This window comes from Arthrobacter sp. P1_B9, from assembly GCF_056406495.1.
In genome coordinates this window covers 113630-170421 of record NZ_JBFUAA010000010.1, presented here as the reverse complement: position 1 = coordinate 170421, position 56792 = coordinate 113630, and the positions used below count along the sequence as shown (strand labels likewise).

51 protein-coding genes and 1 tRNA gene (2 of these 52 running past the window's edge) are annotated in these 56792 nt (G+C 67.8%); 24 read left to right on the top strand and 28 right to left on the bottom strand.

Translation table 11 applies throughout. The features are described from left to right. The 4 genes from arc to AC1D1A_RS15055 form a co-directional block, all read right to left on the bottom strand. Positions 1-1270, bottom strand: partial view of a proteasome ATPase gene (gene arc, locus AC1D1A_RS15070; RefSeq protein ID WP_476948058.1) — the 5' portion only. The gene continues 476 nt to the left of window position 1, outside the view; 1270 of the gene's 1746 nt are visible here — the first part of the coding sequence; its start codon is at positions 1268-1270; its stop codon lies off the left edge, out of view. A 150-nt stretch (positions 1271-1420) separates the two neighbouring features. Next, positions 1421-2518: a tRNA (adenine-N1)-methyltransferase gene (locus AC1D1A_RS15065; RefSeq protein WP_476886552.1), complete on the bottom strand. Its 1098-nt coding sequence runs from the start codon at positions 2516-2518 to the stop codon at positions 1421-1423. A 101-nt stretch (positions 2519-2619) separates the two neighbouring features. Then, entirely contained in the window at positions 2620-3807 is a 1188-nt protein-coding gene (locus AC1D1A_RS15060; RefSeq protein WP_223916369.1) for a site-2 protease family protein, read from the bottom strand. Then, positions 3800-4597, bottom strand: coding sequence for an HAD family hydrolase (locus AC1D1A_RS15055; protein WP_476948052.1), 798 nt, complete (start codon positions 4595-4597; stop codon positions 3800-3802). Before AC1D1A_RS15055 ends, AC1D1A_RS15060 begins: the two co-directional genes overlap by 8 nt. A 153-nt stretch (positions 4598-4750) precedes the next feature. Here AC1D1A_RS15055 and AC1D1A_RS15050 point away from each other — a divergent pair, with 153 nt between their 5' ends. Together AC1D1A_RS15050 and AC1D1A_RS15045 are read left to right on the top strand one after the other, a co-directional pair. Further along, positions 4751-5656, top strand: coding sequence for a PAC2 family protein (locus AC1D1A_RS15050; RefSeq protein WP_476850918.1), 906 nt, complete (start codon positions 4751-4753; stop codon positions 5654-5656). 168 nt (positions 5657-5824) lie between these two features. After that, the gene (locus AC1D1A_RS15045) at positions 5825-6343 is read left to right on the top strand and encodes a DUF1269 domain-containing protein (RefSeq protein ID WP_476931012.1); all 519 of its coding nucleotides are present in this window, start codon (positions 5825-5827) and stop codon (positions 6341-6343) included. A 71-nt stretch (positions 6344-6414) separates the two neighbouring features. On the opposite strand, the gene mshC is transcribed toward AC1D1A_RS15045, so the two are convergent. Together mshC and AC1D1A_RS15035 are read right to left on the bottom strand one after the other, a co-directional pair. Further along, the gene (mshC, locus tag AC1D1A_RS15040) at positions 6415-7695 is read right to left on the bottom strand and encodes a cysteine--1-D-myo-inosityl 2-amino-2-deoxy-alpha-D-glucopyranoside ligase (protein WP_476858563.1); all 1281 of its coding nucleotides are present in this window, start codon (positions 7693-7695) and stop codon (positions 6415-6417) included. 15 nt (positions 7696-7710) lie between these two features. Continuing rightward, positions 7711-8544, bottom strand: a complete 834-nt coding sequence (locus AC1D1A_RS15035) for an undecaprenyl-diphosphate phosphatase (RefSeq protein ID WP_476948051.1) — start codon at positions 8542-8544, stop codon at positions 7711-7713. Positions 8545-8594: 50 nt separating this feature from the next. Between AC1D1A_RS15035 and AC1D1A_RS15030 the strand changes: the two genes are divergently transcribed. Next, complete coding sequence (locus tag AC1D1A_RS15030; protein WP_223916377.1) at positions 8595-9530, top strand: aldo/keto reductase; 936 nt, start codon at positions 8595-8597, stop codon at positions 9528-9530. 24 nt (positions 9531-9554) lie between these two features. On the opposite strand, the gene AC1D1A_RS15025 is transcribed toward AC1D1A_RS15030, so the two are convergent. Then, complete coding sequence (locus AC1D1A_RS15025) at positions 9555-9827, bottom strand: hypothetical protein (RefSeq protein ID WP_223916379.1); 273 nt, start codon at positions 9825-9827, stop codon at positions 9555-9557. 39 nt (positions 9828-9866) lie between these two features. Between AC1D1A_RS15025 and AC1D1A_RS15020 the strand changes: the two genes are divergently transcribed. After that, positions 9867-10100 carry a DUF5703 family protein gene (locus AC1D1A_RS15020; protein ID WP_018772920.1) on the top strand — a complete coding sequence of 78 codons (234 nt, stop codon included), beginning with the start codon at positions 9867-9869 and terminating at the stop codon, positions 10098-10100. A 72-nt stretch (positions 10101-10172) separates the two neighbouring features. Here the strand turns inward: AC1D1A_RS15020 and AC1D1A_RS15015 are convergent, their stop codons facing one another. Together AC1D1A_RS15015 and AC1D1A_RS15010 are read right to left on the bottom strand one after the other, a co-directional pair. Next, the gene (locus AC1D1A_RS15015; protein WP_476948050.1) at positions 10173-11336 is read right to left on the bottom strand and encodes an acyl-CoA dehydrogenase family protein; all 1164 of its coding nucleotides are present in this window, start codon (positions 11334-11336) and stop codon (positions 10173-10175) included. A gap of 16 nt (positions 11337-11352) precedes the next feature. After that, positions 11353-12669: a M20/M25/M40 family metallo-hydrolase gene (locus AC1D1A_RS15010; RefSeq protein WP_028275570.1), complete on the bottom strand. Its 1317-nt coding sequence runs from the start codon at positions 12667-12669 to the stop codon at positions 11353-11355. 164 nt (positions 12670-12833) lie between these two features. On the opposite strand from AC1D1A_RS15010, the gene AC1D1A_RS15005 reads away from it, so the two are divergent. The 5 genes from AC1D1A_RS15005 (at position 12834) to AC1D1A_RS14985 (ending at position 16452) form a co-directional block, all read left to right on the top strand. Continuing rightward, a tRNA-Leu gene (locus AC1D1A_RS15005) sits at positions 12834-12916 on the top strand. A 667-nt stretch (positions 12917-13583) separates the two neighbouring features. Continuing rightward, positions 13584-14057 (top strand): hypothetical protein, encoded by a 474-nt coding sequence (locus AC1D1A_RS15000; protein WP_476948049.1) that lies wholly within the window; start codon positions 13584-13586, stop codon positions 14055-14057. A 64-nt stretch (positions 14058-14121) separates the two neighbouring features. Beyond that, positions 14122-14607, top strand: coding sequence for a hypothetical protein (locus tag AC1D1A_RS14995; RefSeq protein WP_476858566.1), 486 nt, complete (start codon positions 14122-14124; stop codon positions 14605-14607). After that, positions 14604-15569 (top strand): hypothetical protein, encoded by a 966-nt coding sequence (locus AC1D1A_RS14990; protein WP_476948048.1) that lies wholly within the window; start codon positions 14604-14606, stop codon positions 15567-15569. Before AC1D1A_RS14995 ends, AC1D1A_RS14990 begins: the two co-directional genes overlap by 4 nt. Positions 15570-15594: 25 nt before the next feature. Continuing rightward, positions 15595-16452: an oxygenase MpaB family protein gene (locus AC1D1A_RS14985; protein WP_476858568.1), complete on the top strand. Its 858-nt coding sequence runs from the start codon at positions 15595-15597 to the stop codon at positions 16450-16452. 183 nt (positions 16453-16635) lie between these two features. On the opposite strand, the gene AC1D1A_RS14980 is transcribed toward AC1D1A_RS14985, so the two are convergent. The 3 genes from AC1D1A_RS14980 to AC1D1A_RS14970 form a co-directional block, all read right to left on the bottom strand. Beyond that, positions 16636-18615, bottom strand: coding sequence for an APC family permease (locus tag AC1D1A_RS14980; RefSeq protein WP_476858569.1), 1980 nt, complete (start codon positions 18613-18615; stop codon positions 16636-16638). Positions 18616-18736: 121 nt separating this feature from the next. Further along, positions 18737-19891, bottom strand: a complete 1155-nt coding sequence (locus tag AC1D1A_RS14975; protein WP_476858570.1) for an AI-2E family transporter — start codon at positions 19889-19891, stop codon at positions 18737-18739. A gap of 30 nt (positions 19892-19921) precedes the next feature. After that, the gene (locus AC1D1A_RS14970) at positions 19922-21439 is read right to left on the bottom strand and encodes a CYTH and CHAD domain-containing protein (protein ID WP_476948047.1); all 1518 of its coding nucleotides are present in this window, start codon (positions 21437-21439) and stop codon (positions 19922-19924) included. Between the two features lie 240 nt (positions 21440-21679). Here AC1D1A_RS14970 and AC1D1A_RS14965 point away from each other — a divergent pair, with 240 nt between their 5' ends. Next, positions 21680-21949 carry a hypothetical protein gene (locus AC1D1A_RS14965; RefSeq protein ID WP_476850931.1) on the top strand — a complete coding sequence of 90 codons (270 nt, stop codon included), beginning with the start codon at positions 21680-21682 and terminating at the stop codon, positions 21947-21949. Between the two features lie 130 nt (positions 21950-22079). Here AC1D1A_RS14965 and AC1D1A_RS14960 read toward each other — a convergent pair whose 3' ends face one another. Then, positions 22080-23138 (bottom strand): alkaline phosphatase family protein, encoded by a 1059-nt coding sequence (locus AC1D1A_RS14960; RefSeq protein WP_476855889.1) that lies wholly within the window; start codon positions 23136-23138, stop codon positions 22080-22082. A 120-nt stretch (positions 23139-23258) separates the two neighbouring features. Then, positions 23259-25502 (bottom strand): 4-alpha-glucanotransferase, encoded by a 2244-nt coding sequence (gene malQ / locus AC1D1A_RS14955; RefSeq protein ID WP_476948046.1) that lies wholly within the window; start codon positions 25500-25502, stop codon positions 23259-23261. A 155-nt stretch (positions 25503-25657) separates the two neighbouring features. Here malQ and AC1D1A_RS14950 point away from each other — a divergent pair, with 155 nt between their 5' ends. From AC1D1A_RS14950 to AC1D1A_RS14930, 5 genes are all read left to right on the top strand, one after another. Then, positions 25658-26011: a TraR/DksA family transcriptional regulator gene (locus tag AC1D1A_RS14950; protein WP_476850934.1), complete on the top strand. Its 354-nt coding sequence runs from the start codon at positions 25658-25660 to the stop codon at positions 26009-26011. Beyond that, positions 26008-26796 (top strand): M50 family metallopeptidase, encoded by a 789-nt coding sequence (locus tag AC1D1A_RS14945; protein ID WP_476948045.1) that lies wholly within the window; start codon positions 26008-26010, stop codon positions 26794-26796. Before AC1D1A_RS14950 ends, AC1D1A_RS14945 begins: the two co-directional genes overlap by 4 nt. A 9-nt stretch (positions 26797-26805) precedes the next feature. Next, positions 26806-27873 (top strand): glutathione S-transferase family protein, encoded by a 1068-nt coding sequence (locus AC1D1A_RS14940; RefSeq protein WP_476850936.1) that lies wholly within the window; start codon positions 26806-26808, stop codon positions 27871-27873. A 44-nt stretch (positions 27874-27917) separates the two neighbouring features. After that, entirely contained in the window at positions 27918-29051 is a 1134-nt protein-coding gene (locus AC1D1A_RS14935) for a serine hydrolase domain-containing protein (RefSeq protein ID WP_476948057.1), read from the top strand. An 82-nt stretch (positions 29052-29133) separates the two neighbouring features. After that, the gene (locus tag AC1D1A_RS14930) at positions 29134-30297 is read left to right on the top strand and encodes an FUSC family protein (RefSeq protein ID WP_476850938.1); all 1164 of its coding nucleotides are present in this window, start codon (positions 29134-29136) and stop codon (positions 30295-30297) included. A gap of 98 nt (positions 30298-30395) precedes the next feature. Here the strand turns inward: AC1D1A_RS14930 and AC1D1A_RS14925 are convergent, their stop codons facing one another. Genes AC1D1A_RS14925 through AC1D1A_RS14915 form a run of 3 tightly spaced genes read right to left on the bottom strand, consistent with a single transcriptional unit; the run spans position 30396 to position 34043 of the window. Further along, positions 30396-31310 carry a MaoC family dehydratase gene (locus AC1D1A_RS14925; RefSeq protein WP_476948044.1) on the bottom strand — a complete coding sequence of 305 codons (915 nt, stop codon included), beginning with the start codon at positions 31308-31310 and terminating at the stop codon, positions 30396-30398. Further along, on the bottom strand, positions 31307-32647 hold the full coding sequence (locus AC1D1A_RS14920) for a 3-oxoacyl-ACP reductase (protein WP_476948043.1): 1341 nt from the start codon (positions 32645-32647) through the stop codon (positions 31307-31309). Before AC1D1A_RS14920 ends, AC1D1A_RS14925 begins: the two co-directional genes overlap by 4 nt. Before the next feature lie 10 nt (positions 32648-32657). Further along, a complete protein-coding gene (locus tag AC1D1A_RS14915) occupies positions 32658-34043 on the bottom strand; it encodes an acetyl-CoA C-acetyltransferase (RefSeq protein WP_476858579.1) in 1386 nt (461 codons plus the stop codon). Between the two features lie 61 nt (positions 34044-34104). Between AC1D1A_RS14915 and AC1D1A_RS14910 the strand changes: the two genes are divergently transcribed. Beyond that, on the top strand, positions 34105-34845 hold the full coding sequence (locus tag AC1D1A_RS14910) for a TetR family transcriptional regulator (RefSeq protein WP_476948042.1): 741 nt from the start codon (positions 34105-34107) through the stop codon (positions 34843-34845). 75 nt (positions 34846-34920) lie between these two features. Continuing rightward, on the top strand, positions 34921-37101 hold the full coding sequence (locus AC1D1A_RS14905; RefSeq protein ID WP_476948041.1) for an acyl-CoA dehydrogenase family protein: 2181 nt from the start codon (positions 34921-34923) through the stop codon (positions 37099-37101). A 141-nt stretch (positions 37102-37242) separates the two neighbouring features. On the opposite strand, the gene glgA is transcribed toward AC1D1A_RS14905, so the two are convergent. Beyond that, a complete protein-coding gene (glgA, locus tag AC1D1A_RS14900; protein ID WP_476850944.1) occupies positions 37243-38448 on the bottom strand; it encodes a glycogen synthase in 1206 nt (401 codons plus the stop codon). Positions 38449-38550: 102 nt separating this feature from the next. Between glgA and glgC the strand changes: the two genes are divergently transcribed. From glgC to AC1D1A_RS14885, 3 genes are all read left to right on the top strand, one after another. Further along, positions 38551-39966 carry a glucose-1-phosphate adenylyltransferase gene (glgC, locus tag AC1D1A_RS14895; RefSeq protein WP_476850945.1) on the top strand — a complete coding sequence of 472 codons (1416 nt, stop codon included), beginning with the start codon at positions 38551-38553 and terminating at the stop codon, positions 39964-39966. A gap of 61 nt (positions 39967-40027) precedes the next feature. Next, positions 40028-41536 (top strand): SDR family NAD(P)-dependent oxidoreductase, encoded by a 1509-nt coding sequence (locus AC1D1A_RS14890; protein WP_476948040.1) that lies wholly within the window; start codon positions 40028-40030, stop codon positions 41534-41536. A gap of 96 nt (positions 41537-41632) precedes the next feature. Then, positions 41633-42100, top strand: a complete 468-nt coding sequence (locus AC1D1A_RS14885) for a pyridoxamine 5'-phosphate oxidase family protein (RefSeq protein WP_079549614.1) — start codon at positions 41633-41635, stop codon at positions 42098-42100. A gap of 34 nt (positions 42101-42134) precedes the next feature. On the opposite strand, the gene AC1D1A_RS14880 is transcribed toward AC1D1A_RS14885, so the two are convergent. Further along, positions 42135-42578 (bottom strand): universal stress protein, encoded by a 444-nt coding sequence (locus tag AC1D1A_RS14880; protein ID WP_476948039.1) that lies wholly within the window; start codon positions 42576-42578, stop codon positions 42135-42137. A 309-nt stretch (positions 42579-42887) separates the two neighbouring features. On the opposite strand from AC1D1A_RS14880, the gene AC1D1A_RS14875 reads away from it, so the two are divergent. Further along, positions 42888-43619: a response regulator gene (locus AC1D1A_RS14875; RefSeq protein ID WP_026538734.1), complete on the top strand. Its 732-nt coding sequence runs from the start codon at positions 42888-42890 to the stop codon at positions 43617-43619. 33 nt (positions 43620-43652) lie between these two features. On the opposite strand, the gene AC1D1A_RS14870 is transcribed toward AC1D1A_RS14875, so the two are convergent. After that, positions 43653-45353: a GAF domain-containing sensor histidine kinase gene (locus AC1D1A_RS14870; RefSeq protein ID WP_476858584.1), complete on the bottom strand. Its 1701-nt coding sequence runs from the start codon at positions 45351-45353 to the stop codon at positions 43653-43655. Between the two features lie 157 nt (positions 45354-45510). Here AC1D1A_RS14870 and AC1D1A_RS14865 point away from each other — a divergent pair, with 157 nt between their 5' ends. Continuing rightward, a complete protein-coding gene (locus AC1D1A_RS14865) occupies positions 45511-46008 on the top strand; it encodes a pyridoxamine 5'-phosphate oxidase family protein (protein WP_476850950.1) in 498 nt (165 codons plus the stop codon). Positions 46009-46108: 100 nt separating this feature from the next. On the opposite strand, the gene AC1D1A_RS14860 is transcribed toward AC1D1A_RS14865, so the two are convergent. The 3 genes from AC1D1A_RS14860 to AC1D1A_RS14850 are packed head-to-tail and all read right to left on the bottom strand — an operon-like array spanning position 46109 to position 49477. After that, positions 46109-46960 carry a transglutaminase family protein gene (locus tag AC1D1A_RS14860; protein WP_476849649.1) on the bottom strand — a complete coding sequence of 284 codons (852 nt, stop codon included), beginning with the start codon at positions 46958-46960 and terminating at the stop codon, positions 46109-46111. Continuing rightward, the gene (locus tag AC1D1A_RS14855; RefSeq protein ID WP_026266338.1) at positions 46957-47883 is read right to left on the bottom strand and encodes an alpha-E domain-containing protein; all 927 of its coding nucleotides are present in this window, start codon (positions 47881-47883) and stop codon (positions 46957-46959) included. The genes AC1D1A_RS14860 and AC1D1A_RS14855 overlap by 4 nt, the downstream gene beginning before the upstream one ends. Continuing rightward, a complete protein-coding gene (locus AC1D1A_RS14850; RefSeq protein WP_476849648.1) occupies positions 47876-49477 on the bottom strand; it encodes a circularly permuted type 2 ATP-grasp protein in 1602 nt (533 codons plus the stop codon). Before AC1D1A_RS14850 ends, AC1D1A_RS14855 begins: the two co-directional genes overlap by 8 nt. 142 nt (positions 49478-49619) lie before the next feature. Here AC1D1A_RS14850 and AC1D1A_RS14845 point away from each other — a divergent pair, with 142 nt between their 5' ends. Both AC1D1A_RS14845 and pepN read left to right on the top strand, forming a co-directional pair. After that, positions 49620-50645, top strand: a complete 1026-nt coding sequence (locus AC1D1A_RS14845) for a YeiH family protein (RefSeq protein ID WP_476948038.1) — start codon at positions 49620-49622, stop codon at positions 50643-50645. 34 nt (positions 50646-50679) lie between these two features. After that, positions 50680-53331, top strand: a complete 2652-nt coding sequence (gene pepN / locus AC1D1A_RS14840) for an aminopeptidase N (RefSeq protein ID WP_476858588.1) — start codon at positions 50680-50682, stop codon at positions 53329-53331. 142 nt (positions 53332-53473) lie between these two features. On the opposite strand, the gene AC1D1A_RS14835 is transcribed toward pepN, so the two are convergent. The 5 genes from AC1D1A_RS14835 to AC1D1A_RS14815 all read right to left on the bottom strand — a co-directional run. Then, positions 53474-54580, bottom strand: coding sequence for a lipoate--protein ligase family protein (locus AC1D1A_RS14835; RefSeq protein WP_476858589.1), 1107 nt, complete (start codon positions 54578-54580; stop codon positions 53474-53476). Positions 54581-54712: 132 nt separating this feature from the next. Beyond that, complete coding sequence (locus tag AC1D1A_RS14830) at positions 54713-54970, bottom strand: type B 50S ribosomal protein L31 (protein ID WP_018772953.1); 258 nt, start codon at positions 54968-54970, stop codon at positions 54713-54715. A gap of 169 nt (positions 54971-55139) precedes the next feature. After that, positions 55140-55949 (bottom strand): TrmH family RNA methyltransferase, encoded by an 810-nt coding sequence (locus tag AC1D1A_RS14825; RefSeq protein ID WP_476948037.1) that lies wholly within the window; start codon positions 55947-55949, stop codon positions 55140-55142. Between the two features lie 33 nt (positions 55950-55982). Next, the gene (locus AC1D1A_RS14820; RefSeq protein ID WP_476849642.1) at positions 55983-56768 is read right to left on the bottom strand and encodes a sulfite exporter TauE/SafE family protein; all 786 of its coding nucleotides are present in this window, start codon (positions 56766-56768) and stop codon (positions 55983-55985) included. Between the two features lie 18 nt (positions 56769-56786). Further along, on the bottom strand, positions 56787-56792 hold the end of the coding sequence (locus tag AC1D1A_RS14815; protein ID WP_476849641.1) for an ABC transporter ATP-binding protein. 780 nt of this gene lie beyond the right edge of the window; only the last 6 of its 786 coding nucleotides appear in the window; the start codon falls outside the window, past its right edge; its stop codon occupies positions 56787-56789.

The following is a 56792-nucleotide window of genomic DNA, read 5'->3' as shown; positions in this document are numbered from 1 at the left end:
TGTACTTGTTGAAGATGTCGGCCGCGGCCTCGGCGTCGGGGCGCTGGATCTTCACCTTCACGTCCAGGCGGCCCGGGCGCAGGATCGCCGGATCGATCATGTCTTCCCGGTTCGAGGCGCCGATCACGATCACGTTGTCCAGCCGTTCGACGCCGTCGATCTCGCTGAGGAGCTGCGGGACGATGGTGGTTTCGACGTCGGAGGAAATGCCGGTGCCACGGGTGCGGAACAGCGAGTCCATTTCGTCGAAGAACACCACCACCGGGCTGCCCTCGGACGCCTTTTCCCGGGCGCGCGCGAAGATCAGGCGGATGTGGCGTTCGGTCTCGCCGACGTACTTATCGAGCAGCTCGGGTCCCTTGATGTTCAGGAAGTAGCTCTTCATGTCCGTCTTGCCGGCGCGCTCGGCGGCCCGGGCGGCCAGCGAGTTGGCCACGGCCTTGGCGATCAGGGTCTTGCCGCAGCCGGGCGGGCCGTACAGCAGGATGCCCTTGGGCGCCTTCAGCCCGTGCTCCCGGTACAGGTCCGGGTGCAGGAAGGGCAGTTCGACGGCGTCGCGGATCTGTTCGATCTGCGGCCCCAGTCCGCCGATGTCCTGGTAGGTGATGTCCGGGACTTCCTCGAGCACGAGGTTCTCCACTTCCGAGCGCGGGATCTTTTCCAGCGCGTACCCGGTCCGGGAATCAATCGAGAGCGCGTCGCCGACCCGGAGCCGCTGGGCGAGCAGGGCACCGGAGAGCCGGATGACCCGCTCCTCGTCGGCGCGGCCCACCACCAGCGCACGGTCAGGCCCCAGCATTTCCTTGAGCGTGACGAGGTCCCCGGCCCGCTCGTAGCCGAGTCCGGCGACCACCATCAGGGCCTCGTTGAGCAGGACTTCCTGCCCGACGGCGAGCTGGCTGATGTTGACCAGCGGGCTGATCCCAACCCGCATCTTGCGGCCGGCGTTGAAGATATCCACGGATTCCTCCGTGGCCGCCTGGCCGCTGTTCCCGGCCGTCGGCTGCCGTTTGGGGTTGAGCTGGAGGATGGTGCCGAAGCTGTACGGCGGCTGTCCCTCCTGGTCGAGGGCGTTTTTCAGCCGAAGGATCTCGGCCTTGGCCGTTTCCAGCATGCTGACCAGTTTGGAGTTGTTCTGCGTCGCGGCGGCGAGCTGGCGGTCAATGTGGCGGAGCTTGTCCCGGAGGATGTTGACCTGCCGCTCGGCGACGGACAGTTCATTGGCGGCATACCGGTCACCCTCGCCGGCTGCGGCGCGGGCCGCATCCATGCGGGCGGCAGCATCCGCTGCGTCCCCGGCCGGTGTGCGGCCCGGGTCAGTATTCGGAGTCTCCATCGTGCATCAGCCCCTTCCTGCTCTTCTGTTAAGACCATAGCCCTAAGAAGGCGGGTGCCGCTGGAGACATCCGAAATATGCTGCCTAGTTCGTTATCTCCGGGGCGTCGACGACGTTCGTTCCGGCGATTGCGTCGCGGGCGGCGCGGCGCAGCTTTTTGTCCGAGACCGCACGCTCGCCCACAGCGCCCGGGGTCCAGGCGTTGACGTCTTCTTCGTTAAAGTCGGTCTTGGAGGGGCGGCGCTTTACCGAAATGCCCGTGACGCCGTCGGCGAGGCGGCGGGTTACCAGCAGGAAACCCGTGTGGGCGACCATGCGGTGGTCCGGGCGGACGGCCAGGCCTTCGAGATGCCAGCCGCGGACCATGGATTCCCACGCGTCGGGTTCGGTGAAGCGTCCGTCCGCGCGGATGGCTTCGGCTGTCCGCGAAAGCTGCGTCACAGTCGCGACATAATTGATCCACACGCCGCCGGGGGCCAGGACGGTGGCGACGGCGTCGAGGCATTCCCACGGCGCGAGCATGTCCAGGACCACGCGGTCCACGGAGCCGGGTTCCTCGGTGCGCACCACTTCCTCCTGGAAGTCGCCAAGGGAGATCTTCCAGGCCGGGTGCGGTCCGCCGAAGATGGTCTCGACGTTGCCGCGGGCGATGTCCGCGAACTCCTGGCGGCGTTCGAAGGAATGCAGGTAGCCGTTGTCCCCCACCGCGCGCAGCAGGGAGATGGACAGGGCGCCCGAGCCGACACCGGCTTCGACGACGCGTGCGCCCGGGAAGATGTCCGCCATGGTCACGATCTGGCCGGCGTCCTTGGGGTAGACGACGGCCGCGCCGCGGGGCATCGAGAGCACGAAGTCCGAGAGCAGCGGACGCAGCGTCTGGTACTGCTGTCCGACGTTGTTGACCACCACTGAGCCGTCGGGCTTGCCGATGATCTCGTCATGGTTCAGGAAGCCCCGGTGGGTGTGGAAGGCCCCGCCGACTTCGAGGGTGATCGTGTTCATGCGGCCGCGCTCGTCCGTGAGCTGGACGCGTTCGCCTTCGCGGAAGGGTCCGCGGCGGCGCGCGGCGCCGGTGGCACCATTAGCGCTGGCGGCAGTGCTGCCCCCGGCGGCGGGAGTGTCGGTGCCTGCGGCGGCGGTGGTGTTGGCAGTGTTAGTGCCTGCGGCGGTGTCGCTGCTCATGAAGATGTTCCTCGCTCCTGTAAAGCTGTGTGGCCGCGGACATGCCGGCGGGCACCGGTCTTTGCGCGTGGGGGCCGGAAATTCACGACCGCCCAGTAACTCTACCGGTTCTGCCCCTGGTTCTGGCGTTCGTTCCGGTACTTGCCCGTTATGGCCCGGACGACGGCGGACTGGCGCAGCAGCCCGGTGACGGCGCCCTCGCGGTTCACCACCGCGTACTCCTGGCCTTCGAGCTGGGCCAGGTACTGGACGAGCTCCTGGCCCTTGGACCATTCCGGGACATAGGCGCCCGCGCCAAGGGGGTAGGAGACCGCGGTCAGGGCGGTCGCTGCGGCCAGTCCGGCAGGCACACTGGCTGCGGCGCCGGCGTCGACGATGGCCACGGGACGGCCGTCCCGGTCGCACAGCACCACGGCGGGCTTTCCTGCCGGCGCCCGGTCCAGGAGGTCCGCGACCGTCGCGGTTTCCGGAAGGCCGAGGGCGGGTTCGGCGAGGGCCGCGGCGTCGACGAGGTGCAGCCGGCCCCGCAGGCGGGCCTGCTGGATCGCGGCCGACGCCCCCATCCACAGGAAGCTGCCCACCAGGGCGGTGATGAGGGTGAAGGAAATATCCGGACGTGCGCCGCTGACCAGCGGCAGGACTATGAACCACAGGGCGAGGGCGATCACGATGATCCGGCCCGCCCAGCCTGCCGCAATTGTGCCCTTCTCCTGGCTGCCGGTGGCTTTCCACACGGCGGATTCGACCAGCCGGCCGCCGTCCAGAGGAAGGCCGGGAAGGACGTTGAAGATGCCGATCAGCAGGTTGGCCCAGACGAAGATGTTGGCCAGGATGTCGGCCACGCCGTTCAGGTTGCCGTAGGCAAGCGGGAGCCAGCCTGCGCCGGCAAGGACGAAGTTCGCGGCCGGGCCGGCCATCGCCACCAGGACGGAGCGGCCGGGTGAGGCCGTGAAGCTCTGGAACTGGGTGTGGCCGCCCCAGAGGTTGAGGACAATTTTCTCCGTGGGCCAGTGGAACAGCTTCGCGGTCAGCGCGTGCGCGAGTTCATGGGCCAGCACGGAAATCAGGAGCAGCAGCGCGTAGGCGAAGGCGACGAAGAAAGCGGTGACGCCGAGGCGCGGATTGTTGCTCTGCAGGACCGGCCCGTAGGCGATCACCGTGAAGGCCGCGATGATGAACCAGGAATACGCCAGAAATACCGGAATGCCGGCGATCCGGCCCAGCGGGATCCCTTCCCGGCGGTTAGCGGGAGTCTTGCCGGGTTGCCCCTGGCTGCCGGTGTCAGCCACGGGCGTGGCCCGCGGTCGAGAGTGTGGTCGAGACCGTAGTCGAGACCGTGCTTAAGTGGCCGGTTGGGTCCGCGGCGGCGCCGAAGGTAGCGTCCGGGAAGGCGTGCCGCAGGGCCACGAGCTCCTCCAGGTCAGTGACTGTCCTGCCCTCCAGGGTGTTCCAGGTGGCGCGGCGGGGATCGTGCGGGAGGGGCAGGATGTGCGGGATGGCGACCGTGACGACGCCGGAGGCCACGGCGGCGGCGACACCCGGCACGGAATCTTCCAGGGCCACGCAGTGGTGCAGGCCGAGCTCGGGATCCTGCTGCTGCAGTAGCTCAACGGCCGTGAGGTAAGCCTCCGGGTGCGGCTTGCCCTGGGTCACAGTGTCTCCCGTGACGAGGAACTCGAAGTAGGGCGCGGGCAGGCTCGCAACGATCTCCCGGGCCAGCGGGGCCTCGGACATGGTGACCAGGGCGCAACGGACGCCGGCGTTGTAGAGTTCGTCGAGCAGTTCGCGGGCCCCGGGCCGCCAGGGAATGGAGCTCCGGACCTGGCTGATCACGTGGCCCGTGAGGGTGTCGATGATCTCGCGCCGTTCCAGGGCCACGCCGGCTTCCTGCAGGATTCCCGCGGAAAACATCAGGGACTGTCCCACGAGCTGCATGGCCTGTTCGTGGGACCATTGTCCGCCGTGGGCTTCGACGAGTGCGTGTTCGGCTGCGATCCAGTAGGGCTCGGTGTCGACAATGGTGCCATCCATGTCCCAGAGCGCTGCTTTAAGGAGGGGCCGGGAAGCTGAGGATCGCATGCCTTCCAGTCTACGGGGAAGCCCGCGGCCGGGCGCCCGCGCTACGCCTACGGCGAATTCCGCGCGCCTGACCCTGGGATTTCGGGCGGAAATTGCGGTTCCTTGGCGCGCGATTGCCTGCGCGCGGCGGGTTCTTGGACGTAGGGTGATGGCATGAACAGCTTCGAGGCAGACCCCACCGAACCAGGCGCCGTCTCCGAGCCGGAGCGGCTGCTGCAGCCAGTCCCCGAGGGCCGGCGYATCACCGTCATGCTCGCGGCCTTCGAAGGCTGGAACGACGCCGGAGAGGCCGCCAGCGATGCCCTGCGCTACCTGAACAAGCTCTGGGGCGGCAAGAAGGTCGGGGCGATCGACGCCGACGAGTACTACGACTTCCAGTTCACCCGGCCCACGATCCGGCGGACAGCGGCCGGTGAGCGGAAGATCAAGTGGCCGTCCACGCGGATCTTCAAGGCCAGCGTCCCCGACTCGAATGTGGACGCCATCTTCGTCCAGGGCACCGAGCCGTCCTACAAGTGGCGTGCCTACACCGCCGAACTGCTGGTACATGCCGAGGCGCTGCATGTCGACTACGTCATCCTGGTCGGTGCGCTGCTGGCTGACGTGCCGCACAGCCGGCCCATTCCGGTCAGCACCTCCACGGACGACGCCGCCCTGCGTGAGCGGATGGACCTGGAGGCCTCGCAGTACGAGGGCCCGGTAGGGATTGTGGGCGTGCTCGGCGAGGTGGCCCTGCTGGCCGGGCTCCCGACCGTGTCGCTCTGGGCGGCCGTGCCGCACTATGTAGCCCAGGCCCCGTCGCCGAAGGCGCAGCTGGCCCTGCTGCACCGGGTCGAAGAGCTGCTCCAGGTCCCGCTGGACACCACGGAACTCGTGGAGGAGGCCGACGCGTGGGAACGCGGCGTGGACGAGCTCGCTACAGAGGATCCGGAAATTGCGGCGTATGTGCGCCAGCTGGAGGAGGCCAAGGACACCGCCGACCTTCCAGAGGCCAGCGGTGAATCGATAGCCCGCGAATTTGAGCGCTACCTCAAGCGCCGGGGCAAGGACAAGCCCTAGCCCGCGTCCCGCGTTTCCCTCCCCCTTCCCCCTCCCACCTTTCCCGCGCACTTCCCCTATGGGGGTCTTCCCCCGGACCAGAGTCTTATGACCCTGCCGGCGGCCGCCTGTCGCGGCGAGAGTTGGACCTGGCCGCGACGCCGGCCAACACCGAGTGGAGGGCACACCATGACAGATCACAACTACATCTTGTTCGTGTCGTCGTACGCCGACGAGGGCTCGGCGGCAGAGGATTTCAAGGCGATCAAGGGCTTGGACGACGCGGCCGTCGCGGCTGCCGTCGTCCTGTCGCGTGACTCCTCGGGCAAGACCGAGGTCAAGGAGCACGGCGGCGGACTGGTCGCCGGGGGCACCAAGGCCGGCGCAGTCGGCGGGCTGGTGGTCGGACTGTTCGCTCCGCCACTGCTGCTGTCCGGCGTGATCGGGGCCGGGATCGGCGCCGGTGTGGGTGCCATCAGGAAGCGGCACGAGGAGAAGTCCATCGGCGTCAACGCGGAGGAGTTTCTGCCGCCGGGCTCCTCGGCGATCGTTGCCATCGTCGATGACCTCTACCTCGACCGCGTCGACAAGGCGATCAGCAAGGCCACCAAGAAGGTCAGCAAGGCTGTCGACAGTGGTGACTACGACGCCGTCGTCAAAGCCGTGAACGAGGGCGACGAGAAGATCATCGAAGCCGCTTCGTCCTGACCGGCCGACGCAGCCACCGTGGAGACGGCCGCTGGGTTTTGGGATCTTCCTCCGGGCCGACCGAAAACCGGTTAGAGTTCGACGCCGAGCAGGGCGTTGACGGCGTCGCTCACCAGCGCGGCGTCCGTGGCCGAGGCCTCCCCCGGGGCTGCCAGGGCGGCCTTGGCCCAGGCGTCGACGGCGGCGAGTGCGCCGGGCGCGTTCAGGTCGTTGGCCAGTTCGGTCCGCAGCCTGCCAAGCAGGGCCGCGGCGGAGCCTTCCGGCGCCACGGCGAGGGCCTCGCGCCAGGTGCGGAGCCGGTCTTTGGCCTCGGCGAATCCGGCGGCGGTCCAGGACCAGTCCGTGCGGTAGTGGTGGGCCAGGATCGCGAGGCGGATCGCGGCAGGTTCTTCCCCGTCAGCCCGGAGCCTGGAAACCAGGACAAGATTGCCCTTGGACTTGCTCATCTTCTCCCCGTCGAGGCCCACCATGCCCGCGTGCGCGAAGTGGCGGGCCAGCGGCACGCCCGCCAGCGAGTACGCGTGGCCGGCGCCCATTTCGTGGTGCGGGAAAATAAGGTCCGAGCCGCCGCCCTGAACGGTAAACGGCTTGGGCAGGTACTCCTGGGCGATCACGGTGCATTCGACGTGCCAGCCGGGCCGGCCCTCCCCCAGCTCGCCACCGGGCCAGCTGGGCTCGCCCTCGCGGGCAACCCGCCAGAGCAGCGGATCCAGCGCCTGGCGCTTCCCGGCCCGGCCAGGGTCGCCGCCGCGTTCGGCGAAGAGTTCCAGCATTTCGGCGTCGGAGAGTCCGGAAATGGATCCCAGGGTCCAGGCGTCGACGTCGTCCGTCGAGTGCTTCCCGGCGGCTTCGACGTCGTAGTAGACGTCGCCGTCGGGCTCGCCGCCGGTGCCGGGGACGCGGTACGCGAGTCCGTTGCGCAGCAGGCGCTCGATGGCGGGAACGATCAGGGGAACGGCCTCGACGGCACCGATGTAGTGGTCCGGGGCGAGGACGTTCAGGGCCTCCATGTCGGTCTGGAAGAGCTCGATTTGGCTCGCGGCGAGGTCGCGCCAGTCGACGCCTGTGGCCGTGGCGCGCTCCAGGAGGGGATCGTCGACGTCGGTCACGTTCTGGACGTAGGCGACGTGCTGGCCGCCGTCCCGCCACGCGCGGTTGAGGAGGTCGAAGGCGACATAGCTGGCCGCGTGACCCATGTGCGTGGCGTCATAGGGGGTGATGCCGCAGACATACATGGACTGCTCACCTGTGGCCTCCAGGGTCACAATTCCGCCCTTGGCGGTATCGAAGAGGCTCAGGGCGGGCATGCTGCCGGGGAGCTGGGCAACAGGGCGGGAGGTCCAGGATTTCACAGACCAAGCCTAGTGCTAGGCACTGATGACATTGAAACCGAGCAGCAGGAACAGGGACATTCCCAGGATGATCCGGTACCAGACGAAGAGCCGGTAGCCGCGGGTGGAGACGTATTTCAGGAACCAGCCAATGATGACGTAACCCACAATGAAGGCGATCGCGGTGGCCAGGGCAGTTTCCGGGAGACCGTACGGGCCGGTGATGCCTTCCTTGGAGACCACCTTGTACAGCTGGTACAGGCCGCTGCCGAAAACGGCAGGGATTGCCAGCAGGAAGGAGTAGCGGGCTGCCGCCTCACGGGTGTAACCCATCAGGAGCCCGGCGCTGATCGTCCCGCCGGAGCGGGACACGCCGGGGAAAAGGGCCAGGGCCTGCGCCAGTCCGTAATAGAGCCCATGTTTGTAGGTCAGCTGCGTCAGTTCACGGTCCTGCCGGCCGATGGTGTCGGCTACCGCGAGGACCATGCCGAAGATAATCAGCATGGTCGCGACGCCCCACAGGCTTCGGAGTACCGATTCGATCTGGTCCTGGAACAGCAGGCCCAGGACGATGATCGGGATGCTGCCCAGGATCACCAGCCAGCCCATGCGCGCATCCGGGTCCTGCCGGGACACTTTGCCGGTCAGCGAACCGGCCCAGGCACGGATGATCCGCAGGATGTCGCGCCAGAAATAGACGATCACCGCGGTCTCGGTGCCCAGCTGCGTGATGGCCGTGAAGGCGGCGCCGGGATCGGACGCTTCCGGGAGGAAGGCGCCGACAATCCGCAGATGGGCGCTCGAGGAAATCGGGAGGAACTCGGTCAGCCCCTGTACCAGGCCCAACAGAGCCGCTTGTATCCAGTTCACGTTTATAGACCCTACGTTACGAAGCAGCCCGACCCCGTAAGCTAGCTGACATGCAGCAGCGTTATGTCGGCAACAGTGGGTTGCGCGTGTCCGCCCTATCCCTCGGCACCATGTCCTGGGCCAGGGAAACCGAGGAACAGGATGCCGCCGCCCTGGTGCGCTCCTTCGTCGATGCCGGCGGAACCCTGATCGATACGGCGGCGTCCTACGCCGACGGGCAGGCCGAGGCGATGCTCGGCGGAATACTGGGCGACGTCGTGGCGCGCTCCGAAGTCGTGATCTCCACGAAGGCCGGACTGACGACGGCGGACGGTCGCCGCAGCGTCGACACGTCCCGCAACGGCATGCTCTCCGGGCTGGACGCGAGCCTGGCCCGGATGGGAACCGATTACGTGGATCTCTGGTTCGCGCACGCCTGGGATCCGAATGTTCCGCTGGAGGAAACCCTGTCAGCGCTGGACCACGCGGTGCGGTCCGGCCGGGCGCGTTACGCCGGTGTCTCCAATTTCAACGGCTGGCAGACGGCAAAGGCCGCCGCAATCGCGGGCTTCCCCCTCGTGGCCAACCAGTCCGAATACTCGCTCCTGCAGCGCAACGCGGAGATTGAGCTCATTCCGGCCATCGAGGACGCGGGGCTGGGCCTGATGGCCTGGGCTCCGATGGGACGCGGCGTCCTGAGCGGCAAATACCGCGGCCACATCCCGGCTGATTCCCGGGCCGCCAACCAGCGGTTGGCGACGTACGTGGAACCCTATCTCGAGGGACCGGCGTCCAGCGTGGTGGAAGCCGTCGCCATGGCGGCGAAGGGGCTGGGCCGGACTGCCCTGGATGTGTCGCTGAGCTGGCTGTTGTCCCAACAGGGGGTGGCAACCGCCGTCGTCGGCCCCCGGACACCGGTTCAGCTCAAGGAGATCCTGGATTCGGCGCTCGCGCCGCTGCCGCCGGAGATCGCGCAGGCGCTCGAAGACGTGTCCGACCCCGGCTGAGGCCGCGGAGATCCGCAGGTCCCCCTAATTCTCCGAATTCTCGAGGATCTCGAGGTCCTCTTCGTCGTCGACATCGTCTTCGTCGCCGTCTTCGTCGCCGTCGATCACTTCGAGCGGCGTCACTTCCCCATACGCCTCATACAGGGCGTCGTCGTAGACTTCAAAGGCATCGGCAACGGCGAAGAACGCCGCCTCGACCGCGGGATCCCCGTCACTTCTGCGGGCGGAGGCCGCCGCCAGGTGTTCTTCCAGTGCAGAGGTCAGGGACTGAAGCGCGACACGCGGATCGATGCTCATGACTTCACGTTAGTCGGAAAAAGACGAAAATGGAGAGCAATGAAAGAACATTTTCTGAGCAGCTCGGTCCGGCGGGAACGGGACTATGTCAAGCAGTACGAGTACCTCGTTCTGACGGTCGGTCCTGAGGATTCGCTCCCCGAGGCCCGCCGCCGGCTCGTGGAGCATTCCGAGTACGGCAAATGGGAACTGGAACGCAGCCGCCTCTACGTGGGCGGCGGGCGGCGTTTCTGGCTGCGCCGGAAAGTCATCCAGGTCCAGCGCACCGTCTAGGCCGCACACGGATCCCGGCCGCGCACCGGCCGGGACCGGCAGCAGCGAACGCCACGGGGAGTCCTGGGCCCTCTAGGGTGTCTCCAGCGGGCCCAGCCAGGCGTTCGCCACGGTATTGTGCGCCGACTCGTCATCTGATGGGTGGAACATGCCGGCGAGCACGTCCCGGTACAGCCGCTCCAGCTCGGAGCCGCGGAAGTAGCTGGAGCCGCCGGATACCCGGATGGCGAGGTCCACCACGGTGCGCGCCGTCTCCGTGGCCCGGACCTTGAGCCCCACGAGCTGGGGGAACCATTGGCTGCCGTGGTCCGCGAGGGCGTCGACGTCGGCCGCCACGGAGGACAGCTGCGGATAGAGCGCATCCATGGCCATCGCCGCCTCCGCCACCTTCCAGCGGATGTCCGGGTCCTGGGCGTAGCTGCGGCCGCCGTTCTTGAACGATGTCCGGCGCTGCACCGCTTCCACCCCGAGCGTGAGGGCCCGTTCGCCGATTCCGGTGTACACCGCGGCGAGGAGGGTCTCGAAGCAGGCGAAGATCGCGAAGATCAGTGGGTCGGCGTTCGGGCCCACCGGCAGTTTCCGGAAAATCCGTTCGGCCGGGACGACGGCGCCCTCCAGGAGGGTCGTGTTGGACTGGCTGGCCCGCATGCCGAGCGTGTCCCAGTCGGGCAAAATCTCGTAGCCGGGGGTTTCCCGGGTGATGAACCCGTGGACCAGTTCCCCGGCGCCGTCCGCGGCATTGGCGTCCTTCCCGAAGATGCCCAGTCGGGTCCACGCCGGTGACAGGCTGGTGAAGATCTTGCGGCCCGTGAAGCTGTAGCCGCCGTCGTGCAGCGGGACGGCCTCCGTGCGGGAATCGAACAGCACGGAGTCGTTGCCTGCCTCCGAATTGCCGAAGGCGAAGACCTCACCCTGTGCCGCCTCCTGGAGGATGAAATCCAGCGAGGAGTCACCCCGGGCGGCAAGGACGTGGGCGACGCCGGTCCACACCAGGTGCATGTTGACGGCCAGCGCCGTGGCCGGCGCCGCGGTCGCCAGCCGGCGTTGCAGCTGCGCCGCTTCCGCAAGGCCGAGTCCGAGTCCACCGTCGATCACCGGGACGAAAATTTTCAGGTAGCCGGCCGCCGTGAGATCCGCGAGGTCCTCGTGGAAGAAGGCGTTGTCGCGGTCGTAGCCGGCGGCGCGGCCGCGGATCCGTTCCAGCAGCGGGCCACTCAGGATGTCCTCGGGCGTCATGGCAGGCGGTGTCCGCTCAGTAGTTGGTGAGCAGGGTGTCCAGCACCCGTGCGCCGAATTTCAGGGAATCCGCCGGGACCCGTTCGTCGACGCCGTGGAACATGCCGGTGAAGTCGAGCTCGTCCGGCAGCATCAACGGGGCGAAGCCATAGCCGGTGATGCCGAGCCGGCTCAGGGACTTGTTGTCGGTCCCGCCGGAGAGCGTGTACGGCAGCACCTTGGCGCCCGGATCCTCGGAATGCAGGGCGTCGATCATCGAATCGACGAGGTTGCCGGCGAACGGCACCTCCAGCGAGACATCGTTGTGCACGTAGCTGATGTCCACTCCGGTGCCGGCGAGTTCGCGCACGATTTCCAGCACCTGCTGTTCCTGCCCGGGCAGGGTCCGGCAGTCGATGAGGGCCTCTGCCGATTCCGGAATGACGTTGTGCTTGTAGCCGCCTTTGAGCAGGGTGGGGTTGGTGGTGTTCTGCAGTGTGGCGCCGACAAAGCGGGCCACCGTGCCGAGTTCCTTGAGGATCTTCTCCGGATCGTCGGGATCGAATTCGACCCCGGTGAGTTCGGTGACGCCGTCGAGGAACTGCCGCGTGGTCGGCGTGAGCTCGATCGGCCAGTTGTAGGCACCAATCCGGGATACCGCGCCGGCAAGCCTGGTCACGGCGTTGTCGGTGTTGATCTGGGAGCCGTGGCCCGCGCGGCCGTGGGCCACCAGGCGGAGCCAGGAGAGGCCCTTTTCCGCCGTCTGGAGCAGATAGGTGCGCTGGCCGCCGATGGTGGCGGAGAAGCCGCCGACTTCGGAGATCGCCTCCGTGGCGCCCTCAAAGAGTTCGGGCCGCTTCTCGACGGCGTAGCGGGCGCCGTAGGTGCCGCCGGCTTCCTCGTCGGCGAAGAACGCGAAGATGAGGTCGCGCTTGGGTTTGCGTCCCGTGCGGGCGAAGTTGCGCAGCACGGACAGGATCATGGCGTCCATGTCCTTCATGTCCACGGCGCCGCGTCCCCAGATCAGGCCGTCCTTCAGTTCGGCGCCGAAGGGGTCAACCGACCACTGTTCGCGCAGGGCCGGGACGACGTCCAGATGGCCGTGGACCACCAGGGCGCTGGCGGAGGGGTCCTCCCCCGCCAGCCGGGTGACCACGCTGGCGCGGCCGGGGGCTGCTTCGAAAATTTCGGCGTCCAGCCCGACTTCGGCCATGAGCCCGGCGGTGTATTCGGCGGCCGCGCGTTCACCGGGGCCGGAGCCGTCGCCGTAGTTGGACGTGTCGATCCGGATCAGCTCCTGGCAGATCCTGACGACCTCATCCTCTGGCCTGGTTTCGGTCCGGTTGTCAGTCATAGCGGCTCCTCGTGGCGGGTGGCTCAATTGCTTGCTTCAGCCTACCCACACCACCCCCGCGGACCCCGATTATTTGTTTCCGGAAAAGTCGTGCTAGAGTCTTTCTCGCTGCTTCCGAGAAAARCAAAACGCTGAAAGGCGAAACGAACTCGGAATTACCACCTGCGCGGGTGGCGGAATGGCAGACGCGCTAGCTTGAGGTGCTAGTCCTCGAAAGGGGGTGGGGGTTCAAGTCCCCCTCCGCGCACAAGGGAAAACCCCTGGAATCCAAGGATTCCAGGGGTTTTTTTCTGCTTCCCCGCCGACGGGCTGCAGCTTCGCCCCCGCTGCCGCTGAATACCAATACCCGCTGCCCCGGCCCGGAGCCCACCGGACGTGCCCGCCAGGGAATGGCCGCACAGAGTTCTCGCCCCGTGGCCGCCGGCGTAGAGTCTGCGCAAGAGACTTGCAAGCGGATCGAGGGATGACAAATGTCAGTTAAAGGCTGGAACCCGCTGGTGCTTTTGCCTGTCGCGTTCATCGTCGTCTTCGTGGTTTGGGCAGCTCGACGGGCCCGAGGCCGGAAGTCCAAGGACTAACGACCCGCTGAGCCGCTGTGTGCTTGCGGAACAAGGGTGTTGAGCCGGCGCGGCCGGGCCAACCAAAAGACCGCATCCCTGCCGGCCCCCCAAAAGCTCCTGCAGGAATGCGGCCGTCGTGGCGTCAGCCGGAGCGCGGCTCCCCTGACGGGCAACCCTTAGGCTGCGTGCCTCCACGATGGAGGGGTACCGGAGGCGTGGACCGGTACCCCTCCGGTGCAGAAATAGACATGTCCAATTCTGTTTTCAGAGGGTAATGCAAAATTATTGGACATGTCCAATCGGATGATATTGTCTTCTGGATCCACCCTTCGACCGCAGCAAAGGAGCCCTGTCATGAATGACGCATCAGTCGATTCCGGGCCGGGCGCGGCACTCGCAAGGAAGCTGAACCTTCTCCTTGATTCCTCGGAAGCGGCCGGGAAGAAGATCACCTTCAACGAGGTCAGCGCCGCCATGAAGACGGCCGGCACCCCGATCTCCCGCGCCCGCTGGCACTACATGCGCACCGGGTCCGGGCCCGAGGTGAAGAAGACCGAGCTCCTGCAGAACCTCGCAAAGTTTTTCGGCGTGAACCGCGACTACCTGCTGCACGACCAGGACGAACTGCCCCGGAAAGTCGAAGCCCAGCTCGACCTCCTGGCCAGCATGCGGGCCAACAAGGTCCGCAATTTCGCCGCCCGGCAACTCGGCGGCCTGTCACCCGAGACGCTCCTTCAGATCCGGGACCTTATCGACGAGCAGCTGGCGGAGGCGAACGTCACTTCTTCCGACACGCCGGGCGCCGGAAAGGCCTCTGAACAGGGCTGATACGCTCCTCCTTGGAGTCGGAGGGACTCCGGCCCCCTATCGGACCATCCCAAGGATTAGCGCCATGGACTACAGCGTCGCCCGAGTGCGGGCCCGGACTGCGGAAGAAGGCCTGCGGCTGCAGGAGCCGGTCTCCATGCGTTCCATCCAGAGCCACCTGGAGACCGCGAGCGGGCGTCCAATTGTCATCAAGCCGATCGACAACACCCCCACCGACAAGGTCTGTGGCCTGTGGTTCGGCCTGGACGGCCTGGACCTCATCCTCCACGCCAAGTCGGCGTCAGAGGTGCACCGCCAGCAGATCGTCCTGCACGAGTTCGCCCACATGATCCTCCGCCACGAGCAGGAAGTCCTCTCGCACGACTACGCCCAGGTCTTCTTCCCGGACCTCGACCCGGAGCGCGTCGTCTCGGCCCTGAAACGCACCGACTTCGCCGACGAGCTCGAGGTAACGGCCGAACTCCTTGCCGACCGGCTTGCCTCCCGCATCCGCCGCTCCTACCAGCAGCCGGACGCGGAGCCGGGCAACTTCGGGGCGGTCTTCGGATGATGCAGTTCCTCATGGCCGCGGCACTGTTCCTGTTGGCCGGGGCCCGCATTCCCGCCCTGCTTCGCAGCCGGAGCGACCTGGTGTTCTCCTGTGCCGTGTACGGAGGCGTGGGCTCTTTGCTCATGTCCCCGATTGTCTACGTCCCCGTCGATACGGCCCTGGGCGGCATGAACCTGGTCAAACTGGTCCTGAACTCCCTGATGATTATCTCGCTCTGGTATCTGCGCCTCGCCGCATACGCCGCCATCGCCCCGGAAGCCGGCGGCCGCCGTTCCTGGTGGACCCGCACACTGCCTTTGACGCTCACGCTGAGCCTGCAGACCGCGTTCTTCCTCCTCACAGGACCCACCGTCACGACCCCCGCCTGGGGCATCTACGAGGACCGTTTCCCGGCCCTCCTGTTCTCACTGATGCTCACCCTCTTCATCTGTTCGATGAGCGCGGAAATTGCCGTGATCTGCTTCCGCTACGTCCCGCGGATGAGCCGCCCGTTCCGCGCCGGTTTCTCCATGCTGGGCGCCGGCTGCATCATGGGCTTCCTGGTGATGGCCGAGATGTGTCTGTCCCTGTTGGCCCGGCACCTGACATTCCTGGCCGTACTGGTCAGGCCTGGCTTCCCGTACCATCAGCTGGAACTGGTTGCGACCGTCCTGGCCGGCGCCGGGCTCACGATCCCGGCGGTTGCCGGCAGGGCTGCCCGCAAAAACCTGCACCGCCGGAACACCGAAACCCTCGCACGCGTCGAGGCCATCTGGTCCAAGGCGCTGAAGAGCACGTCGCTTGACCGGACCCTTGAGGCCGACCCCCAGGCACCGGTACAGGACAGGCTGCACCGGATGGTTGTCGAAATCCGGGACGCTGAACTCGCTGCGGGCACTTCGGCGACCTTCCTGACCGCGGAGGAGCGCAGCTACCTGCTCTCCGTTGAAGCAAAGCTCCATAACTCCCCCGCCCCGGCATAGCCCGCGACAGCTACAGAAAGCCGCCATGCAACTCCTCACGCACCCGACCCGCCGAACACGCCCGAGCGGTACGGACATGTACGGGATCTACCGGAACATGGTCCTCTTCGATTTCAAGACTGAAATCCATTCGGGCTTCTTCGTCGCCTATTACCGCAACTTCGCCATCCCCTCCACAGCGAGGACCCTGGCGGCGACCGGAGAGATGAAATCCCGGCCGATGAAGCGCTCCTACGACACCGGCATCGTCCTTCACGAGATCATCGCCAACGGGTTCGAGCACGAACGCAGCCAGGCCATGATCAAACTGCTCCGCCGGGTCCACAACGGGGTGCCCGGCACCCCGGACGACTTCGTCTACGTCCTCATGACCTTGCTTGTCCTGCCGCTGCGCTGGACCGAACGTCACGGCTGGCGCCGGCTGACGGAGTTGGAGAAGCGGGCCGCCACGGATTTCTACGCCGAACTGGGCCGGCAGATGGGGCTCGAGGGCATCCCGGCCACCTTCGCGGAGGCGGAACGGTTCCTGGACGAATACGAGGACCGGAACATGGGCCCGAGCCCCGAGGGCTCGATGCTGTTCAATGCGACCGTCGCGGCCTTCGCCAGCCGTATCCCCGCCCTGCTTCGCCGGTTCACCCCGACCATCCTGGCGCTGATGATGGACAAACCCCAGGTCGCTGTTGCCCTGGGCCTGAAACCTGCCCCGGCAGTGCTGCGCGTACCGTTCAACGCGGTGCTGCGGTTCCGCTCCCTCAAGGCCAGGCTGCGTCCCTTGCCGACCGAGCCCATATTTGTGCCGGGAAGGATGAACGTCGTGGCATACCCGGACGGATACACCCTGGACCAGATCGGCCCTTGGGGGAAATCAGCCAACGTCTGAGGCCCGGGGACGGCCGGGCTGCCGGCCGCCGTCGACCCTGGGGTGGACCCGACGCACCCGAGACGGGCCTGCGTGCTGACCGAAGGCGACGGCGCGGATCCCGGCCACGCGCGAACAGCCCCGCCGGAACCTGAACTGCTCAAATCCCGGCGGGCTGTTCGTTGTGGTCAGAGTGCGCTCTGCCTAGCCCACGTGGATGGCGGGCCGGAGTGCCTGGTCGGGTTCGGTCTCGCGGAGGATTTCGCGCACCAGCGGCGCGGTGTCGCCCTCGCCTAGGAACAGGTACCGCATGAGGTGGCCGACGGGGCTGCCCTCGGACCACTCGAAGTAGCACTGGGGCTTCGTGCCGGTCGAGTCGCGCATGGCCAGCAGGACGGCCGCGATCGCGTTCGGCACGGCCGGGGACTTCACCCGCAGGACCCGGTAGCCGTCCACTTCGACGCCTTCGACCCGCAGCGTGTGGCTGAACGCCGAAGGATCGGAGATTTCCACTTCCAGGAAGATGACATCCGCCGGGCCCGGGACGGGGTTCAGCCCGCGCTGTTCGTACTCTTTGTCCGCGTACTCAGCCTTGTCACCGGCCTGGCGTTTGTTGGCGATGACGTTCAGTTGCCCGTCGAAGGCAATCGAATCGGTGATGAACTGCCGGGCTGCCGCGTCGAACTCGATGGTTTCCAGCCGCAGTTCGGTGGTGCGCTGGACCCGGGAGATGAGCGAGACGACGATGATGCCGGCGATGAAGAACGCCGAGATCGCGATGCCGTCGGGCTTTTCGATGACATTGGCGCCCAGCGCGTACAGCAGGACCAGGGTCAGCGCACCGAAGCCGATGGTTCCGGCGCGGCTGTGCCGGCGGATCGCGGAGACGGTCACGGCGACGGCTCCGGAGACCATCATGGCCAGGATGCCGGTGGCGTAGGCACCTGCCTGGGCGTTGACGTCGGCGTTGAAGGCGATGGTGATGCCGACGCTCAGCACGGTGTAGACGATGACGACCGGGCGGACGGCCCGGCCCCATTCCGGCGCCATGCCGTAGGCCGGCAGGTACCGGGGCACGATGTTGATGAGCCCGGCCATGGCGGAGGCCCCGGCGAACCAAAGGATCAGGGCGCTGGAAATGTCGTAAACCGTGCCGAACCCGGCGCCGAACAGGTCGTGGGCGAGGAACGCCAGGGCGCGGCCGTTGGCCTGCCCGCCCTCCTCGAACTCCTTGGCCGGGATCATGACCGTGGTGAGGAAGCTCGTGGACATCAGATAGACGCTCATGATGGCCGCCGCCGTGGTGAGCAGCTTGCGGGTGTTCCTGACCCGGGACGCCATGACCTGCTCGGGGCTGTCGCCGGTGGCCTTGATCAGAGGCATCATCGAGACGCCGGTCTCGAACCCGGACAGGCCCAGGACCAGCAGGGGGAAGGCGATGACGGCGGGCCCGATCAGGTCCATGGGGCCGCCGCCGGCGCTGGCGAGCAGCCGGTCGGTCCAGCCGGCGATCAGGGACGGTTCGGAGAGAACATGGGCGAATCCTGCGGCGACGACGGCGGCGTTCAGGAGCAGGTAGACGGCCACAAGCGGAATGGCGACGCCGACGGCCTCGTTGAAGCCGAGCAGGAACACCCCACCCAGGATCAGCAGCAGGATCACCGTGATGATCACGGCACTGCCTTTCAATCCCGCAGGCACGATCGGGTTCTCGAGCAGGTGCACCGTCGCGTCGGCTCCGGAGAGGGTGATGGTGATAATCCACGAGGTCGCAACGAACCCGAGCAGCAGCAGGACGAAGAACTTGCCGCGCCAGAACGGGAGCAGCTTCTCCAGCATGGCAACCGAGCCCTGCCCGTGCGGGCTCTCCTGCGCGACCCGGCGGTACATGGGCAGCATGCCCAGCAGGGTCAGGGCCACAATGAGCAGGGTTGCCAGCGGCGAGAGGGCACCGGCGGCCAGGGCGGCGATACCGGGAAGGTAGGACAGGGTGGAGAAATAGTCGACGCCGGTCAGGCACATGACTTTCCACCAGGCGTTGGGCTTGTGATCTTCCTCGGCTTCGGGGCCGGCGGGTGCGACCTGGTTGGCCAGTAGCCAGCGGACCAGGGGCTTGTGGTCCGGGCGGTCGGCCTGCTTCAGGTCAACTTGCGCCGGGACGGCGTGGTCAGAAGTGGTCTGCATCGGATCTTTCTGTTGGTGGCCGGGCGTGTGCCGGGCAGGAGCAAGTCCTGGGAACCGGTCAATTGTAGTGCCGGGCCCCCGTTGCCGCGGTCAGCTTCAGGCAGCGTCCGGAACGGCGGGCCTACCGCGGCTCCGGTCCGGGCAGCTCTGGCCCGGGCGGCTCAAGTCCGGCCAGCTCAGGTCCGGCCAGCTCCGGCCCGGGCGGCTCAAGTCCGGGCAGCGGGTCCTTGCCGGTCCATGTCTTCACGACCGTCCACGTGACGGCGGTGATCGGCACGGCCAGCAGCGCGCCGACAATGCCGGCCAGTATGGTGCCCGCCGCCAGGACGAGCAGTATCGCCAGGCCGTGGATGCTGAGGACCCTGCCCATCAGGACCGGCTGCAGGAAGTGGTGTTCGAGCTGGTTCACGCCGATGACCACGGCCACAACAATGAGCGCCTGGACCAGCCCGTTGGAGACCAGCGCGACGACAATGGCCAGGGTTCCTGCGACGGTAGCACCGACGATCGGGATGAATCCGCCGATGAAGATGAACACTCCCAGCGGCAGGGCCAGCGGCACTCCCATGATGGCGAGGGTGATCCCGACGACGAGACCGTCAACCGCGGCCACCATGGCCGTGCCGCGGACATACCCGCCCAGGACGACGGTACTGCGATCCGCCGCCAGCCGTGCCCTGGCGCGGTGGTCGGCCGGCAGCATGCCAATGAGAAAGGCCCGGATTTCGGGACCGTCCTTGAGGAAGAAGAACAGGGTGACGGCCATCAGCACCGCGCCGGTGAAGATTTCCACCGCGGTGCGGGCACCGGTGAGGGCTTCTGCACTGAACGTGCTCGAGGTGAAGAACTCCCGCACCGAGTCCATGACGGCGGTGATCTGTTGGTCGCTGACAGGGACAGGTCCGTGGTTCAGGAATGAGTGCAGTTGCTCGACCCCCGCAGCGGCCCGGGCCGTGAGCTCGCCCCACTGGTTGGAGACCAGAATGACGATGCCGGCGATGACGCTGCCGAAAACGGCGAGAATGGCCACGAACGAGGCAACCACCGCGAGGGCGCGCGGCCAGGCGTGCCCGGTGAGCCAGCGGACCAGCGGGGAGATCGCTGCGGCCAGGATAACGGCGATGAGGACGGGGATGATGACGAGCGGGATGCGGCTGGCGGCCCAGATGATTGCCCACGCGAGGGCGGACACGGCGAGGACCTGCACGGAGCGGATGCTGGCGCGGCCCAGTCCGTCCGACCAGATGGCCGGCATTGCGTTGCGGGGTTCGATCATAGGGGTTCTCCCGGCGTTCGGACGCGGTGGCTAGGCCCAGCGCAGGGGTTTCGGCCTGGACTGTTGCCACGCATCGTAGAACCGCATGCGGGCTTCGTTGCCGCGCTGCTGCTCGAGGGCGTGCAGGCGCCCGAAGGTAAATCCGCTGCCGGGGGCATCCGCGGCCTGCCCCGCCAGCACCAGTAGGGTTTCCCGGGTGACGACGCTGTCCTGGAAGTCTCCGAGGATCTCCTGGATGCCCTCCGCGGCCCGGGCAACGTTCGTTGCTTGAGTGCCGAAAATGGGGGTAGCCGCCTCTGCGGCATAGCGCAGCCGCTTGGCAGCCTTCCGAACTTCATGCAATGCGGCATCCTGCGGTGTCCCGCCTGTGCCGCCGTCAAGGGACCGGACCGCCGCCTTGAGGCGTTTTCGTTCCGCGGAGACGAGCCGGCCAACCGTCCCCGGCGCATCATTGCCTGCCCCGCCGCTCAGCGGAGGTACCGCAAGGAAGGCATCGAGGGCATCGAGGAGGCGGAAGTAGCGGGTGCTGTCCAGCGCCGCCAGTCCGGCGGCAAGGCCCTGTTGCTGGACAGTGCCGAGGTGCTCCTGGATCTGCTGCGCGACTGGCCCGATTAACAGCTCCGGAGGTTCGGCACTGATCATTTGCGTCAGCCGGGCACGGATGACCTCGGCGTCCCGGGCCTGGCCCACGTTGCCGGCGAGCCACTGGAGCTCGCCGCTAAGGAACCTGGCCGACGTCGTATCTGTGAGCGTTCGAAAGGTTGCCAGTGCCGACCGCAGCCGGCGGGCGGCCACCCGGAATTGATGCACGGCATCGGGCGCATTGACCCGGACGCGAGGATCATGCAGCTTCACGGCGCGTATCTGTTGGGATACGTACGAGAGCATGACGTCCGAGGCCGGCCCGCTCGGGCTCGGTTTCGGAACCGTGCCCGGATTCTCCGGATAGTCCGGTCCGAGCGCCCGGGCGAGCTTGGACGGGTGGGTGGCGATGGTGACTCCCTCTGCGGCGCACAGAGCGTCGGCGTCCTGCAGCAGCCGACGGGGGCCGCCGGCGAGTTCCAGTTCCCATTCCCGCCACCGCGACGGTCCCGCGCGGGTTAGCAGGGATTGGGCCTCGACACGGTCGTCACTGAAGTTGGCAAGGATTGCGCCGTCGGCGGCGTACAACGGCGTGACCCTCCGGCTGGTCCGGATGTGTGCAACCGGCATCAGCGCGTGGCAGCGGGTGTGGACGAGCACCAGCTGCCGCAAATTTTCCGGCACGGCATCCTGATCGCCGCCAAGCGGCTCCCGTATCGCCCGGCGCTCCCCCACGGCGACCGGCAGTTTGAGATGCCATCCTGCATCCGGACCGCCTGACCGCCGGCACAGGGTGATCCGTTGCCTGGCCAATGCCAGTGCTTTGGTATCAAAGTAGACGGCGTCCAGCATTTCGTTGACGGGCTGCCCGGCGCGATCTACCCCTGGGATTGATGCCAGTGGCGGGAGGGCGTCGGATTCCGAAGGGCTGTACTTGCGTTCCACCTCGATCGCGTCGGCGGCCATGCTTCATTTTAGGAACTCCCGCACGCGCCGGGCGTGTGCCCAAAGGCCCCTATCGGGGGAGATTGTCACGGGAACCGGGCGCTGGGGACGGGCGGCCGCCCAGTTCAGGGCGGCGGCCCTCCGGGAGGCACACAGACGCGCGGTATGAGGCTGGAAAAATGACTTGCCCGGGCATGCGGCGGCGAGTAACTTTCGGAGCAGTGGGCCGGCGGACCGCTGGCCCCCTGCGAGAGGACCGCCATGCCAACCATAATCGGCCACCACGATGTCAAGGACAAGGATCATTGGCTTGCCTCGCCGAAGCGCGAAGAGGTGTTCGGCCCACTGGGGATCACCAATATTCGTACGTTCGTCAACCCCGAGAACCCGACGCAAGTCGCAGTGATGATGGATGTCCCTGACGTGGATGCCCTCATGGCCGCGATGCAGAATGACGTAATGGGCGAGGCGATGGCCTACGACGGCGTACTGCCCGAGACCCTGGTCTTCCTCGTCGAGGCCACGCCCTAGCTTCACCCGGGCGGACACCGCCGGCGGTGCAGGCGGATGTGGCGAAGCTCCGGTCAAATAGCGGTTGACCGGAGCTTCGGGTCCATTATGGGCAGTGGTTCCTGTGTATTGGCCGGGAATAGGCTGACCGCTAGTGGTTCAGCAATTCACCCATGAGCGGCGCATTGCGGACATCATCGGTCAGGGGGCTCAGCCCCCACACGTCCTCGATGGTGTGCAGCAAGGAATAGTGCGAGTAGGCGGCATTGGATGTGAAGTGCTTCCGCGCTGCCGGGCCGGCAAAAACCGTAGCCACCCGGTTGTCGTCTTTGCTGCCTTCATCCCACGTGATCACCAGCAGGGAGTTCTGCGTCGTGAAGGCCGGGGATCCCAGGATCCTGGGCACTTCGCGGGCGAGCCAGTCGTCTCCGGTGCCGATGGAGCAGTCGTGGGTGTCGTTGCACATGTCCGGGCTGATGAAAGAGTAGTCCGGCAGGGTCGACGGCGACTGCAGGTCCTGCCCCAGCCGGTCATACGGAACAACATGGTCCGAGCAGGAGGCCACGTCGTCCGTCACGGCAGGGTAATACATGAACGGATTATGCTTCACCGCATACCGGCGGGAGTCATGCGCGGCGCAGGGCGCGGGCATGCCCTCGGCGTACATTTTCCAGGTCCGTCCGGATTGGGTGATCTCATCGGCGATCGAGCGCACATCGGCGGTGCACGAGTCCGGCTTGCAGTCGCTGGTGATCCCCGCGCTGGTTCCGCTCGTGAGGGCGAGATAGTTGGGCAGGCTCGGGTGGGTGATGGCCCGGTAGTTGGCGGCCACGGAGAATTCCGCTGCAAGCTTGTTGAAGTAGCCCGCTTCGCTGGCGCCCATGATCTGCGAGGCCGCCTTGTTCTCCTGGACGATGACCACAATGTGCGCGATTCCGCCGCTGGCCTGTCCGCCCGGAGCGGGGTGCGGGGCCGGCTGCGCGAAATACGGGGATGGTGGTGGGGTCGCGGCGGGCGTGTCCTGGCCGGGGGACGTGGGCGGCGATTCGGTCCCCGCCGGCCCGGCAGGCAGGGACCCGGCCGGTGGGGACTCGGCAGATGGGGGCTGCGAAGGCGGGCCGGCCTGGAGGGGCTGCACCGACGTGCACCCCGCCAGCAGCATCGCCAGCGCCCATCCGCCGGCCAGGGAGAGTCGGCCGATCCGCGTCATCGGTCCATGCTAGCGGCCGGTATTGGTGCGGCCAATGCTGTTCGCATTCCCGGCCTCAGGCCAGGCTCAGGTCAAGAAGCTGCCCGCGCCCGGTCCACGGTCCGGCTCCCCCGTGTCCGGTCACCCTCCGGGATGCAGCGCGCCGCGGACGGTGCCCAGCAGGGACAGGAACCGCTCGTTGTCCGGCAGGTCGTCTATCAGCACCACACCCTCGGGAGCGGCCAGCGGAATGCGCCAGTTCGGGTATTCGGTGCTGGTGCCCGGCTGGTTCTGGGTCCGGGTCTCCCCCACGGCGTCGACCAGTGCCACCCCCAGCAGCGCTGACGGGGCCAGCGCCGTGTAGGCGTACAGCGCCTCCACCGTGGTCCGGACGTCCGTGCCGTTTTCCGCCAGCAGGCCGCGTGCCCGGACCCGGGCCAGCACGGCCTCCTGCTCGGCCGCGGCCTCGGCGCGTTCTTCCGCCACTGGCCGCCGCAACAGCCCGAGCGATTCGCGCAAGGTGACGTGTTCACCGGCGAGGTAGCCCGCCGTCGGGGGCAGATCGTGGGTGTTGACGCTGGTCAGGCACTGCTCGCGGTAGTGTTCCGGCGGAATCGGGCCATCGGCGTCGTGTTCGAACCAGAGGATCGACGTGCCGAATATCCCCCGCTCGGCCAGGTAGCCGCGGACCCACGGCTCGAACACCCCGAGGTCTTCGCCAATCACGATCGCCCCGGCCCGTTGCGCCTCGAGGGCAAGGATACCGATGAGCGCCTCGTGGTCGTAGTGCACATACGTGCCGCTCTCCGGCCCCCCGCCCTCGGGGATCCACCACAACCGGAACAGGCCGAGGATATGGTCCACCCGGATGCCGCCGGCGTGCCGCAGCACGGTACGGAGCATGTCCCGGTAGGCGGCATAGCCGGATTCGGCGAGCCGGCCCGGATGCCATGGCGGCTGCGACCAGTTCTGGCCCAGCTGGTTGAACATGTCCGGAGGCGCACCAACGCTGACGCCCCGGGCAAGAACGCCGGAGAGGGTCCAGGCGTCGGCACCGCCGGGTTTTACCCCGACGGCGAGGTCATGGACGACGCCGATCCCCATCCCCGCCTGGCGTGCCGAACGCTGGGCCGCCTCGAGCTGCTGGTCGCAGAGCCACTGCAGCCAGCAGTGGAATTCGATCCGGGCTGCCAGCCTCGGCCGCTGCTCGACACAGTGGGGCGACGCCGGGGATGCCGCCGCTCCGGCCCATGCCGGCGCCGACGGCGGCAGCTCTTCGGCGAGCGCAGACCACAGCGCAAAGTCCTCGAGCCCCTGCCCCTGCTCTGTGCAGAAGTCGGCGAACTGGCGGGTGCGGGCCGGCCCGCGGCGGACCGCAAACACGCGTTCCAGGGCCGCGAGCTTTGCCGCGTAGCTGGCGTTGCGGTCCAGGAGGTCCCGGGAACGGTTGGCCGCCTGCAGGCCTTCGGCCAGGCGTGCCACCTCGGCCCGGCCGGCTGCGTCCAGGTAACCGTATTCCGGGATTTCCTCCACCCGCAGGTAGAGCGGGTTGAAAAAGCGCCGCGTGGTGGGCAGGTACGGGGAGTCCTCGACCGGCGGCACTGGTTCGGCGGCATGCAGCGGATTGACCAGCACAAAGCCGGCCCCCTGCTCCCCGGCAACCTCGGCGAGGTCCCCGAGATCGGCGAAGTCGCCAATCCCCCAGGACCGGGAGGACCGCACGGAGTACAGCTGGGCCGTCAGTCCCCAGGTGCGGCGTTCCTTGAGCAGGGCCGAGGCACGGAGCCGGTCTGGCGTAACAACCAGCGGACACTGCGCCGCCGTGCCCGCGGCGTCGGCTCTCAAGGTGTGCCAGCCGAGACCGAGGCCGCCGGGTATGGCGAACGTGGCACGTCCCGTGAGAACGCCGTCGACGTCGACCGGCTGGTCCCAGTTCTCCCGCTGGGCGGCCTCATAGCTGCTTCCGTCCTCGGCGTCGATCCAGACGCGGACCTCGCTTCCGTGCGGGACGTGGACCTCGACGCGGGACTCCTGTCCCTCCCTCACTACAAGGACCGGGGGCAGGATGCGCCGCCAGGGTGCCAGCCGGGACTCGGCCAGGGAGCGTTGCTGATCCTGGGGCCCGTTGGCGGGGACTCCGAGGGCCGCCAGCACGTCCTGCAGGGTCCCGGCGGCCACGGAACGCTGCACTCCGTCCCAGCCCCAGTAGCTGGTGTCGACGCCATAGGCTGCGGCGAGTTCGCGCAGGAGCGCGTCGGCCGTATCAGCGTCCCCGGTCTGCCCTGGACTCCCGGGGGCCGCGGCGTTGCCGGCGTCTGCAGGATGATCGGGGTTTGGACGGTCCTCGGGGTTTGCGGGGGTCTCGGGGTGCGTCTGGTCCACCATGCGCCCACTCTAGACGCTGCCCCCACCGCCCGCGCCCTTTCCGTGGATGTGGGAATCATCTACCAGTTCGTTGAATCCTTGGCCGGCTCCCGGCGCGGACGGCTCCTTCGGCCCGTTTAGGCGCCCCCGCAGCGGCCGCGCTAGCCTTGAAGCCTATGGTTGACGTCGAACGGTTCCGGATCCTCCTGCGCGAGGAACGTGACCGGAAGCTTGCCCTCCTGCCCGCCCTCCGCCGGGACATCACCTCGGTCAATGCCGCCCGCCTCGACTCCAACGTCGACGACGAACACGACCCCGAGGGCACAACGATCGCCTTCGAACTATCCCAGGCCTCCGCGCTCCTGGAACAGAGCAGGGCTTCCCTGCTGCAGATCGATGCCGCTCTCGCGCGGATGGACGAGGGCACCTACGGAATCTGCGCTGTATGCGCCACCCCGATCCCCGAGGACCGGCTGGAGGCCAGGCCCTGGACCGCGTACTGCATCGCGCATGCCTCGGGCAGGGCATGACCCCGCCCGGCCTGCTGGGGGAACCGAACCTGGCCCTGACATGGTGGGAGCGGATCGTTGCCGGATTCACCCACGCCCCCAGCCAGCATGTGAGCAGTATTGAGCTCGTTGCGGTGGTCCTGCTGGCAGTGGCCGTCTCCCTGCCCCGCCTGTCCTGGCGCTACTTTGGCCTGCTCGCCACCGTGACCCACGAACTCGGCCACGCGTTTGCCGCCCTTACCACCGGCCAGCGGCTCGGAGGCATCCGGCTGGGCCTGGACCACTCCGGCACCACCACGACGTACAGCAGGAGCCGCCTCTCCGCCGCCTGGTCGACGTTCTGGGGCTACCCCGTGCCGGCCGTCGTCGGGGCGGCGATGGTCTGGTGCGGTTTCAACGGCTGGGGGCCGGCCGCGATGTCGGTGGGCACGCTCATCCTCCTGGCATCCTTCCTGTTCCTCCGCAACGGCGTGGGCCTCCTCATCACCGCCGCCGCCGTACTGGCCTCGGCGCTCCTGGTGCTGTTCGTGCCGCCGGTATTCAACGGCCACGTGATGATCGTGCTGGGCCTGGCGCTACTGGTCGCTGCCGTCAGGGACCTCGGCAAACTGGCCAACGTCCATTTGCGGCACCGGGACAGGCTCCCGACGTCGGACGCCTATCTGCTGGCCCGGGCCACCTCCATCCCCGCCGCGGTGTGGATTGCCCTCTTCGCCGTGGTTGTGGCCGGGGCATGGTGGTTTGCCTGGCAGCCGATGGCGCCCGTGTTCACGGCCGCGTTCGGGCCGTTCCCTTCCCGGCCTTAGGCTGGGACCATGAGCCTGAGTACCCACACCGACGATCCGGGATTCAGCACCAAGGGCGCGTATGTGACCGGCGGCGAGGAATTCACCCGGGATACCAACTACATTGAGGACCGGATCACCCGGGACGGTGCCACGGGCGCCCACGGCGAACCCGGCTGGCCCGTGGAACCTGGCCGCTACCGCCTCATCGCAGCGCGCGCCTGCCCCTGGGCCAACCGCACGGTGATCGTGCGCCGGCTCCTCGGCCTGGAGGCGGTCATCTCGCTCGGCCAGCCCGGCCCCACCCACGACGCCCGGTCCTGGACCTTCGACCTCGACCCGGACGGCAGGGATCCCGTCCTCGGAATCGAACGCATCCAGGACGCCTACTTCCGCCGCTTCCCCGACTACCCCCGCGGGATCACCGTCCCGGCGATCGTGGACGTCCCCAGCGGGCAGGTAGTCACCAACAATTTCCCCCAGATCACGCTCGACTTTTCCACGGAGTGGACCCAGTACCACCGCGCCGGCGCGCCGGAGCTGTACCCGGAGCACCTGAGGGAAGAAATAGACGCCGTCAACAAGCGTGTCTTCACCGAGGTGAACAACGGCGTCTACCGCTGCGGCTTTGCCGGTTCCCAGGAGGCCTACAACGCCGCCTACGATCGGCTCTGGACGGCCCTGGACTGGCTCGAGGAACGCCTGGCGGGCCAGCGGTACCTGGTCGGCGACACGATCACGGAGGCCGACGTCCGGCTCTTCACCACACTGGCCCGCTTCGACGCCGTCTACCACGGGCACTTCAAGTGCAACCGGCAAAAGCTCAGCGAAATGCCGGTGCTGTGGGCCTATGCACGGGACCTCTTCCAGACCCCCGGCTTCGGCGACACCACCGACTTTGTGCAGATCAAGCAGCACTACTACATCGTGCATGAGGACATCAACCCCACCGGAATCGTCCCGCGCGGGCCGGAACTGGGCAGCTGGCTCACCGGGCACGGCCGCGAAGAACTCGGCGGCCGGCCGTTCGGCGACGGCACACCCCCGGGACCGGTCCGGGCCGGCGAAGAGGTTGCCCCGGGACACGGCGCAGCCTGAAGCCGCCGGCGCCCGGGACGGCCGTTAGGGTGTTGGTCATGAATATGGGGTCCATGGAACACGCAGCGCAGTCCCTCTCGGCCGGCTTTGCCACCCGGGAGTTCGCCGAGGTGCGTGAGCTCTTCGACTCCTTCCTTTCCGAGGACCAGGACTACAGCGCGCAATTGGCCGTCTACCGGTTGGGAACGAAGGTGGTGGACCTCCGCGGCGGCCCGGGGTTCGCTGCCGGCGACATCACGGGCACGTACTCGTGTTCCAAGGGCGCCGCCGCCATGGTCATCGCCGTGCTCGTCCAGGACAACCTTCTCGATCTGGACCGGACCGTCGCGTCCTATTGGCCGGAGTTCGGCGTCCACGGCAAGGACCTGCTCACCGTCCGGCAGGCGCTGTCCCACCAGGCCGGGCTGCCCGGCGTCGCCGGCGGGTTCGCCCTGGCCGACTTCACCGAACCCGAGGCGGCCCGCTGTCTCGCGGCCTCAGCGCCGCTGTGGCGGCCGGGCACGGCTTTCGGCTATCACGCCCTGACCATCGGGATCCTCATGGAGGAACTCTGCCGCCGCACCGCCGGAGTGCCGCTCCAGCGGCTCTACGACGAGCGTATCCGCCGCCCGCGGGGCATCGACTTCTTCCTGGGCCTGCCCGAGGACCAGGAACCGCGGTACCGCGAGGTGCTCTACGACCCTGACCCGGCCCAGCCGTGGCTGGACCCGCTCAGCCTCGACGGCCTGAACAGCAACGCGCCGGTCAGCACCATCATGGAACTGCCCAACCACCGCGTCGTCCGTGCCGCGGGAATGAGCAGCGCCGGCGGCGTGGGCTCGGCCGACGGACTGGCCAGACTCTACGCCGCCGCCACGACCGGGGTGGACGGCGGTCCCGCGTTCCTGAGCCCGGCCACCATCGAACTCATGGCCGCTGAGCAGGTGTGGGGACTGGACCGGTGCTCCGGGCAGGACAACGCCTTTGCCGTCGTGTTCATGAAACCCCAGCCGGGGCGGAACTTCGGCAGCCACCTGGCCTTCGGACACGAGGGCGCCAACGCGGCCCTCGGCTTCGCGGATCCCGGTTACGGGCTCGGATTCGGGTACGTGCCGCGCCGCAGCGAAGAAGGCCGGACCAGCGGCCGGGCCCAGCGGTTGTCCGCGGCAGTGCGGCGGGCCGCCCGCGCCGCGTCCTGACCGGCCGCCTGCAGGCTCCTGCGGCGCCGCAGCAGGTTCGTCCATTTGTAGCAGCAACCACGCGGCCCTAGGGTGAGCCGGGATGGTCACTCCAGAAAAGACAACAGACAAGCCGCCCTCCTGGCTGCGCATACGGGCCCATGGCGCGGCCAGCGGCGTCGCGGCGGCGCTCGTGTGGCCGCGGCTCCAGCTGGCTCTGAAGGCGGCGCTGGCAGCGGGCATTGCTTTCGCGATCGCGCCCTTCATGCCGGGCTCCGCCGCTGACTACCCCTACTACGCCCCGCTCGGCGCCCTGGTGGCCATGTACGAGAACGTTGCCGGTTCCATGCGCCAGGGCCTGCAGGCGCTGGTCGGTCTGGCGATCGGGGTGGGACTGGCGTTCATGCTTTTCAGCCTCGGCTCGCCGTCGCCGTGGACGGTCGCGGTGGTCATGGGACTGGGCGTTATCCTCGCCGGCCTGCCCAAGATCGGTTCGGGCCGGGACTGGATCCCGACGGCGGCCCTGCTGGTACTGCTGGTGGGCGGCCACAACCCGGACTCGTTCTCGTTCGGGTACCTTTTCCAGATGGCGGTCGGCGTCACGGTGGGCATCGTCGTGAATCTGTTGGTCTTCCCGCCGCTGCATTTCCGGGCCGCGGCCCTGAGCATCGTGGAATTGCGCCAGGCGCTCGCCCAGCAGCTCTGGGACATGGGCAAGGCGCTCAAGGAGAGCTGGCCGCCGGAGCATGTTGACTGGTCCCGCCGCTCGGAAGCGCTCGCGGCGCACGCCCGCTCAGTGCGGCTCGCCGTCGAGAAAGCTGACGCCAGCCGCCGGGCCAATCCCCGCCGCCGGCTGCATCCGCGCGACATCACCCTCGACTACCGCAACCTGCGGGACCTGGAGCGGCTCACATTCCACGTCCAGGACGTCACCCAGGTGCTCTCCGACGTCATCTGGGCCGAGGACACCCCGTTCGTGATTCCGGACGAATACGCGGCACCCCTCGGTGACGCCATGTCCGCCGTCGGCGACGTGCTGCGAGCCACGGAGGAGGACAACCCGGATCGCCAGGCCGAGCTGGCCCGCACCGCCGACGCGGCGATCAACGAGCTCACCGCCAGGCTTGGCTCGGTGCCGCACACCCACGACGCCCCCAGCGCGGTGGAATCCATTCTCTTGAGCATGCACCGCATGCTGCGGGTGGCGAAGCCCGGCCGGCCGGAAGAGCAACCGGCGGACCCGTCCGAAACCCCGTCCGCAACCTAGGCAACCGGCAGGCACAACGACGGCGGCTCCCGCCGGGGTAACCCCACAGCGGATGCCGCCGTCGGACTGTCTGTCCTGCCCGGCTATGGCAGTACCGGTTAGTCCAGCGCGGCGACCGATCCGCTGAAGTGCCGGCGACCGGACAGCGGGTTCCACGCCACGTAGTCCGAACGCCGCCAGCCGCCGCCCTCGGTCTGGACGGTGCTGATGTCCAGCGCCACCCGGGCGGGCAGGAACACGGGCGCCTCGAAGGCCACCTCCCAGCTGAACGCGTCGCCTTTGACGGCACCGACGTCGGCCAGTGCCCGCGACGCGAGGTACATGCCGTGGGCAAGGGACCGCCGCTGCCCGAGGGCCTTGGCGGTCAGGACGCTCAGGTGGATGGGGTTGAAGTCTCCGGAGACAGCCGCGTAGGCACGCCCGGTATCGACGCCCAGCTGCCACAGGGCCGTGGGATCCGGCACCGAGAATGCCGGCGGCGGCACGGCCACCGAGGCCTTGTCGATCCCCGGGAGGAACACCCCCTTGGCCAGGTAGGTTGAAACCCCGCGCCAGAGGACCTCTTCCTGCCCGGCGGCGCGCACCTCCGCGACGACATCGAGCTGCGTACCGGCGCGGTGCCCCCGCAGGTTCTCCACGCGGGTCCGGATGTCCAGGGCCTCCGTGAACAGGACCGGCCCGGACTGCACCACCCTGTTCGTCAGGTGGATCATGCCCAGCAGGGGCAGCGGGAAATCGTCCCGGTTCATCACGCTCATGGCCAGCGGAAAGGCCAGGGCATGAATGAAGCCCGCAGGCAGGATATCGCTCGCGGTCTCGCCGATCAGGTGCTGATACGCCGTCAGATTGGCGACGTCGGCCCGCATGCCACGGACCTCGTGGATGTAGGCGGGCAGTTCGGTGCCGCCGTGGGTGCCCAGGACCCGGCGCCGTGCCGCGGCGGCGGCCGCGTTCACGTAGAGCTTGGACAGGGCGGGCATCTCGCCCAGGATGACGGTCTGGAAACCGTTCATGCGCCGACCAGGTTCTGCCCGCAGACGCGCAGCACCTCCCCGGAAATCCCGCCCGCGGCGTCGCTGGCCAGGAACGCGATGGCCTCGGCGACGTCGCCCGGCCGGCCGCCCTGCTGCAGGGAGTTGAGCCGGCGCGCCACTTCGCGAGTGGCGAACGGGATCCTGGCCGTCATCTCGGTTTCAATGAACCCCGGAGCCACGGCGTTGATGGAGCCGCCGCGCTCGCCGATGAGAGACGCCGTGGCGCGGACCATGCCGATCACGCCGGCCTTGGACGCGGCATAGTTGGTCTGGCCGCGGTTTCCGGCGATCCCGCTGGTGGAGGCCACGGACACGATCCGGGGCGAGTCCTGGAAGTGCTCCGAGGCCAGGAGGGCCTCATTGATCCGCAGCTGCGCGGCGATGTTGACGGCGAGCACGGAGTTCCAGCGGCCAGCGTCCATGTTGGCCAGGAGCTTGTCCCGGGTGATCCCTGCGTTGTGGATCATGATGTCCAGCCGGCCGTGCCGTGCCGCGGCGTGGCCGATGATCCGCTGGCCGGCGTCGTCGCGGCTGATGTCCAGCTGCAGGGCCGTCCCATGGACCTCGTTGGCCACTGCCGCCAGATGCTCTCCCGCAGCCGGAATGTCGACGAGGATGAGTGTGGCGCCGTCGCGGTAGAGGGTGCGGGCAATCGCGGCCCCAATGCCGCGCGCGGCGCCGGTCACGACGGCCACCTTGCCGGCCAGCGGCTTCTCGACGTCGTCGGGCAGCTGGCCGGCGCCGGAGCTGACGGTCAGGAACTGCCCGTCCACGAACGCCGAGCGGCCCGAGAGGAAGAACCTTACAGCCCCCAGTGTTGCCGGGCTCGTGGTCCGGGCGCCGTCGGCGAGCAGGATGCCGTTGCCGGTGGCGCCGGCACGGAGTTCCTTCGCCAAAGACCGCAGGAGACCGTCCACGCCCTGCCTGGCAGCCGCCGTTGCCGGTTCCGTGGCCGAGCCCGCCGTGCGGGACACGGTGATGATGCGGGCGTTCGGGGCGAGGTCACGCAGCGACGCGGYGGCGGTGAGGACCGGTTTCTCAAAGTCGCCGGGGTGGGCCAGCTCGTCCAGCACCAGGATGATGGCGCCGAGCTTCTCCTTGGGTATCGCGTGGCGACGGACATCGAGGTTCCAGTCCAGCAGGGTGGCGGCGAGCTCGTCGGCGCCGCCGGTTGATCCCTGGACCAGGACCGGTCCGTCGATGAGGCGGCGGCCGGGCTCGTGCCGCCGGAGGACCACTGGCTGCGGGAGGCCGAGACGCTTGGCGAGGTCTTTGCCGAGTCCGTGGCTGACCAGCCGGGTGTACTTGTCGCTCATCCGGTTCTCCCTAGAGTGCTTCGAGGATTGCGACGACGCCCTGGCCGCCGGCGGCGCAAATGGACACGAGGCCGCGGGCCGGACGCCCGTTGACGTCGCCCTTTTCGTGCAGCATTTTCGCCAGCGAGGCCACGATCCTGCCACCCGTGGCCGCAAACGGGTGTCCGGCGGCCAGCGAGGAGCCATTGACGTTCAACTTGGCCCGGTCGATGCTGCCGAAGGCGCCGTCCAGGCCCAGGCGGGTGCGGCCGAATTCGTCGTCCTCCCACGCAGCGAGGGTGCTCAGCACCGTGCCGGCGAAAGCCTCGTGGATCTCAAAGAAATCGATGTCCGCGAGGCTGAGATTGTGGCGTGCGAGGAGCCGGGGCACCGCGAAGGCCGGGGCCATGAGCAGCCCGTCTTTGCCGTGGACAAAGTCGACGGCGGCAGCCTCGCCGTCGATCACCGCGGCGAGCTTGGGGAGGTCGTGGGCGTCGGCCCATTCCTCGGACGCCAGCAGAACGGTGGAGGCGCCATCTGTCAGCGGGGTGGAATTGCCGGCCGTCATGGTCGCCTCGGCGCCCAGGTTCTTGCCGAAAACGGGCTTGAGGGTGGCCAGTTTCTCCGGGCTCGTGTCGGCGCGCAGGTTGGAGTCGCGGCTCAGTCCCCGGTAGGGGGTCAGGAGGTCATCGAAGAAGCCGGCGTCGTAGGCCGCGGCCAGGTTCCGGTGGCTGTTGAAGGCCAGCTCGTCCTGGGCCTCGCGGGTGATCTTCCACTGCGCCGTGGTCAGCGCCTGGTGCTCGCCCATCGACAGGCCGGTGCGCGGCTCCCCCGTGTTCGGTGCATCGGGAGCCAGATCCTTGGGACGGAGCCGGCTGAGGACCTGCAGTTTCCGGGACATCGTCCTGGCGCGGTTGAGGTCAAGGAGCACCTCGCGGAGTCCCTCGCTGACGGCGATGGGGGCGTCAGAGGCAGAGTCGACGCCGCCGGCGATCGCGGAATCGATCTGGCCCAGCTTGATCTTGTTCGCCAGGCCAAGCACCGTTTCCAGGCCGGTGGCGCAGGCCTGCTGGAGGTCATACGCCGGGGTCTCGGCGGAGAGGGCCGAGCCGAGCACCGCTTCCCGGGTGAGGTTGAAATCCCGGGAGTGCTTGAGGACCGCCCCCGCCGCGACTTCCCCGATCCGCTCGTCCTGCAGGCCGAAGCGGGCGATCAGGCCATCCAGGGCGGCCGTGAGCATGTCCTGGTTGGAGGACTTCGTGTACGCGCCTCCGGTCCGGGCGAACGGGATGCGGTTGCCACCCACGACCACGGCCTTGCGGAGTTGCGCCGGGCCCGCGCCGGCGTGCTGTGTCTTCCCGGCGGCGGGTGCGGCGGCTGGCTGGGGGCGGGGCACTGACTGTCCGTTGACGGACATGGGCTGTCTCCTTCGATCAAAGCGATTACCGATACCCAGCGTACCTGATACGCTGGGTATCGTGAACATCCCCAAAGCCGCCGTGCCCGCCGGGCAGGCCGCCGTCGACGGCCGCGCTTCCCGCTGGCAGTCCCACCGCGAGGAACGGCGGCGGGAGCTGATCAAGTCCGCCCGGAAGGCGGTGCATGCCCTCGGCAGCGACGCATCCATGGAGGACATTGCCGCAGCCGCGGGAACGTCGAAGTCCGTGTTCTACCGCTATTTCGGCGACAAAGCCGGACTCCAGCAGGCCGTGGGCGAGGTGGTCCTGAGCCAGATGCAGCGGCGCATCCAGGAGGCGGCCCAGAGCGCCCAGACGCCCCGCGAAGGCCTGTTCGCCATGGTGTCCGCGTACCTGCAAATGGCCGAGACCAGCCCGAATGTCTACACGTTCGTGACGCGCCATGCTTCCGGCGAGGCCGAAACGGCCGGCCCGTCCATGTCCACGGCGGGAGCCTTGAGCCACTTCTTCGCCGCCATCAGCGACATGATTGCCCGGCCGATGCGCAGCCATCTGGGCGGCGGCCAGGACAAGGAAGCCGTGATCGGCTACTGGCCCAACGCCGCGATCGGCCTGGTCCGGAATGCCGGCGAACAGTGGCTCGCCAGCCCGCCCGGGTCGGCCAAGCCCGGCCAGGAGGCCATGGCGCGGCAGATCACGGATTGGCTCTGCTTCGGCATCGCCCCCGAGCTGCAGGCGCCTCCTCCCGCAGAAGCAGCACAAACGGAACGAACAGACCCGGCAGGCCAGGGCGCGCCGTAGCAGCGGCACACCGGCCCCCGCCCGCGACCTGAACTGTCAGCACTAAAGATTGTCAGAACCACAGAAGGAAACGACATGACTGAACTAGCCGACCGCACCACCGGCAACGCACCCCGGCGCCGGCCGCAACCACAACAGCCGGCGGCAACCACGGCAGCCGGCCGTTCCGGCCAGCCCGGTACCCCTGAGGCGCCCGCCGTCGACGTCGCGGCCCTTGGCGAACAGCTGCTCGGCAAGTGGGCCGACATCCGGCTGAAGTCCAGGGGCCTCGCCGGCCGCCCGGAACTGCACAAGATCGAGGGCCAGACCCACACAGAACACCGCCGGCGCGTCTTCGGGCAGCTCAGGATCCTGGTGGACAACGGGGCCGTCCACCGCGCCTTCCCGGAGTCCGTGGGCGGCTCCGATGACCACGGCGGCAACGTGGCCGGCTTCCAGGAACTGGTCATCGCCGACCCGTCGCTGCAGATCAAGGCCGGCGTGCAGTGGGGCCTGTTCGGCTCCGCAGTGAACCACCTCGGCACCGCGGAACACCACGAGAAATGGCTGCCCGGCATCATGAGCCTGGAGATCCCGGGTTGCTTCGCCATGACCGAGACCGGGCACGGCTCCGACGTGGCCAGCATTGCCACCACCGCCACCTATGACCCCGCCGCCGGGGAGTTCGTGGTCCACACACCGTTCCGGGCAGCGTGGAAGGACTACATCGGCAACGCCGCCACCGATGGCCTGGCCGCCGTCGTGTTCGCCCAACTGGTGACAAAGGGCGTCAACCACGGCGTGCACGCGTTCTACATGGACCTCCGGGACCCCGGGACCAAGGACTTCCTGCCGGGCATCGGGGGCGAGGACGATGGGGTCAAGGGCGGCCTGAACGGCATCGACAACGGCCGGATTCACTTCACGAACGTCCGGATTCCCCGCACCAACCTCCTGAACCGCTACGGCGACGTCGACCCCGAGGGCAACTACACGTCCCCCATCGCCAGCCCGGGCCGCCGCTTCTTCACCATGCTCGGCACGCTGGTCCAGGGCCGGGTCTCCCTCGACGGCGCCGCCGTGACGGCGTCGAAGCTGGCCCTGAAAACCGCCATCCAGTACGCCACCGAACGCCGGCAGTTCAATGCCTCCTCCCAGACCGACGAGGAAGTGCTGCTGGACTACCAGCGGCACCAGCGCCGGCTCTTCACCCGGCTGGCCACCACGTACGCCGCCAGCTTCGCCAGCGAGCAACTGCTGCAGAAATTCGACGATGTCTTCTCCGGCCGCCACGACACCGACCAGGACCGCCAGGACCTCGAAACCCTGGCCGCGGCCCTGAAGCCGCTGAGCACCTGGCACGCCCTGGATACGCTGCAGGAATGCCGCGAGGCCTGCGGTGGTGCCGGATTCCTGATCGAGAACCGGTTCGCCTCGCTCCGCGCCGACCTCGACGTCTACGCCACGTTCGAAGGCGACAACACCGTCCTGCTGCAGCTGGTCGCCAAGCGCCTGCTGGCGGACTACGCCAAGGAATTCCGCACCGTCAACGTCGGCGTGCTGGCCCGCTATGTCGTGGGCCAGGCCACCGGTGCGGCGATCCACCGCACCGGACTGCGCGGCGTCGCCCAGTTCGTGGCCGACACCGGATCAGTGCAGAAAGCGGCGCTGGCGATCAAGGACGAAGCAAGCCAGCGGACCCTGCTCACGGACCGCGTCCAGACCATGGTCGCGGAGGTGGCCACGGCCCTCAAGGGCGCGAACAAGCTCCCGCAGCAGCAGGGCGCCGCCTTGTTCAACGCCCACCAGCACGAACTCATCGAAGCCGCCCAGGCCCATGCGGAGCTGCTGCAGTGGGAGGCCTTTACCGAGGCCCTGGGCAAGGTGACAGACCCGGGCACGCACAAAGTCCTGACGTGGCTGCGCGATCTCTTCGGCCTGTCCCTGATCGAGAAGAACCTGTCCTGGTACCTCATGAACGGCAGGCTGTCGATGCAGCGCGGACGCACTGTGGGCGAATACATCAACCGCCTGCTCGTGAAGATCCGTCCGCACGCCTTGGACCTGGTGGACGCGTTCGGGTACGGCCCGGAGCACCTCCGCGCTGAGATCTCCACCGGCGCGGAGAAGGTCCGCCAGGACGAGGTACGGGACTACTTCCGCAAGCAGCGGGCCAGCGGCCAGGCGCCACTGGACGAAAAGATCCTGCTTGCCCGCGCCGTTCACGGCACAAAAGCTCACGGCACCAAGGCCCAGGGCACCAAGACCCGCGGCTGACCCAGCCGAAATGCGACGGCGGCGCCGCCCCCTCAGCCGGGGCGGCGCCGTCGTCGCAGTGCTGTGACTCTGAAGTGCAGTGACTCCGTGCTGCAGTGACTCCGTGCTGCAGTGACGCTGTGGTGCTGTTCCGTCGCGGGGTCAGGAGCCCTGCTGGAGCACCGAGCGGTAGACCTCGAGCGTGGTCTCCGTGATGGATTCCCAGGAGAAGTGCTCCTCGGCCCGGCGCCGGCCGGCTTCGCCCATGGCGCGGGCCCGGGCAGGATCGGACACCACTTCGATGAGGGCCTCGGCAAAGTCGGTGACGAACTTCTCCGGGTCCAGAGGGATTCCGGTGCCGTCCGTGACCTGCTCGATCGGAACAAGCAGTCCGGTCTTGCCGTGCTCGACGACCTCCGGGATACCGCCGGTGGCGCTGGCCACCACGGCGGCACCGCACGCCATCGCCTCAAGGTTGACGATGCCCAGCGGTTCGTAGATGGACGGGCACGCGAACGCGGTCGCGTGGCTGAGCACCTGGATGACCTCGTTGCGGGGCAGCATCCGCTCGATCAGGATCACGCCGCTGCGCTGGCTCTGCAGCTCCTCGATCAGGCGTGCCGTCTCGGCCGCCAGTTCCGGCGTGTCCGCGGCACCGAGGCACAACACCAGCTGGACGTCGGCCGGGAGCTTGGCGGCGGCCCGCAACAGGTACGGCACGCCCTTCTGCCGGGTGTTCCGGCCCACAAAAACAACGCTGGGGCGCTCCGGATCGATTCCGAGCGGACGGATGATGTCATCAGCCTCGTCCCGGTTCCACTGGCTGACATCGATGCCGTTGTGGACCACCTTGACCTTGGCCGGGTCAACGTCCGGATAGCTGCGCAGGATGTCCTGGCGCATGCCTTCCGAGACGGCGATGATGGCGGCCGCGGCCTCGTAGGCGGTCTTTTCCACCCAGGAGGACACCGCGTAGCCGCCACCGAGCTGCTCGGCTTTCCACGGGCGCAGCGGCTCCAGGCTGTGCGCGCTGAGGACATGCGGGATGCCGTGGAGCAGCGACGCGATGTGTCCGGCCATGTTGGCATACCAGGTGTGGGAGTGGACCAGGTCCGCGCCGGCGATGTCCGGAACGATCCTCAGGTCCACCCCGAGGGTCTGGATGGCGGCGTTTGCAGAGCCCAGGTCTTCGGGCACGGGATACGACGTGACGGTCGCTCCGTGATACCCGGGCTCGCGGGGCGCGCCGAAGGCACGCACCTGAAGGTCCACGCGTTGGGCCAGCACCCGGCTGAGCTCGGCCACGTGGACCCCGGCGCCGCCGTAAATTTCCGGCGGGAATTCTTTGGTCACAATATCTATTCGCACATGCACCAAGGTAGTCGTTACGGTGGATCTGATCTAGTGTGAAGACGTTCGGGCATGCCGGACTGTATTGGGGAGTAACGAAGGCGTTCAGGAGCTATCACCATGCCGCATCAAAAGAGAGTTTTGGCAATTGTCCTCGCAGGTGGCGAGGGAAACCGGCTCATGCCGTTGACGGCGGACCGGGCCAAGCCTGGTGTCCCGTTTGCCGGAAGCTACCGGCTCATTGACTTTGCCCTTTCAAATCTTGTGAATTCCCGCTATCTGCAAATTGTGGTGTTGACGCAATACAAGTCCCACAGCCTTGACCGGCACATTTCCGAAACGTGGCGGATGTCCACCCAACTCGGCAACTATGTGGCCTCGGTTCCGGCCCAGCAGCGCGTCGGCAAGAGCTGGTTCCTCGGCAGCGCCAACGCCATTTATCAGTCGCTGAACCTCATTCACGACGCCAACCCCGACATCGTGGTCGTGGTCGGCGCAGACCACGTCTACCGGATGGACTTCTCCCAGATGGTGGCGCAGCACGTCGCGAGCGGTGCCAAGGCCACGGTCGCCGCGGTCCGCCAGCCGCTGCACATGGCGGACCAGTTCGGCGTGATCGAAACCGATGCGGACAACCCGGACAAAATTGCCGCGTTCGTGGAGAAGCCGTCGTCGACTCCCGGCCTCGCGGCCGACCCCAGCCAGTTCCTGGCCTCCATGGGCAACTACGTGTTCGACGCCGATGCCCTGATCGAAGCCCTCCACGTGGACGCCGAGCGCCTCGATACCAAGCACGACATGGGCGGGGACATCATTCCCTACTTCGTGAACCAGGGCGAGGCCGGTGTCTACGACTTCACCCTCAACGACATTCCCGGGTCCACCGAACGCGACCGCACGTACTGGCGCGACGTCGGCACCATCGATTCGTTCTACGACGCCCACATGGACCTGATCTCCCCCGTCCCGGTGTTCAACCTCTACAACTCCGAGTGGCCGATCTACACCCGCCAGACCATCTCCCCGCCGGCCAAGTTTGTCCGCGGCAAGTCCAACACCGTGGGCACGGCACTGGATTCCATCGTGGCCAGCGGCGTCGTCGTCTCCGGCGGCATCGTGGAGGGCTCCGTGCTCTCCAACGACGTCTACGTGGGCACCTCGAGCCGGGTCCTGGACTCGGTCTTGATGGACAAGGTCAATGTCGGCGAAGGCGCCGTGATCAAACGCGCCATCATCGACAAGAACGTCAAGATTCCGGCCGGGGCCACGATCGGGCTCGACCCCGAACTGGACCGAGCCCGCGGGTTCAAGGTCACCGACTCCGGAATCACGGTCCTGTCCAAGGGCCAGCACGTCCCGGACCCCAGCGACGCGGAAAGGGCGCTCTCCGCGGCCAACCTGCGCCTGGTGCCCGACGCCGTCCGCACCGCCACCGAGAACTGGCCCGAGCTGCGGGAGTCCGTGGACAAGGTTGCCGACGTGCAGGCCGCCGCTGTGGGCACAGACGCACCGGTCAAGCACTCACCCACGGCATAGGCAGGCGGGGGCCCGGCAGGCACGTCCGGCCGGGCTCCCCGCACCCTGTAAAATTAGGGCAATGAGCTCCCCCGATCTGTCCTCCGACTTTCCCTCTGCCGCATCTGGTCTTGCCGGGTCTGATCTCGCCGGACTGACCCCGGAGGAAATCCAGGCCTGCCTGAAAGTCCTGAACACGATCCACGCCTATGACGAGGAGCACCCGGACTACGTCTCAGTGCGCCGCGCCACAGGGAAGATGTTCAAGGCCGTCAAGCGCCACCGGCGGGTCAGCAAGCGCGATGAGATCGCCGAGGCGGACCGCGCCGTGATCGCTCAGACGGCGACGGCCGCCCCCGACAGGATCGACGACGAGACGCGCGGCAACAAGCTCGCCACGTCCGCCACCGGGGAAATCGCCGGCCACCTGATCAGGTCCCGGCCCTGCTACATCTGCAAGCAGCACTACACCCAGGTGGATGCCTTCTACCACCAGCTGTGCCCCGAGTGCGCCCTGTTCAGCCACAGCAAGCGCGACGCCCGCACCGATCTCACCGGCCGCAGGGCCCTCCTGACCGGCGGCCGGGCGAAGATCGGCATGTACATCGCGCTCCGGCTCCTCCGGGACGGTGCGCACACCACCATCACCACCCGGTTCCCGAAGGACGCCGCCCGCCGCTTCGCTGCGATGGAGGACAGCGCCGACTGGCTGCACCGGCTCCGGATCGTGGGCATCGACCTCCGCGACCCGTCCCAGGTGATGGCCCTGACGGATTCCCTGGATGCCGCAGGACCGCTGGACATCATCATCAACAACGCGGCCCAGACGGTGCGGCGCTCTGGCAACGCCTACAAGCCGCTCGTCGACGCCGAGGACGAGCCGCTGCCCGCCGCCCTCCAGGCTGCCAACGGGGGTCCGGAGCTTGTCACGTTCGGCCACGCCCACGACAAGCACCCGCTTGCCCTCGCCAGCAGCGTGCTCGACCATCCCGTGCTGGCCGGGGACGCGATCACGTCCCTGGCCCTGTCCACCGGGTCGGCGTCGCTGGAGCGGATTGCCTCCGGCACCGCGATCGACGCGGGCGGACTGGTCCCGGACCTCGCCACCATCAACAGCTGGACCCAGGTGCTGGACGAAGTGGACCCGCTGGAGATGCTCGAAGTGCAGTTGTGCAACGTGACGGCTCCGTTCCTTCTGGTCAGCCGGCTGCGGGGGGCCATGAAGCGCTCCACCGCGCGGCGGAAATACATCGTCAATGTCAGCGCCATGGAAGGCCAGTTCTCCCGCGCCTACAAGGGCCCCGGGCACCCGCACACGAACATGGCCAAGGCGGCGCTGAACATGATGACGCGAACCAGCGCCCAGGAAATGCTCGACGCCGACGGCATCCTCATGACGGCCGTGGACACCGGCTGGATCACGGACGAACGGCCGCACTACACCAAAGTCCGCCTCATGGAAGAGGGCTTCCACGCGCCCCTGGACCTCGTTGACGGCGCCGCCCGCGTGTACGACCCCATCGTGATGGGCGAATCCGGCGAGGACCAGTACGGCGTGTTCCTCAAGGACTACAAGCCCAGTCCCTGGTGACCGGCGCCGGCGGGCCGCGGCGTCCGTCACTTACGTGTCCGCTGCGGGACCTATGGCCCTAATCGGGGTCCGGGCCGGCCCGTATTGTGGCTCGACATGGACTCAACCACGCCCTCGCCGGAATACTCGCTGACCATGGACCAGTGCTGGGCGCTGCTCGACACCGAAGTTGTGGGGCGCGTAGCGCTGATCGTAGACAACCATCCGGAGATCTTCCCGGTGAATTTCGTCCTCGAACGGCGGGCGATTGCCTTCCGCACCGCCGGCGGCACGAAGCTGTGGGGCGCGATCACAGGCAAGCCGGTTGCATTCGAGATCGACGGCTACGACGCCCGCGACGAGACGGCCTGGAGCGTAATGGCGCGCGGGGAAGCCGAGGTCATCGAGAGCCAGGAGGAGAAGGACGAAATTGACTCCCTGCTCCTGGAGCCCTGGCAGCCCGGCGAGAAGGCCTACTACGTGCGGGTGGCTCCCAAAGCCCTGACCGGACGACGCTTCAAGGTCAACCGGCCCGACGTGTGGACCACCCGGCTCGCGGATCCGCGCCGGGCCACCTTCGAATAGAACCCCCGGGCACCCTCCCGGCAGGATTGCGGCGTCAGCCGTGTTCTGGCGAGTGGACCACCAGCACCGGGCAATGCGCATGTGCCACACAGGCGGAACTCACAGATCCCAGCAACAGTCCACCGAAACCGCCATGGCCGCGGCGGCCCAGCACGAGCATGTCCGCGGCTTTGCTCTCCTCGATCAGCACGCGGCGGGGGTGCCCCCGGATGAGGCGGGCCTCGACGTTGTCCGGGGTGTCCGGGCCGAAGGCCTTCGCCACCGCATCGGCCAGGATTTCCCCGGCCCGGACGTCGAAGTCCTCGATGCCGACGGCGACATAGCCGTCGTACACCGGCGGGTAGTCCCAGCATGCCACTGCGACGACCTTGGCGGCCAGGGGCACCGCGAGGGCCTGCGCATGCCGCAACGCGGACACCGAAGCGTCCGAGCCGTCAACGCCTACCACGATCTTCCGGACGTCCCTGACTTCGTTCATCGCAATCCTTTGCCCTCGTACCGGCCGAGCTTCCCGCGCCAGATGGCGACGCTCCCATGATTTCCTTCGGCCGGCATGACGCCTAGGGCCAAAGGGCATGCACGCAGCCCGGCCGGCGGGCCACCCGAAAACGCTCGGGGCGACTGGCCGGAGGCGGCCTGTTGGGCACTATGACCCTTGTCCGCGCCGCCCCGGTGCACAAGAATGGCAGAGGCTGGGGTCAGCAGACGACGGACAGCATCTCGTGACAAAGAGCATGGTGTCACTAACAGTATCGAGCGGTCGCGCGAGCGGCCGGACGGGAGAATCATGATTGCCTGGGCAGACGCAGGTCTCACTGCACCTGATGGCGGGCAGGCGGTGATCCGCGTCTTTATCCTTGATGATCACGAACTTGTCAGGCGCGGGCTGCAGGAACTTCTCGAAGGCGAGGGGTTTGCCGTCGTCGGCAGTTCCGGATCCGCGGTGGAGGCGACCCGGCGGATTCCCGCGCTGCATCCTGATGTCTGTGTGCTGGACGCCCGCCTGCCGGACGGAACCGGCATCGAGGTCTGCCGGGACGTGAGGTCGGTGGACCCGTCCCTGAACTGCATCATCCTGACGAGCTTCGACGACGAACAGGCCCTGCGCGGCGCCGTCCTGGCCGGGGCACGCGGATACGTGCTGAAGGAGATCGGCGGCACGGACCTGATCGGCGCCCTGCGGCGGGCAGCAGCGGGCGAGTCCCTCTTCGAGGAAGGCGTGGCCGCCGGCGTCGTGGACAGCCTGGTGGAGGCCGAAGAGGTCGACCCGCGCACCTCCTCCCTCACGCCCCAGGAACGCAAGGTCCTGGAGCTGGTGGGCGGCGGACTGACCAACCGGCAGATTGCCGCCGAAATGTTCCTGGCGGAAAAGACCGTCAAGAACTATGTGTCGTCCCTGCTGGCCAAGCTCGGATTCGAACGCCGCACGCAGGCAGCCGTCTTCATCGCCAGCCCGGCATTTCCGGCGGCCGCCGGCGGGAGGACCGGCGAAGTAATCCGGCCCCGCAGCGTCGGATAGGCTCCGCGGAAACCGGACCTTCGGGCGTGCCGGTTACAGGGGCACCGACCATTCCAGGCTGGTACCGGAGTCGGGCACGCTCGTGATGGTGCATTCGCCGTCGAGCATGCGCGCCCGGTCCTCGAGGTTGCTTAGCCCGTTGCGTTTTTCGGGTTGAGTGAATCCGGCGCCGTTGTCGCTGATCACCACCGTCACCCTGCCCTTAACGACCGCAACCGAGACCGAGATTGTATCCGCCCCGGAGTGCCGGATGGCGTTGCTGAGCCCCTCGGAAACCACGGCCACGACGTTGTCGGCCTTGTCCGGTGTCACGGCATCCACGGGTCCCGTAATGGTCAGGCGCGGCGGGAACGGCATGGACTTGGACGAACTGCGCGTGACCCGACGGATCCGGCCGCTCAGCAGTTCGATCTCGCCTGTGTTGCTCTTGAGCGAGTAAATGGTGTCGCGCAGGCTGCGGATCGCCTCGTCGAGTTCGCCGGTGATGTTGCGGATGCGCTCCAGCGCCAGATCCTCCTTGGTGAAACGGGTCAGGCTCTGTACGCTCAGCCCGGCGGCGAACAGCCGCTGGATGACGAGGTCATGCAGGTCCCGGGCGATCCTGTCGCGGTCGGTGAAGACCAGAAGCTCCTCGCGCAGCCGGTGCACCCGGGCAAGTTCCAAGGCGAGGGCCACGTGGGAGCCGAAGACGGCCCCCATTTCGATGTCGGTCCGGGCGTAGCGCACCGACTCCTTGTCCCGTGCCAGCAGCAGGAGGCCATGGTGGGCGCCCTGGGTACTCAGGGCCACTGCCAGCAGCGGGCCGGTGACTGCACCGTCGACCTCCCCCAACACTTCGGATGCGTCGTCGAACAGCACTGGCTCGCCGCCTTCGAGGACACCTTCCAGGAGCTTTGACTCCAAATGCAGTGACCGTCCCGAAAACGCCGTGCCGCGCTCACCGGCAACGCCGATCACCACGTGGGCCATGGCGTTGGCGGCGGGGGCCACCAGGAGGGCGAGTGAGGACGCGGACTCCTGGAGCGCGCGGCCGGCTATCGGGTCCAGGCCGCCCGAGGTGTAGTCGCGGTCCGTGCTCAACATCAGCCCGGAGACGTCCATGCAGGCCTCCAGCCAGCGGGCCCGGCGGCGGGCGTCGTCGTAGAGCCGGGCATTTTCGATGGCGACGCCGGCCGCTGCGGCCAAGGCGACGGCCAGGGCCTCGTCTTCGGCGGAAAAGTCGTCTCCGCCTTCTTTTTCCGTGAGGTAGAGGTTGCCGAACACCACGTCCCGGACGCGGACCGGTACCCCCAGGAAGGACTGCATGGGAGGGTGGTGCGCGGGGAACCCGTAGGCCTCGGGGTGCTTATTCAATTCATGCAGCCGGAGCGGCCGCGGGTCTGTGATCAGGAGGCCGAGGACGCCGTGGCCGGTCGGCAGCGGACCGATCTGACGCGCCAGTTGGCCATCGATGCCGACAGTGATGAAGTGGCTGAGCGCGTGGTCATCACCGATGACGCCAAGGGCGCCGAACCTGGCGTGCAACAACCGGCAGGCCGATTCGACGACGCGTTCCAGGACGGCATCCAGGCTCAGGTCCTCGGCCAGGGCGACGACGGCTTCCAGCAGGCCGGTGATGCGTTCCTTGGATTGGAGCAGCTCTTCCGTCCGGGCGCCGAACCCCATCAGCAGTTCCTCAACGACGGGATTTGGTTCGGACACGGTATGGCCTGAGCCCTCACCCGCTGAATGCATGTCATTGCCCCCATTCGCTCCGGCCAATGTAGACGCTGACGGCCTTTTGCCAGAATACCGCGAACCACTCAGGAAAGCCTCAGAATTCGCAGATTAACCCGGCGGCTGGGTCCATTTGCCCTAGCCGCCGTCAGCCCGGCCGCGTACGCTCGCCGGCATGAGCACTGAATCGAGCCCGGGCCGTCACGAGCCAAAGGACCAGACCCACGCCGTCGAAGACCTCGACCACCACGAATGCTGGCGGCTGTTGCGCAGCGTCTCCGTCGGCAGGCTGGCGGTCTGGGTGGACGACCATCCCGACATTTTCCCCATTAACTACAAAGTGGACCACGGCACGCTGGTGTTCCGCACCGCGGAGGGCACCAAGCTGCAGGCGGCCACAGGCGGCACGCCGGTGGCCCTGGAGGCCGACGGCATCAATGCTGACACCGGAGTCGCCTGGAGCGTCGTCATCAAGGGCCAGGCCGCGCCGGTGCAGAACCCCCAGGAAGTCATGGACACGGTGGGCCTGTTGCTGTTCCCGTGGCAGGCCGGAAAGAAGGAACATTTCGTCCGGATTGCGCCGGACACCGTCACGGGCCGGCGGTTCAAGGTGGTGCCGCCCCAGACGTGGTGGACGCCGTTGGACGACGCCACGCGCTCCGGCCTCGAATAATCCGCCCCCCTAAAAACACATCTTGCGCTTTCAGATCGGGTTGCCCTGAGGGCTTCAGGGCAACCCGATCTGATAGCGCAACGTGGGGCGCGGCGTGCGGTCAGGCGACGCGGGTGATCTCCACGCTGACGCTGAGGGCCGATCCCCCGCCGCCGGACAGGATGCCCTTGAGCGGCGGCACGTCGCGGTAGTCGCGGCCCCGGGCCACGGTGACGTGGAAGTCCCCCGCGGGTTTGTGGTTGGTCGGGTCCCAGCTGCGCCATTCGCCGTCCCACCACTCGAGCCACGCATGCGACTGGCCGGCAACTGTCTCGCCGAGCTCCGCCGTCGAACGCGGGTGAAGGTAACCGGACACGTAGCGGGCCGGGATACCGCAGCTGCGCAGTGACCCGATGGCGAGGTGCGCCAGGTCCTGGCAGACGCCCTGCCGCTGGTTCCAGGCCTGTTCGGCGTTGGTGGTGACGCCGGTGGAGCCCTTCATGTAGGTCATTTCACCGCGCATCCAGGCAAAGACCGCCATGGCGGCCTCGTGCGGTGATTTCCCGTCGACGACGCCGGGAATGATGGCGAGCACCTCGGAGCCGGGACCTGTCAGCTGGGACTGGGGAATCCAGTCGCTGAACTGGTTCAGGGTTTCCGGTGCGGCCAGGACGTCCCAGCCGACGATGTCGGCCTCGGTTGCGATCTTCTCGACCCGGTGCACCTCGACGGTGGTGGTGGACAGCACCTCGAGGTGCTCGTGCGGCATCTGCATGTCGAAGGCGGTCACCCGGGTGCCCCAGTAGTCGCGGTAGCTGCTCAGGGCCGCCTGTGAGGGCGAAACCTTCATGGAGGACTCAAGTACCACCTGCTGCGGGTCCGTCAGCGGGGTCATCCGGGCCTCGTTGTAGGACAGGGTCACGCGTTTGTTGTACTTGTAGGCCGTCTTGTGAACGATGTTCAGCCGGGTCATGAAACTTCTCCCACCCAGGCCAGTTCGTCTGCCTGATTGAAGTACTTACGGGAAATGGCGTCCGAGGCCTGCGACACGGCCTTTTGCACACGCTCCATGTGCTCCGGCAGCTCCGACATGAGGTCATCGGTGCGGTGGAACTCCAGGAAGGTGCGGGCCTGCCCGACGATCCGGCGGGCGTCGTTGATGAAGCCGACGCGCTGGGCCGAGGGGTCGAGCTTCGCCAGGCACTCGTCGGCGTCGCGCAGCGCGTAGACGATGGACCGCGGGAACAGCCGGTCCAGCAGCAGGAATTCGGCCGCGTGCTGGTCCCCGAACGCAGCCCGGCGGGTCCGCAGGAAGGATTCGTAGGCCCCGGCGCAGCGGAGCATGTTCACCCAGGACATGCCGGCCGAGAGGACATCTCGGGTGGAGAGCATGCGCGCGGTCATGTCCGCACGCTCCAGCGACCGGCCCAGGACCAGGAACTGCCAGCTCTCGTCGTGGCTGACGGTGGTGTCGGCGAGGCCGCTGACCATGGCGGTGCGCTCCAGGACCCAGTTGCAGAACCGGTAGGTGCCCACCACGTCCTTGCGGTGCTGGTTGAGCCCGTAGTAGGTCGTGTTGAGGCTTTCCCAGAGCCCGGAGGAGACGGTCTCGCGGGCTCGGCGGGCGTTTTCCCGTGCAGCACCGAGGGAACCGGCAATGGAGGTGGCACTCTGCTTGTCGTAGGCGAGGGCGTTGAGCAGTTCGGGCAGGCCGAAATCGTCGCTTTGTGCGCGGGCACCCATGACGGCGAGGAGTTCCTGCGCCACGCTGCGCTGTTCCTCCATGGGAAGATGGTTGAGCCGTTCGAGGTGGACGTCGAGGATCCGGGCGGTGCCGTCGGCCCGTTCCACGTAGCGGCCGATCCAAAACAGTGACTCGGCAATACGGCTAAGCATTCGCGGTTACCTCCTGCGCGTCAGAAATCTGCTGCTGCTGCTGTTGCTGCTCTTTCTGGCTGTCGCGCCAGTTGCTCTCCACCGGCCAGACCGAAACCCGCTCGCGGACTGCGATGGTGGGCCGTGGGATCACTTCGACGGGGACCTGCGGGGAATCGGCCAGGACCCACGTGTCCTTGGAACCGCCGCCCTGGCTGGAATTGACGATCAGCGATCCCTCCTTGAGCGCCACGCGGGTCAGTCCGCCGGGGAGAACCCAGACGTCCTCGCCGTCGTTGACGGCGAAGGGGCGCAGGTCCACGTGCCGGGGGCCGAACTTGTCGCCGCTGAGCGTCGGCACCGTGGACAGCTGCAGGACCGGCTGGGCGATCCATCCGCGGGGGTCGGCGATGATCCGCTTGCGCAGGGCGTCGAGTTCGTCCCTGGACGCGTCCGGGCCGATCACGAGGCCCTTGCCGCCCGAGCCGTCCACCGGTTTGACCACGAGCTCGTCCAGGCGGTCCAGGACGTGTTCCCGGGCCTCCTTCTCTTCGAGCCGGAACGTGTCCACGTTGGCGATCACGGGCTCCTCGTTGAGGTAGTACCGGATGAGGTCGGGCACGTAGCTGTAGACCAGCTTGTCATCGGCGACGCCGTTGCCCACGGCGTTGGCGATCGTGACGCCGCCGGCGCGGGCGGCGTTGACCAGGCCGGGGCAGCCGAGCATGGAGTCGGCACGGAACTGCAGCGGGTCCAGGAATTCGTCGTCGATGCGTTTGTAGATGACGTCTACGCGCTGCTCGCCCGCGGTGGTGCGCATGTAGACCCGGTTGCCGCGGCAGATGAGGTCGCGGCCCTCGACGAGTTCGACACCCATGAGTCCGGCGAGCAGGGTGTGCTCGAAGTAGGCGCTGTTGAACACGCCGGGGGTCAGGACCACCACGGTGGGATCGTCGACGCCGGAGGGCGCCGTCTTCCGCAGGGCGGACAGGAGCCGGCGGGGGTACTCCTCGACCGGGCGGATGAGCTGCTGGCCGAAAGCCTCGGGCAGGCCCTTGGCCATGGCCCGGCGGTTCTCGAGGACGTAGCTGACGCCCGAGGGTACGCGCACATTGTCCTCCAGGACCCGGAACGTGCCCTCGGCGTCGCGGACGACGTCGATTCCGGAAATGTGGACCCGGACGCCGCCGGCCGGCTCAAAGCCGTGCACCTGGCGGTGGAAGTGCGCGCTCGTCGTGACGAGCTGGCGCGGGATGACGCCGTCGGACACCACGGTCATCTTGTCGTAGACGTCATTGAGGAAGGCTTCAAGGGCGCGGACGCGCTGGGCCACACCGCGTTCCAGGACGCTCCACTCATCGGCGGGGATCACGCGGGGGACGATGTCCAGGGGGAAGGGCCGTTCCTCACCCGCGAAGTCGAAGGTCACGCCGCGGTCCAGGAAGGTCCGGGCCATGGAATCGGCGCGGGCGCTGACGTCAGCCAACGAGAGTTCGCGCAGGGCCAGGGCCACCTGCCCGTAAGATCTCCGGGCCTGCTGGCCGGGGGCAAACATCTCGTCGTAGGCGCCGGTGCGGCCGGCGGCCTCGGAGTATTCCTGGAATAGGTCAGACATGGTCACTAGCCAACCACTTTTTTGTTGCGAAATCATTTCGGCGGCCCGCGGCGCGGCGCTCAGTGCTGGCCGCGCAGTCCGGGCCGCCTGCCGGGACGGCCGCGGTTACGGCTTTTAGGGCCGGGTACGGCAATGTAGGGGCGTGCCCCCCAAGAGATCCGCCACCGCCTCAGCCCTGAGAGACGCCGCGCCAGGCCTGGCCGGCGCCGCGGCGGCCRTCGCCGTCGCCGTCGCCGCCCACCTGCTCCTTCCCGCGCTGCCGGCGATGACAATGGCCGTGCTCCTCGGGCTGCTGGCGGCCAACCTGCCGGGCGTGTCTGGCTGGACCGCCGGGCCGGCGCGGCCCGGGCTGGACTTCGCCGGCAAGCACCTCATGCGGGCCGGGATCGTGCTGCTGGGCCTGAAAGTCAGCCTCGGCGATGTGCTGGGCCTGGGCTGGGCTGCGCTCCTGCTCGTGACCGCCGTCGTGCTGGCCGCTTTCGCCGGGACGTACGGAATCAGCAGGCTCTTCCGGCAGCCGCCCCGCGTGGCGCTGCTGGTGGCCACGGGATTCGCCATCTGCGGGGCGTCAGCGATCGGGGCGATGGCCGCCGTGCGCCGAATCCGGCAGGAGGAAACCGTGCTGCCGGTGGCACTCGTGACCCTGTGCGGCACGCTGGCGATCGGTGTGTTGCCGCTGCTCGCGCGGCCGCTGGGCCTGGGTCCGGAGATCTTCGGGGCGTGGACCGGCGCCTCCGTCCACGACGTCGGGCAGGTGGTCGCCACCGCCCAGACCGCCGGCACCGCGGCGCTGGCCGTCGCCGTCGTCGTTAAACTCACCCGGGTGATCCTGCTGGCACCGATGGTCGCCGCCGCGGGCTTCCATCACCGGCTGGGCACCGCAGCCGACGGCGCCAAGCGCCCCCCGGTGGTCCCGCTGTTCGTCATCGGATTCGTGGCCCTGGCGGGCCTGCGCACCACCGGGTGGCTCTCCCCCGCGGCCCTGGACGTGGCCGCCGCCGTCCAGGACCTGCTGCTCGGCATGGCGCTGTTCGGGCTGGGCTCCGCCGTCCGGGTGGGCCAGCTGCTGCACACCGGCGCACGCGCGCTGCTGGCCGCGCTGGCGTCCTGGCTGCTGATCGCCCTGCTGGGCCTGGCGGCCGCCTTCCTGATGTTCCCGCCGGCGTGACCGGGCACACAGGCTCCCGTGATTAGATAGCGGGGTGTCAAACCAGAATCTGAGCCGCGACGAGGCCGCGGACCGCGCCGCCCTCATCACCACTCACAGCTACGATGTCTCCCTCGACGTCCGGCAGGCGGCCGACCCGAACGTCGCCGGCTACACGAGCCGCAGCATCATCTCCTTCTCGGCCAGCGAACCCGGCGCGACGACCTTCGTGGATTTCATCGCCGGCAGCGTGCACAGCGTCTTCCTCAACGGCAAGGGACTCGCCGTCGCCGACGTCGTGGACGGTTCCCGGATCCGGCTCGAAAACCTGCAGCCGGAGAACCAGGTCACCATCACGGGAACCGCCCTGTACAGCACCTCCGGTGAAGGCATGCACCGCTTCGTCGATCCCGCCGACGGCCAGTGCTACCTCTACACGCAGTATGAACCCGCCGACGCCCGCCGGGTGTTCGCGAACTTCGAACAGCCCGACCTGAAGGCCGAGTTCACCTTCCACGTCATGGCCCCCTCCGACTGGCAGGTGTCCTCCAACGGCGCCGAGGTGCTGCGCACCCAACTGACGAGTGATCCCGCCACGAGCCGCTGGGACTTCGCGCCCACCAAGGCGATGTCCACCTACATCACCACCGTCCTCGCCGGACCGTATTTCAAGGCCGAGGACGCCTGGCGCGGCACGCTCGCCGACGGCACCGTTCTGGACGTACCGCTGGCGCTCTACTGCCGCGCCTCCATGGCCGCGTCCTTCGACACCGACGCCCTGTTCCGCCTCACCAGGAACGGGCTGTCCTTCTTCAACGAACTCTTTGATTTCCCTTACCCGTGGGGCAAATACGAGCAGGCGTTCGTCCCCGAGTACAACCTCGGCGCCATGGAAAACCCGGGCCTGGTGACCTTCACCGAAAGCTACGTCTTCACCTCCCGGGCCGCCGATTCGCAGTACCAGGCCCGCGCCAACACGCTCCTCCACGAGATGGCGCACATGTGGTTCGGGGACCTCGTCACCATGAAGTGGTGGGATGATTTGTGGCTCAAGGAATCCTTCGCTGATTACATGGGCACCCTCGGTGTGGACCGGACCACGGACTGGGACACGGCCTGGGTGAACTTCGCCAACAACCGCAAGGCGTGGGCCTACGTCCAGGACCAGCTGCCCACCACCCACCCGATCGTCGCCGACATCCCGGACCTGGAAGCCGCGAAGCAGAACTTCGACGGCATCACCTACGCCAAGGGCGCATCGGTGCTCAAGCAGCTGGTGGCCTACGTCGGGTTCGAGGCCTTCATCGCCGGGTCCCGCCAGTACTTCCGGGACCACGCCTACGGCAACACCACCCTCGCCGAACTGTTGGCCGCCCTCAGCGCCGCGTCCGGCCGCGACCTCAGCGAATGGGCCCGCCAATGGCTCCAGACCTCCGGCATCTCCACCCTGTCCAGCGAGATCACCGAATCCACCGAATCCACCGAAGACAGCAGCGCGCTCAGCTCCGTCGCCGTCCTGCAGGACGCCGTGGATCCCACCACCGGCCGGCAGGAGCCCCGCCCGCACCGGCTGCGGATCGGCCTCTACGATTTCGACGACGCCGGCGCCTTGGTCCGCACTGACAGCGTCGAGACCGATGTCCGCGGCGCCCGGACCGATGTGACCGCGCTGGCCGGCAAACCGCGCCCTGCGCTGCTGCTGGTCAATGACGAGGACCTCAGCTACGCCAAGGTCCGGCTGGACCCGCATTCCGAGGCGACTGTCCGCGGCTCCCTGGACAAGCTGGACGACCCCATGGCGCGGGCGCTGTGCTGGACGGCGCTGTGGGACTCGGCCCGGGATGCCGTCACACCGGCCGCACTCTACGTCGACGCCGTCGAGCGCTTCGGGCCCGCCGAGCCGGGCATCGGCGTCCTCCTCAATGTCCTGGGCAATGCCTCGACGGCAGTGGAACGCTACGTGCCCCGGGGCCAGCGCGATGCCGTGCGCCACGGCTTCCTCACCACGGCCGCCGAACAGCTGCACGCGGCAGCGCCGGGTTCCGACCAGCAATTGGCCTGGGCCCGGACCCTTGCCGCAACCAGCCGCTACGACGCCGGCCGGCTGGACCTGCTCAGGGGCATCCTGGACGGCAGCACGGTGATCGATGGCCTCGCCGTGGACGCCGAACTGCGCTGGAATCTCTGGCATGCCCTGGCGGCCAACGGCCAGGCCCCGCAGGAGCAGCTCGACCAGGAGCTCGCCCGGGACAACACGGCGGCAGGCAAGTCCGGGCACGCCACGGCCCTCGCCGCGCGCCCCGAGGCATCCGTCAAGGCGGCCGCCTGGGAGGCCGCCGTCCACGGCACCGGCCTGTCCAACCAGCTCCTCGGCGCCACGATTGCCGGGTTCAACACCGGCGCGGCCTCCCTGCTGGCCGGGTTCATCGACCCGTACTTCGAATCCCTCGAGGACGTCTGGGCGGACCGGAGCATCGAGATCGCCAGCCGGATTATCCGCGGCTTCTACCCCGCGGCACAGGACCTGGACGGCGGAACGCCCGAAACCCACGCCGTGATTGTCCGCACCGACCAGTGGCTGGCCGCCCACCCTGATGCGCCGCGTGCCCTGCGCCGGATCATCATCGAACAGCGCAGCCAGCTGCACCGTTCCCTCAGGGCGCAGGCACTGACAGCACCGGCCCAGGCACCATCGACTGCTCCGTAACGGCCCTTTTGACGGCTGAAATCGGCGGCTGGGCCCACGCCGGCAGGGTTCCCTGGCCGAGCTTGCGAGGCGAGGGTGCCGGTGGGGAGCAGCCGATGGGGATGAAGGCTGTTAGGGAGCGGGCTTCTTAAAGAACAGGCTCCTACGGGACCCGGTGCAGCCACTCCGTGGTGCCGAACTTGGTCTCCACGCGGCGGCGGGCGGCCTCCAGCTCGGCGTCGGTGAGGACGGACGGTGTCGCGCCGTAGCGTTCGGCGAAGACGTCCATCATCGCTGCAACGATTTCGGCGCGGGCCAGGCCGGTCTGGCGGCGGAGCGGATCCACGCGCTTCTTGGCGCTCCTGGTGCCCTTGTCGGACAGTTTCTCCTTGCCGATCCGCAGGACCTCCACCATCTTCCCGGCGTCGATGTCGTAGCTCATGGTGACGTGGTGCAGCATCCCTCCGTTGGCGAGCCGCTTCTGCGCCGCCCCGCCGATCTTGCCGTGCTCCGTAGCGATGTCGTTGAGCGGCACGTAGAAGGCGCTGATGCCGACCTTTTCCAGGGCCGCCATCACCCAGGCGTCGAGGAAACGGTACGAGTCCGCGAAGCTGATGCCGTCCACGAGGGTCTGCGGCAGGTACAGCGAGTAGGTGATGCAGTTCCCGGCCTCCATGAACATCGCTCCCCCGCCGCTGATCCGCCGGACCACGCTGATGCCGTGCCGGGCCACGCCCTCGGGATGGAGTTCGTTGCGGACGGACTGGAAGCTACCGATCACCACGGAGGGCTCCTCCCAGTCCCAGAACCGCAGGGTGGGATTGCGCCGCCCGGCGCCGACTTCCTCGGTGAGGACCTCATCCAGGGCGACGTTGACGTGGGTGGGGAGGACTGACGGGGCGATGATGTTCCAGTGGTGGTCCGCCCAGCCGGTGGCCTTCGCCAGGGCGCGGCGGACGGTGACGGCGACGGCGTCGGCGGAAAAACCGAACAGCACGGTGCCTTCGGGCAGCGCCGCCGTCACGGCGTCCGCGATGTCCGAGGCACTGGTCTCGACGGGCAGCCCGGTGAGCGCCCGGTTAATCTCCGGCAGCGCCTCGTCGGGTTCGAGGAAGAAGTCCCCGCTCAGCGAGACGTGGGCCAGGACGCCGTCGACGACGTCGAAGTCGGCGACCACGAGCTTGCCGCCCGGGACCTTGTACTCGCCGTGGTGACGGCCGCCGCCGTCGTCGTCGGGGCTGGGGGCGGTGGCCGCGGGATGGGATGTCATGACCTCCATCCTGCCGCATGCGTCCGGGAACCCGGGAACCCGGGTCACCCGTTTAGCCGGAACAGCAGCAGAGACGCAGAAAGCCCGCACCGTTGCCGGTGCGGGCTTTCCATAAGACCTTGGGGAAGAAAGTTACTTCTTGCCGCCGAAGCCCTTGAAGCGAGCGTTGAAGCGCTCGACGCGGCCTGCGGAGTCCATGATGCGCTGCTTGCCCGTGTAGAACGGGTGGGACTCGGAGGAGATTTCGACGTCGATGACCGGGTAGGTGTTGCCGTCTTCCCACTCGATGGTCTTCGAAGAAGACACGGTGGACTTGGTCAGGAACTTGACGCCGGAAGCCAGGTCGTTGAAAACAACAGCTTCGTACTTCGGGTGAGTATTAGACTTCATAATTGGACCTTTGTTCGCACAACTGGATTTTGCCAGTTGCCAGGTATGAATGGGATGGCCGGCGGAAAGCACCGGACGGCCAGCTATCAATGATAGCCGATCCCCGGACCGCTGACGAACACCATTGGCGCACGTCAGCGCGGCGCGGCCGCCGCACGATGCAGGGGCCTCAGTCCTTCGGGCGGAGCTCCCAGAACGCCACCGCCGACGCCGCGGCGACGTTGAGCGAATCGACGCCCGGGCGCATCGGGATTTTCACTGCGAGGTCGACGGCGGCCAGGGTTCCTTCGCTCATGCCCGCGCCTTCCGTGCCCAGCACCAGGGCCAGCCGCTCCGGGCGGCGCGCCGCGAGCACGTCGAGGTCCACCGCGTCATCCGTGAGTTCCATGGCCGCCACGGTGAAGCCTTGCTCCTRCAGCGCGGCCAGGCCTTCCGCCCAGTCCTCCAGCCGGGCCCACGGAACCTGGAACACGGTGCCCATGCTGACCCGCACGCTGCGGCGGTAGAGCGGATCCCCGCAGCGCGGCGAGACCAGGACGGCATCCACGCCCAAGGCCGCGGCCGAGCGGAAAATGGCCCCGACGTTCGTGTGGTCCACGATGTCCTCCAGCACCGCAACCCGGCGGGCCCCGGCGAGCAGGTCCGCCAGCGGCACCGGGGCGGGCCGGTGCATGGCGGCCATGGCGCCGCGGTGCAGATGGAAACCGGTGATTTGCTCCAGCAGAGCCGCGGGGCCGATGTAGGCCGGGACGTCCGGGTACTGCTCAAAGACGTCGGAGAGGTCCCCGGCCCACTTCTCGGCCAGGAAAAAGGACCGCGGCCGGTGCCCTGCGGCCAGGGCCCGGCGCAGGACGCGGGAGGACTCGGCGATGTACAGGCCCTCGGCGGGTTCCCGGATTTTGCGCAGGTGCACGTCCGTGAGCTGCGTGTAGTCCGCAACCCGCGGGTCGTCGGCGGATTCAAGAAAGTGAAAGGTCACGGGCAGGTCATTCCTGGGAGGCTGTTGGAAGGGCTATTTGAACAGGTTGGCGGTCATGAACCCCAGCGCCACCAGGCCCAGGGTGAAGATGACCCCGCGCAGGACCGCCGGGGAGAGCCGGCGCCCCACCCTGGAGCCAATCACGCCGCCGATCAGGGAGCTTACGGCGATCAGCCCGACCACACCCCAGTCGATCCGGTCGAAGGCGAACAGGAGGTAGGAGGCTGCGGCCACCACGTTCACGCCCAGGACCAGGAAGTTCTTCATCGCGTTGGCGTTCTGGATGGTCCCGGTCATGAACACGCCCAGGATGCCGACTAACAGGATGCCCTGGGCAGCGACAAAGTAGCCGCCGTAGACGCCGGCGAGGTACACCAGCACCACGAGCAGGACACCGTGGCGGCGGTCGCGGATCGCGTGCTCGGGGTTCTCCTCGCGGTTCCTCACCCACCGCTGCAGCCGCGGCTGGAAGACCACCATCAGCAGGGCCAGCACGATCAGGACGGGGGCGGCGTAGTAGAAGACTTTCTCGGGCAGGTGCAACAGCAGATAAGCGCCGGTGACGGCACCCAGCAGGGAGGCCGGCAGGAGCCGGAGCAGCTGCTTGCCGCGGCCCTCGAGTTCTTTCCGGTAGCCCCAGGCGCCGGTGGCGTTACCGGCCACGAGCCCCATGGCGTTGCTGATGGAGGCCGTGACGGGGGCGTAGCCCAGGGCGATCAGCACCGGGAACGTGACCAGGGTGCCGGATCCGACGACGCTGTTGATGGTGCCCGCCCACAGCCCGGCGAAGAATATGAGGGCGCTATTGAGGAGCTCCACGCGCGGTCAGCGGCCCCGTCAGCG

Coding starts and splice junctions, on each gene's coding strand:
- AC1D1A_RS14985 (WP_476858568.1), top strand. CDS start 15,595: ATGCAACTCCTCACGCACCCGACCCGCCGAACACGCCCGAGCGGTACG.
- AC1D1A_RS15045 (WP_476931012.1), top strand. CDS start 5,825: ATGACAGATCACAACTACATCTTGTTCGTGTCGTCGTACGCCGACGAG.
- AC1D1A_RS15015 (WP_476948050.1), bottom strand. CDS start 11,336: ATGACGCCCGAGGACATCCTGAGTGGCCCGCTGCTGGAACGGATCCGC.
- AC1D1A_RS14905 (WP_476948041.1), top strand. CDS start 34,921: ATGACTGAACTAGCCGACCGCACCACCGGCAACGCACCCCGGCGCCGG.
- AC1D1A_RS14940 (WP_476850936.1), top strand. CDS start 26,806: ATGAGCCTGAGTACCCACACCGACGATCCGGGATTCAGCACCAAGGGC.
- AC1D1A_RS15020 (WP_018772920.1), top strand. CDS start 9,867: ATGAAAGAACATTTTCTGAGCAGCTCGGTCCGGCGGGAACGGGACTAT.
- AC1D1A_RS14995 (WP_476858566.1), top strand. CDS start 14,122: ATGGACTACAGCGTCGCCCGAGTGCGGGCCCGGACTGCGGAAGAAGGC.
- AC1D1A_RS14835 (WP_476858589.1), bottom strand. CDS start 54,580: ATGACATCCCATCCCGCGGCCACCGCCCCCAGCCCCGACGACGACGGC.
- AC1D1A_RS14890 (WP_476948040.1), top strand. CDS start 40,028: ATGAGCTCCCCCGATCTGTCCTCCGACTTTCCCTCTGCCGCATCTGGT.
- AC1D1A_RS14870 (WP_476858584.1), bottom strand. CDS start 45,353: ATGCATTCAGCGGGTGAGGGCTCAGGCCATACCGTGTCCGAACCAAAT.
- AC1D1A_RS14880 (WP_476948039.1), bottom strand. CDS start 42,578: ATGAACGAAGTCAGGGACGTCCGGAAGATCGTGGTAGGCGTTGACGGC.
- AC1D1A_RS15065 (WP_476886552.1), bottom strand. CDS start 2,518: ATGAGCAGCGACACCGCCGCAGGCACTAACACTGCCAACACCACCGCC.
- AC1D1A_RS14860 (WP_476849649.1), bottom strand. CDS start 46,960: ATGACCCGGCTGAACATCGTTCACAAGACGGCCTACAAGTACAACAAA.
- AC1D1A_RS14990 (WP_476948048.1), top strand. CDS start 14,604: ATGATGCAGTTCCTCATGGCCGCGGCACTGTTCCTGTTGGCCGGGGCC.
- AC1D1A_RS15025 (WP_223916379.1), bottom strand. CDS start 9,827: ATGAGCATCGATCCGCGTGTCGCGCTTCAGTCCCTGACCTCTGCACTG.
- AC1D1A_RS14875 (WP_026538734.1), top strand. CDS start 42,888: ATGATTGCCTGGGCAGACGCAGGTCTCACTGCACCTGATGGCGGGCAG.
- AC1D1A_RS14885 (WP_079549614.1), top strand. CDS start 41,633: ATGGACTCAACCACGCCCTCGCCGGAATACTCGCTGACCATGGACCAG.
- AC1D1A_RS14925 (WP_476948044.1), bottom strand. CDS start 31,310: ATGAACGGTTTCCAGACCGTCATCCTGGGCGAGATGCCCGCCCTGTCC.
- AC1D1A_RS14865 (WP_476850950.1), top strand. CDS start 45,511: ATGAGCACTGAATCGAGCCCGGGCCGTCACGAGCCAAAGGACCAGACC.
- AC1D1A_RS14935 (WP_476948057.1), top strand. CDS start 27,918: ATGGGGTCCATGGAACACGCAGCGCAGTCCCTCTCGGCCGGCTTTGCC.
- glgC (WP_476850945.1), top strand. CDS start 38,551: ATGCCGCATCAAAAGAGAGTTTTGGCAATTGTCCTCGCAGGTGGCGAG.
- AC1D1A_RS15055 (WP_476948052.1), bottom strand. CDS start 4,597: ATGCGATCCTCAGCTTCCCGGCCCCTCCTTAAAGCAGCGCTCTGGGAC.
- AC1D1A_RS15030 (WP_223916377.1), top strand. CDS start 8,595: ATGCAGCAGCGTTATGTCGGCAACAGTGGGTTGCGCGTGTCCGCCCTA.
- AC1D1A_RS14965 (WP_476850931.1), top strand. CDS start 21,680: ATGCCAACCATAATCGGCCACCACGATGTCAAGGACAAGGATCATTGG.
- AC1D1A_RS14945 (WP_476948045.1), top strand. CDS start 26,008: ATGACCCCGCCCGGCCTGCTGGGGGAACCGAACCTGGCCCTGACATGG.
- AC1D1A_RS14950 (WP_476850934.1), top strand. CDS start 25,658: ATGGTTGACGTCGAACGGTTCCGGATCCTCCTGCGCGAGGAACGTGAC.
- AC1D1A_RS15000 (WP_476948049.1), top strand. CDS start 13,584: ATGAATGACGCATCAGTCGATTCCGGGCCGGGCGCGGCACTCGCAAGG.
- AC1D1A_RS14960 (WP_476855889.1), bottom strand. CDS start 23,138: ATGACGCGGATCGGCCGACTCTCCCTGGCCGGCGGATGGGCGCTGGCG.
- AC1D1A_RS14930 (WP_476850938.1), top strand. CDS start 29,134: ATGGTCACTCCAGAAAAGACAACAGACAAGCCGCCCTCCTGGCTGCGC.
- AC1D1A_RS14855 (WP_026266338.1), bottom strand. CDS start 47,883: ATGCTTAGCCGTATTGCCGAGTCACTGTTTTGGATCGGCCGCTACGTG.
- malQ (WP_476948046.1), bottom strand. CDS start 25,502: ATGGTGGACCAGACGCACCCCGAGACCCCCGCAAACCCCGAGGACCGT.
- AC1D1A_RS14915 (WP_476858579.1), bottom strand. CDS start 34,043: ATGTCCGTCAACGGACAGTCAGTGCCCCGCCCCCAGCCAGCCGCCGCA.
- AC1D1A_RS14830 (WP_018772953.1), bottom strand. CDS start 54,970: ATGAAGTCTAATACTCACCCGAAGTACGAAGCTGTTGTTTTCAACGAC.
- AC1D1A_RS14975 (WP_476858570.1), bottom strand. CDS start 19,891: ATGATCGAACCCCGCAACGCAATGCCGGCCATCTGGTCGGACGGACTG.
- AC1D1A_RS15010 (WP_028275570.1), bottom strand. CDS start 12,669: ATGACTGACAACCGGACCGAAACCAGGCCAGAGGATGAGGTCGTCAGG.
- AC1D1A_RS14850 (WP_476849648.1), bottom strand. CDS start 49,477: ATGTCTGACCTATTCCAGGAATACTCCGAGGCCGCCGGCCGCACCGGC.
- AC1D1A_RS14980 (WP_476858569.1), bottom strand. CDS start 18,615: ATGCAGACCACTTCTGACCACGCCGTCCCGGCGCAAGTTGACCTGAAG.
- AC1D1A_RS14970 (WP_476948047.1), bottom strand. CDS start 21,439: ATGGCCGCCGACGCGATCGAGGTGGAACGCAAGTACAGCCCTTCGGAA.